Here is a 57001-nt window from a genome sequence, read left to right on the forward strand (position 1 = left end):
CACCTAAAGTGCCAGATCTCGAAGAAATAAGAGCCGACTTCAGTCGGCTGGCTTCACCTCGGACGGCAGCCGACTGAAGTCGGCTCTACCAGGCGGCTAGGTTCACCGCGTACGGCAGCCGACTGAAGTCGGCTCTACCAGGCGGCTCTTGCGGGCGGCGACGCGCGTGGCGGGTCGCCGTCATGCGTCGGCAGGGCCCTGCAGCCGGGATTGCCAGGATTCCACTTCGTTACGCTGCAGCCGGTTCAACAACAGTTTCTTCCACGATGCGGTCAGCGGCAGTTGGCTGGCTTCTTCCAGCAGCTCACGTTCCAGCGTGCGATCGAACAAGACGGTCACCAGTCGGCTGAGCGGCCAATCAGCGCACGGCCGTTCCACAACGGTCAGCGTGTCGCCTGGCGACACCGTACCGCCTTCCAGCACGCGGTAGTACCAGCCGGTGCGTCCGCTCGACTGCATCGTCCGTGCCATGTCCGCATACCCGAATCGATCGTTGAGTTTCCAGCATGGCTGGCGACCCTGCGACACCTGCAGCGTGGCCGTTCCGACCCGGATCACATCGGCGATATGGATGTGCGCTTCGGTCCATCCGCTGCTGGAGAAGTTCTCGCCGAAGGCACCAGCGGCGCCCAACAGTGCATGCGGGTGGTCCGCGCGCCAGAACGCGTAATGATCGAAAGGATAGTGATGGATGGCCTTGTCCGGCCCACCGTGTACGCGCAGGTCACCCTGCTCATCGCCTTCAATGCCCTCTGCGTGGATGTGTACCGGATGATCGACCGGCGACTTGGCAATCGCGCTGCGGCTGCCCGGTCGCGTGTACGGCAGCGCGCGTCCGGTGTGGATGCTGCTCAGCAGGACGGGCGCAGGCATGGCACTCATGGCGTAGGCCTCGCGCCCTCGCGCAGGTTGCGGCGCGAATCGGCGATCATTTCCAGCATGGCCTGCCGGGCGTCTTCCGGCTGCTGGTCGGCAATGGCCTGCAGCACACGTGCGTGCCGGGGCAACGAGTACTTGAAGTCCGCGTCGGCCTTCTGCGCAGACAGCAGGAGGTAACTCCCGAGTGCGGTTTCAATCACGCTGAACAACGGGCGCAGCAACGCGTTGGCGGTGGCATCCAGCACGGCATGGTGGAACCGGAGATCTGCGGCCGCCCACGCCTCCATGTCCACGGCCGCTGCCATCGACGCATAGGCCTGCTGGATACGCTCGAGCTGCGCGGGTGTGCGGCGCTGGGCGGCCAGTGCGGCAGCGGCAGGCTCGATCAGTTCGCGCATCTCTGCCAGCTGTTCGACAAACTCCAGGTCCGGCAGGGCCGCGCCGTGCCAGGCCAGCACGTCCGGGTCCAGCAGGTTCCAGTGGGTGGCGTCGCGGACCCGGGTGCCGATTTTCTGCTTTGTTTCGATCAACCCCTTGGAGCCCAGCACGCGCAGCGACTCACGCAGCGCGGTACGGCTGACCTGCAGCTGTTCTGCAAGCAGCTCCTCGCGTGGCAGCACCTCGCCGGGCTTGTACGTACCGGCGATGATCAGCTTGCCCAGTTCGTGCACGATCTGCCCGTGCAGGCTACGGCTCGACGTCGCCATCATGTCCGGTCCTGTGCGGGAAACATCGGGATTTCCATGTAGTCAGTGTAGCGCCGGGACGTGCGCGGCGGATGCCGTTACCGTCTGCGCGAAAAGCCGCCGAGCGTGGCTCGGCGCTACCAGGCGCATCGTTGCGGTCTGCGCGGAAAGCCGCCGAGCGTGGCTCGGCGCTACCAGGCGCATCGTTGCGGTCTGCGCGAGAAGCCGCCGAGCATGGCGCAGCGGTGCCTTCAGCGCAGCCTGCCATCGGCCCAGACCACGACCGGGGTGGTGCCCTTCGCGCTTCCTGCATCCGCTACCAGTTCCAGCACCTGCACGCCGGTGGTGTCGACCTCGATGCGGGCCGGCGCGTCGCCACGCCCCAGCGGTGCGCTGGTGAACAGCGGCTTGCCGTCGCCGTATACATGGAACACGACCTTGCCCTTCCCCGCTGCGGAGCTGTCATCCAGGCCCACCAGCGCGCTGAAACGCGCGTACTCCCGCGCGGTACGCACTTCCAGCCGCGAGTTGGCATGGATGCCGATACCACGCGCCTGCACCTGGCCGCCGATGCGCAGCGGCTGTCCCGCCGGCGTCACGTCGACCCGCGGCGTACCAGACACCTCGGCCGGCTTGGCGCTGTAGCCGTCCAGCCCGTCCACGGCGACGTGGATGCGCCCGGTGATCTCGCCCAGGCTGATGTCGCTGCCCGTGGCCGGCGTGCCGCTGACCTTGAGCAGCACCGACCCGTGCGGTGGCAGGGTGAACCCGAGCCGGCCGTCGGCCGCCGGTATCTCCTGCTGCTGCCACAGGTCACGTGCGCGCAGCGGGCTGTCCGCGTTGAGCAGCATCTGCGCCGCAGTCACGCCGGCCCGGACTTCTTTTTCGCCCCGGTTGACCAGCAGCACGGCCCGATCGCCGCGCGCTGCCAAGGGCTTCACCAGCACCTGCACGGCCCCCTCCGTCGCCACGATACGGCCCTGGTTGCCGGCCGCATCCTGGTTCACCGCGATCACCTCCGGGTTGGACAGCAGGGCAATCTGCGCGGGCGTGGCATGGTTGAGGTCGAACCCCACCAGCAGCGGCGCGGCGAGGATCGTCCACATCGAAAAATGCGTCCGCGCCTCGGTCATGTGCTCGGCAGCGAACTCGCCCAATCCCACGGCGAGCATGTCCGGATCATTCCAGCGGCCGGGGCCGGCATAGAGCTCGCGGCGCGATGCCGTGTCGAAGTTGTGCAGCATGCTTTCCCAGGTCGGCTCGATGTCCGGGCTGGTGCGCCACAGGTTGCCATGCCGCCCGCCCCACGTGCCCACGTTGGCTTCGCCCCACGGGCAGATGGAGAAGACAAAGTCGTTGTCCGGATTGGCCTCGGCCAGCAGGCGTCCGACGCGCGCATACATCGTTTCCACCTTGTCCGCATCACTCTGCTGCGCATCGCGACGCACGATCAGCGGGCGGGCCTCGCGGTACAGCCCACTGGCCTGCGCCCTGCTGCCTTGGCCATAGTCAGCCAGTCCGCAGGCATCGACCTTGATGTAATCGAATCCCCATTCGCCAAACATGGTGGCCAGGTCGCTCGCCTCGAACCCTTCCAAGCCGATCTCGCGCTGCGCGGTGGTCCCCACCGGCAGGTTCGGGCTGTGCGCATCGTGTGCCTGCGAACAGACGTTGCGGCCCACGTCGGTGTACAGCCCCGCCTTGAACCCCATGGCATGCAGGTGGTCCGTCCACGGCTTCAGGCTGGGCGGTCCGCTTTTGCTGGCCGCCATCGGGAACATCGTGGTGCGGATCTGGATGCCGCCGTCTTCGCGCCGCTGCAACCACCAACCGTCATCGATATTGACGTAGCGGTAGCCCGCCTTCTGCATGCCATTGCGCTTGATGGTCTCGGCGACGGACAGGATCTTGTCCTGGGTGACTTCCGTGCGGAATGCATTCCATGGGTTCCAGCCCATCGGCGGCGTGGCCGCGGCACCGTGGCCATATACGCTGAAGCGGCCGGTCGGTTGCAGTTCCTCGCGCGCCTCGGCCGCCGTGCAGAACAGGGGGACAAAGGCCAATGCAGCGGCCAGCAGGGTCTTCGTGATCATGGCTCTCTCCTCACCAGAACAGGGCGTACAGGGCCACCAGGATCGCAACGACCGCGATGGCACCCACGTTGAAGGACGAACTCGTGGCGTAGACCACATCATCGGTGCGGACCACGTCCTTGGCCGGTGCGGCAGGCGTGGCCAGCGAAACGCCCACCGCGAGCGCAAGCGCCAGCAGGAACACCAGGCCGACCCGGTCGATGAAAGGCAGTGCAGGCCAGGCCAGCTTCAGCACCACCGACAGGACGAACGAGCCGATGGCAGCGGCAAGTGCGCCGGCCTCGTTGGCGCGCTTCCAGAACAGGCCCAACAGGAAGATCACCACGATGCCCGGGGTGAAGAAGCCGGTGTATTCCTGGATGTACTGGAACGCCTGGTCGAAGCTGCCGAGCAGCGGCTTGGCCGCCAGGATGCCCAACACCACGGTGACCGCCGCGGCGATGCGTCCCACCCGCACCAACTGCGTCTCGTCGTGCTGGCGCTTGCCCTTGGCGTAGAAATCCAAGGTGAAGATGGTGGCCACCGAATTGATCTTCGACGCCAGCGACGCCACGATCGCGGCGACCAGCGCGGCAAAGACCAGCCCGAGGATGCCGGTCGGCAGCAGGCGCATCATGGTCGGGTAGGCCTGGTCGGGCGTCTCCAGCCCCGGCGCCAGCATCACCGCGGCGATGCCCGGCACCACCACGATCAGCGGCATCAGCAGCTTCAGGAACGCAGCAAACAGCACGCCCTTCTGCGCTTCGCCGATGTTCTTGGCTGCCAGCGCGCGCTGGATGATGTACTGGTTGAATCCCCAGTAGCTGAGATTCATGATCCACAACCCGCCGATCAGCACGCTGATGCCCGGCAGGTCCTTGTAGAACGGGTTGTCCTTGCTCAGGATCATCTCGAAATGACCCGGATGCGCCTGCCACAGGCGGGTGATGCCCGCGACGATGCCCGCCCCTTCGCCCAGCTGGTTGAGTGTCAGCCCGGTCACCAGCAGACCGCCCAGCACCAGCAGCGACACCTGCACGATGTCGGTCAGGGCGACCGCCTTCAGGCCACCGTACAGTTGGTACAGCAAGGCGAACACACCGATCAGCACCACGGCCAGCATCTGGTCCATGCCGGTGACCTGGCTGACCGCGATCGCGCCCAGCCACAGGATGGAGGTGACGTTGACGAACACGTACAGGCCCAGCCAGAACACCGCCATCAGCGTACGGATGCGGCTGCCGTAACGTTGCTCAAGGAACTGCGGCATGGTGTAGATGCCGTTGCGCAGGAACACCGGCAGGAACCATTTGCCCACGATCAGCAGGGTCAGCGCCGCCATCCATTCGTACGAGGCGATGGCCAGGCCGATGGCATAACCGGAGCCGGACATGCCGATGATCTGTTCGGCGGAAATGTTGGCCGCGATCAAGGAGGCACCGACCGCCCACCACGGCAGCGAGCGACTGGCCAGGAAGTAATCCTTGGCGTCCTTCACGTGGCCTGCTTTCTCACGGGATACCCACTGCGCCAGCACGAAAACACCGGCGAGGTAGACCAGTACGATGGTGGTATCAAGCACCGAAAGTTGCATGTCCTGCTTCCTTGTTGCGGGTGCCGGCGGATCACCGGGCGGTGGGAGATGAAACGAGGCGAAGGTGCGCCAGCGCTATATCGGCAGGCCACGTGCATGCGCGAGCAGGTGCATGCCCCGCGCTGCGCTTTCTTCAGCGTGGAGTGCAGCCTGCAAGCCGCGCAGCTTCAGCGCCGTCAGATAGCGCGCAGCCAGGTCGTCGGAGGCGATCACCTGCACCGTGCCGTCCGAAGCGGACAGCGACTGCACTTCATGCCCGATCAGCAGGCCGGACAGATAACTGGTCAACTGCTCGGGTGCGAGCTGATCGAACAATGCGCGCGTTCGCACACTGAACAGGTGATGCAGCAGCGCATCGCCGCGCGACGCCATGGACATCCCGTCGGCGAATGCAGCGTCATCGTGCGGCGCATCGACCATCATCCGGCCCAGCAGACTGTGTTGGCGCAGCACGGCAAACACCTCGCCCGTCATGAAGGTACTGAAGCCTTCGATGCGGCCGTCCACTATCCGCACGTGCTTGCTGTGCGTACCGGGCAGAAGCACGTGATGCGAGCCCGAGCCAAGCGTCGGCAGCAGGCCGCACAGCTGGGCCTCTTCGCCACGCATCACATCAGGCACCTGATGCGCATCGAAACAGCTCACACCCGGCACCAGCCACAGCGCGCGGCCCGGCATGGCGTCGCCGTCAAGTAGCCGCATGCCGGCAGCGATGTCCTGCAGACCCACGGGGGCCTGCACGTAGGGCACTTCCTGCCAGCCCTGCCGGCTGCCGACCATGCCGGCGAGCACCACCAGGGCGTCGTCCCAGCCGTCGATCAGCTGCCCCAGCACGTCAGCGAAGCGGCCACCCACGTGCAGCAGGCCCTGATCGGTCCGGCGCGTTTCACGCACGCGGCCATCGCTCTCCACGCGAAAGGCACGCAGGCTGCTGCTGCCCCAGTCAACGGCGATCATGCGTCCGCGAACCGGCTATCGGGCAGACCGCGCACGCCCTGCAGGCGGCTGGCGAATACGCCGCCACTGCCGGGTTCCGCTTCCAGTTGCGCAGCGTCCAATCCATCGCGTGCCGAGGTGATGAACAAGGTGTCCAGCGCATCACCGGCGAACGCCACGCAGGTCGGCTGCCTGGCGGGCACGTCTACCGTGTGCGCTACGGCGCCGGCAGCGGAGTAACACACCACCTGCCCTGCCCCCCACTGCGCACCCCATACCCGGCCCTGCGCGTCAACCGCCGCACCGTCCGGCTCGGCACCGTCGACCACGGCAAAGAGCTGTGGTGCACCGACGGTGGCGGTATCGGCGTCGTAGCGCACCTGCATGATCCGTCCCTGCAGCGAATCGCAGTAGTACATGCCGTTGCCATCGGGTGTGAAGCCGATGCCGTTGGCGATCGTCACCGGATCCAGCGCCAGCTGACGCAGGCCATGCCGCCGCGAGTACTGATGGAAGTACGCCGTACGTGCCTGCTCCGCGCCCTCGTTGATGCACCCGAACACGAAGTTGCCACTGCGGTCCAGGCGCCCATCGTTGATGCGCATGTCCGCTGCGGGCATCGGCACGTCGCAGATCCACTCGCACGTCAATTCGCTGCCGGCGGCGCACTCGCGCGGGTCAGCCAGGTACAGCGCGTCTTCCATGCCCAGCAACAGGCGTCCGGACCCACACAGCGCCAGGCAACCCACCCGCCCAGGCGTGGACCACCATGTACCGGCAGCCGCATCCGGCCCTTGCCGCCAGATCCGGCGACCTTTGATATCGGTCCACCACAACACCCGCTCGCGCGCGCACCAGACGATGCTCTCTCCCAAGGTGCAGCCGCTGTCGAACGCCAGCACGGCATCCGGGGCCCGCATCGACATGCTTACCATTCGGCAACACTCCCGTCTTCGTGGCGCCACAGCGGGTTGCGCCAGTCACCCGCCGTCCGCGCGCGTTCGATCACCACGTCTTCGTCGATGTCCACGCCCAGTCCCGGCTGGGTAAAGGGCAGGATGGAGCCTTCGTGCATGGTGAAGGCGTCCTTGTTCTTTACATAGTCCAGCAGCTCGCCGTCGGCGTTGTAATGGATGCCGATGCTCTGCTCCTGCAGCACGGCATTCCAGCTGGCGAAGTCCACGTGCAGGCACGCGGCCAGCGCAACCGGACCCAAGGGGCAATGCGGCGCCAGCGCGACATCATGGGCCTCGGCCATGGCGGCGATCTTCATGCACTCGGTGATGCCGCCCGCATGCGACAGATCCGGCTGCACGATGGACAGGCCACCGGCAGCGAAGACGCTCTTGAACTCGGTGCGCGAGAACATGCGTTCACCGGCGGCCAGCGGGATGGCCGTCTGCTCGGCAAGGCGCGGGTAGTACTCCGCCTGCTCCGCCAGTACGGGCTCTTCGATGAACAACGGCCGGTACGGTTCGAGCTCACGGATCAGCGTCTTGGCCACCGGCCAGCCGACGCGGCCATGGAAATCCAGGCCGAACTCGATCGTCTGACCGAATGCTTCGCGGATCTCGGCGACTTTGGCCACGGCGGCATCGATGGTGCGGCTGGGTGCCAGCAGTGGCATCTCCTCGCAGGCATTGAGCTTGAAGGTGTCGTAGCCCAGTGCAACGCGTGCGCGGATCTGCGCGATGATGTCCGCCGGGCGGTCACCGCCCACCCAGCAATAGGTCTTCATGCGGTCGCGCACCAGACCGCCAAGCAACTGGTACACCGGCACGCCAAGCGTCTTGCCCTTGATGTCCCACAAGGCCTGGTCGATGCCGGCCAATGCACTCATGAACACCGCGCCGCCCCGGTAGAAGCCGCCGCGGTACAGCACCTGCCAGTGGTCGTTGATGCGCGCCGGGTCCTTGCCGATCAGATGCTCCCCGAGCTCCTGCACCGCGGCCTCCACCGTGCGCGCGCGGCCCTCGATGACCGGCTCGCCCCAGCCGACCACGCCTTCGTCGGTCTCGATCTTCAGGAACATCCAGCGCGGCGCGACGCGATATGTCGTCAGGCGGGTGATCTTCATGGCGTGGCACTCCGCAGGGCGGCGACGAAGGCGCCCGCATGACGCGCCGTGGTGGCGGCATCCTGGCCGGGGCGATACAGCTCGCCGCCCAGCCCCGCCCCCGCACATCCGGCCTGCAGGAAGGCCGCGAGATTGTCCGGGCCGATGCCCCCGACCGCATAGAGCGGTACGTCAGGTGGCAGCACCGCCTTCAGCGCACGCACATAGCCGGGGCCGAAATGCGCTGCAGGAAACAGCTTCAATCGCTGCGCCCCCGCGTTGATCGCCGCGAACGCCTCGCTGGCGGTGGCGAAACCGGCGGCCACGTCCAGCCCGTGCGCACGGGCATGCGCGATCACCACGGGGTCCGTATTCGGGGTGACCATCAACCGTGCACCCGTGGCGGCCAATCGATCCACGTCTGCGGTCGTCAGTACGGTACCCGCGCCCACCTCGGCGTCGCCGCGCGCCTCTTCCAGTGCCAGCTGCACACTGCTCAGCCAGTCCGGCGAATTGGTGGGGATTTCAATCTGCGCGATGCCTGCATCGATCAACGCGCGCACATGCATGCGGATCTCCGCAGGCGTGATGCCACGCAGGATCGCAATAAGCGGAAGAGAAGGAAGGCTCATGGGGGGCTCAGTAGTAGAGTTGGCTGCGGCCGCCATCGATCAGGATGTCGGCCGCGTTGATGAAACGGGCTTCGTCGCTGGCCAGGAACAACGCGGTCTGCGCGACTTCGGACGGTTCACCGATGCGCTTGGGCGGCAGCAGCGCTTCCTGTTCCTGCCGCGCCTGCGCCGGGTCCGGCTGCGCGTCGAACCAGCGCTCGATGCGATCCACCAGGATCAGGCCAGGCGAAATGGAGTTGAAACGGATGCCCTTGGCCGCGTATTCCAGGCCGAGTGCCTTGGTCATGCCGATCAACGCATGCTTGGCCACGTTGTACGGGAAGGCCCCCTGGATGATGCGATGGCCATGCACCGACGCGATGTTGACCACCGATCCCGCGCCCTGCTGCAGCATGTGCGGCACGACCGCGCGGGCGAAGTTCCAATGTCCACCCAGGTTCACGTCCAGGTTGCGCTGCCAGGTCTGCGCGGACAGTTCCAGCGGCGGTGAGAAGACATCCATGCCGGCATTGCTGACCAGCACGTCGACACGACCCAAGGCCTGCGCCACGTGCTCGACGAACGCGCTGACCGCGTCGGCATCGGTGACATCACCTTGCTGGAACAGCGCGAACGCGGGGTCGCCCTGCGGCGGCGCGCCCAGGTCATAGCCGGCCACCAGCGCGCCGTGCGCATGGAACAGCGTGGCGATGGCGTGGCCGATCCCATTGGCGGCACCGGTGACGATGGCCACCTTGCCGTGCAGCCGCCCCGTTGGTTCAGGTGGTGCGTTCATTGCGTGTCCTTGCTGAAGCGGTAGACGATGCGATTACGGTAGACCTCACCTGGGCGCAGCACGATGGAAGGAAACTCCGGATGGTTCATCGCGTCGGGGAAGCCCTGTGGCTCCAGGCAGATCGCACCGCGTGCGCGGTACGGACGGCCGGAGCGTCCCTGCAGACTGCCATCAAGGAAGTTGCCGGTGTACACCTGCAGGCCGGGTTGATCGCTCCAGACGTGCAGCACGCGGCCAGAAGACGGTTCATGCAGACGCGCGGCCAAGCGCAGGGCGCCCGGCACCTGCGTGTCCAGGATCCAGTAATGATCGAAGCCCGCGGCCCGCTGCAGCTGCGCGTCGTCGCGGTCGGACAGCCCGTCACCGAGCGCACGTTCGTCGCGGAAATCAAACGCACTGCCAGTGACGTCCAGGCGTCTGCCGGTAGGGGTCAGATCCGGCCGCAGCTCCAGGAACGACGACGCCGGCAGCGTGAGCCGATGAGCGTCCACGGTGCCCGCCCCTTCGCCGGCGAGGTTCCAGAACGGGTGAGGGGTGAGGCTGACCGCCGTCGCACGGCCGCAGGTCGCGGTGTACTCCACGTGCAATGCGTCCGTGTCATCCAACGTGTATTCGACGGTGATCCGCAGTTCACCGGGAAAGCCCTGGTCACCATCGGGGCTGATCAGCTGAAGGCGGGCACGGTCGGTCTGCACGTCCAGCCATTGCCACGGCCGCGTATCGAAGCCTGCCGGACCGCCGTGAAGGCACGTGCGGCCATCCACCGATGCCAGCGTGTGCTGCTGGCCGTCCAGATCGAAGCAAGCGCCGCTGATGCGCCCCGCCACCCGGCCTATGCTGCTGCCCAGAAATGACCTGCTCTCGCGGCGGGCGGTCGCATCCAGATGTCCCAGCACCACGTCTGCCAGATGGCCACCGCGGTCGGGCACGCGCATCGCCGCGAGCGCTGCGCCGTGCTGCGCAATCTCTGCCTGCAGGCCATGTACGTTGCTCAACACCACCATGGACAACTACACCTCGCGCTGGGGTCAAGGGCTTGTAGGCCCTGCGCTGAGGATAAAAACAAATAATACTACAATTGAAAAGTTGCACTGCAGCATGGGGCTTCAAGGTGGAGGCTGCAGCCTCGTTCCTCAGCCGTTCTTTGGCGCAGCCGTCGAGCCCCGAACCATCAGACTGAAATCCAGCGTCTGCTGCAGCGGCTCCTCCACCCCATCGATGATGGCGAGCAACAGGCCGACCGCGCGCACACCGATCTCGCGCATGGGTTGCCTGATGGTCGTCAGCGCCGGCGTGAGGTAACGCGACGACGCCAGGTCGTCGAAGCCGACGATGGACACGTCTTCCGGCACACGGATGCCCTTGTCCCGGCAGGCCGCCAGGGCGCCGAGCGCCATCTGGTCGCTGAAGCAGAAGATCGCGGTCGGCACCGAAGCGCGGGCCAACAGCGCCATCGCCGCGGCATGGCCGGACTCCACTGAAAAATCGCCCGGCACCCTGCTCAGGCTGCGCAGGCGTCCGCGTGCCCTGCCGGCCGCCTCCACCCCCTCCAGCCGCTGCCGGTGCAGCGGATTGTCGGGCGGGCCGCCGACCACGGCGATGTGCTCGTGTCCCAGCCCGTACAGGTGTTCCATCACGGCGCGCGCAGCGGCCACGTTGTCGATGTGCACGCTGGGGATGCCCAACGCAGGGTCGAACTCGCATCCATTGACCACCGGCGCGGCGGCGCCCAACTGCTGGACGATCGCCTCCGCTGTCGGCGGAAGGCGATGCCCCAACACGATCAGCCCGTCAGCCTCGTTGCGCCGGAGCATCTGCGCATAGCGCTCTTCGCGGTCGGGCTTATCCTGGGTATCGCCCAGCAGCACGGCGTAGCCGACGGCCTGCGCCGCGTCCTCCGCACCCTGCAGGATCTGGGCGAAGAACGGATTGGCGATGTCCGGCACGGTGACCAGGATCTTGCCGCTGCGCTGCGTCTTCAGCGTGCGGGCCACCGTGTTGGGGACATAGCCCAGCGCGGCGGCGGCCTGCTCGATGCGGGTACGCGTGGCCGGCAGGACTTTTTCCGGCCGGGAAAGCGCGCGCGACACCGTGCCAGCAGACACACCGACGTGCTTTGCGATGTCGTAGATCGTGGCCATTGCGTCAGTTCATGGTTCCGCTGTGCAGCGCACAACAGCTCTTGGAGGAGGCCCTGCTAGGATAATGCAATCGATTGCATCGAGGGCGAATCCGCTTGAAAACGCTCAAGGGTCCCGCGCTGTTCCTGGCGCAATTCATCGGTGAAACACCTCCCTTTGATCGGCTGGATACGCTGGCCAAGTGGGCCGCAGGCTTGGGCTATTCTGGCCTGCAAGTGCCCACCGGCGATCCGCGCCTGTTCGATCTGGCCGAGGCCGCGCGCAGCCAGACGTACTGCGACGACATCGCTGGCACGCTGGCCGCACAGGGCGTGCAGATCACCGAACTGTCCACCCATCTGCAAGGGCAACTGGTCGCCGTCCATCCCGCCTACGACAGCCTGTTCGACGGATTCGCACCGCCCGACAAACGCGGCGATCCCGCCGCCCGCCAGGCCTGGGCAGTCGACCAACTGATGTTGGCCGCCAAGGCCAGCCAGCGGCTGGGTCTGACGGCGCATGCCACGTTCTCCGGCGCACTGGCCTGGCCTTACTTCTATCCCTGGCCGCAGCGTCCGCAAGGGCTGGTGGACGAGGCGTTCGCCGAACTCGGCCGCCGCTGGCGTCCCATCCTGGATACCTTTGATGCCTGCGGCGTGGACCTGTGCTTCGAGATCCATCCGGGCGAGGACCTGCACGATGGCGCCACATTCGAGCGCTTCCTCGACGTGGTGGACCACCATCCCCGCGCAAAGATCCTGTACGACCCCAGCCACCTGCTGCTGCAGCAGATCGACTACCTCGGCTTCATCGATCGCTATCACGCGCGCATCGGCATCTTCCACGTCAAGGACGCGGAGTTCCGTCCCAGTGCGCGCAGTGGGGTGTATGGCGGATACCAGGACTGGATCGATCGACCCGGACGGTTCCGTTCGCTCGGCGACGGCCAGATCGACTTCAAGGCGATCTTCTCGAAGTTCGCCCAATACGATTTCCCGGGCTGGGCGGTGCTGGAGTGGGAGTGCTGCCTGAAGCACCCGGAAGATGGCGCGCGGGAGGGCGCCGCCTTCATCCGCGACCACATCATCCGCGTAACCGAACGTGCTTTTGATGACTTCGCCGACAGCGGCACTGATACGGAATCACTGCACCGCATGCTGGGGATCTGAACCATTACCGCCCTGGGAGGGGTAGCCATGACGCACACCATGTCGCGCTTGGGCGCGATGATGTTCCTGCAGTTCTTCATCTGGGGCGCATGGTTCGTGACCCTGGGCACGTACCTGGTGCAGGGCCCGCTGCAGGCCACTGCAAGCCAGGTGGCGACGGCCTTCCTCAGCCAGTCCATCGGCGCCATCGTGGCCCCCTTCCTGGTCGGCCTGGTCGCCGATCGCTACTTCGCCGCGCAGCGCATCCTCGCGGTGCTGCACCTCGCCGGCGCGGTGCTCATGTGGATGGCATCCACGGCAACGGACTTCGGCACGTTTTCTGCCTGCGTCATGGGCTACATGCTGCTGTTCATGCCCACCTTGGCGCTGGCCAACAGCGTGGCGATGCGGCACATGCAGTCGCCTGAAAAGCAGTTCCCCCTGGTGCGTGTGGCTGGCAGCGTCGGCTGGATCGTAGCGGGCGTGCTGATCGGCTGGCTGGGCTGGGAACAGGCGCATCGGCTTGAGCTGACCTTCCGCATGGCGGCGATGGCCTCGCTGGCGTTGGGGCTGTATGCCTTCACCCTGCCGCACACGCCGCCGCTGGCCCGACAGCGCGACGCCGGGATGGGGCAGATCCTGGGACTGGATTCGCTGCGGCTGCTGAAGTCGCGCTCCTACCTGGTGTTCTTCCTGGCCTCCATCGCCATCTGCATCCCGCTGGCGTTCTACTACAACTTCACCAACCCGTATCTCAACGATCTGGGCGTGCGCGGCGCGGCCGGCCTGCAGTCGCTGGGACAGGTATCCGAAGTCCTGCTGATGCTGGCGATGCCGTTCCTGTTCGTGCGGTTGGGGGTCAAGACGATGCTGGCCGTGGGCATGGCCGCGTGGGTGCTGCGCTATGTCATGTTCGCCTTCGGCGATGCAGGCGGCGGCTTCAGCCTGCTGGTGCTCGGCATCGTATTGCACGGCATCTGCTACGACTTTTTCTTCGTCACCGGCCAGATCTACACCGATGCCCATGCCGGCCCCGCCGCACGCAGCAGCGCGCAGGGATTCATCACCCTCGCCACCTACGGCGTGGGCATGTTGATCGGCACATTCCTGTCCGGCGCGGTGGTCGAGCACTACACCACGGCAGCCGGCCCGGACTGGCAGAAGATCTGGCTGTTCCCGGCAGGCGTCGCACTGATCGTACTGATCGCCTTCCTGCTGCTGTTCCGCGACCGGCCGGTCGGCGCAGCCACACCTTCCACGCCCTGAGGACCCCAGCCGATGCACGCACTCGGAATCGCCATCGTCGGCACCGGCATGATCGGCGCCGTGCACCGTCGCGCGGCCGTGCTGGCCGGGGCCGCGGTCCGCGGTGTCGCCGCCTCTTCCGCGCAGCGCGCGCGTGAGGTGGCGCAGTCGTGGAATGTCCCGCGCGGCTACCGCGATATCGACGAACTGCTCGCCGATCCGCAGGTACAGGTCGTGCACATCTGCACACCCAACCACCTGCACCGCGCCATGGCACAGGCGGCACTGGAAGCCGGCAAGCACGTGATCTGTGAGAAACCGCTGGCCACCACGCTGGAAGACGCCCAGGCCCTGGCGACAATGGCCGCGTCGACCGGGCGGGTCGCGACGGTGCCCTTCGTCTACCGTTATCACCCCGTGGTGCGTGAGGCACGCGAGCGTATCGCGCAGGGCGAACTGGGCCCGCTGCACCTGATCCACGGCAGCTACCTGCAGGACTGGCTGCTGGACCCTGCCAGCAACAACTGGCGCGTGGACCCCGCCCTGGGCGGTGCTTCACGCGTGTTCGCCGACATCGGCTCGCACTGGTGCGACCTGGTGGAATGGGTCGGCGGCGAGCGCTTCGTCGACGTCAGCGCGGCGTTCGCCACCGTGATCGACGAGCGCGGCACGCTCACCGGGCAGAGCTTCAGCACGCCGGCGGCGGGCGGCGCGATGCAGGCGGTCGCGAGCGAGGACGTGGCGGCGGCGATGTTCAGAACCAGCACGGGCACGCTCGCCTCGTTGACGGTCAGCCAGGTCTCGGCGGGACGCCACAACCGCCTCTGGTTCGAGATCGATGGCGCCAGGGCGAGCGTCGCGTTCAACCAGGAGGACGCCGAACGGCTGTGGATCGGCCGGCCTGACCAGCGCGAGGAGCGCTTCGTGCGTGGGCCGGGCGCCGGCAGTGCCGAACAGCGCCGCCTGTCGGTGTTGCCGGCCGGGCATGCGCAGGGCTACGCGACCTGTTTCGAGGCGTTCGTCGCCGACACCTATCGCGCTATCCATGGCGAGCAGCCGCAGGGCCTTCCCACCTTCGAAGACGGCGTGCGCTCGGCACGGATTGTCGACCGCGTCATTGCATCGGCCAGGACACGCGCCTGGACCCCCATCGGTTGAATCCCAAGAGGATGTGTTGATGAACATCGCCGCACGCCGGACTGCCACCCTCGCACTGCTGGTGCTCGCTGCCCTGCCCGCCTTCGCACGCGAAGCGACCGCCCCGCAGAAGCCGATTGCCGTGCAGATGTACACGCTGCGCGACGCGGGCACGCTCGACCAACAGTTGAAGATCGTCCACGACGCGGGCGTGGACGCAGTGGAGACGGTCGGCACGCAGAACGTCAGCGCCGTTGAACTCAAGCAACTGCTGGAAAAATACTCGATAAAGGTCATTTCCTCCCACGTACAGCTGGCCGACCTGCGCAAGGATCTGGACGGCGCGGTCGCCTTCAACCGGTCGGTCGGCAATACCACGCTTGTGGTGCCGTATCTGGACGAGAAGGATCGGCCGACCGATGCGGCCGGCTGGACCGCACTGGGCAAGGAACTTGGCCGCATCTCGACGCGGTTGCGGGCCAAGGGCATGCACTTGGCTTACCACAACCACGACTTCGAACTGGTCGACTTCGATGGCCGCACAGGCCTGGAACTGCTGTTCGCAGCGGCCGGCCCTGATCTGCAGACCGAGCTGGACGTGGCTTGGGTCGCGCGTGCCGGCCATGACCCGGCCGTGATGCTGGCAAAGTTCCAAGGCCGCCTGTTCGCGATACACGCCAAGGACAATGCGCCGAAAGGCCGCGCCGCAGACGAAGGTGGCTTCGCGGCCATGGGCCAGGGCGTGCTGGACTGGCGCGCGATCCTGCCTGCTGCAAAAGCGGCCGGCGTGCAGTGGTACATCGTCGAGCACGACCATCCGCGTGATCCGGCCGCGGTCATCCAGACCGGCGCGGACTACCTGCGCAATCACCTGACCGCCACCCTGCCAGCCAGCGCACCGCGCTAGCACGCCAAGGAGCCCCGTTTGAAAAAGATCCTGAAAATCGCCGTGGTGCTATGGGCGTCGACACTTGCCACCGCGGCGTGGAGCAAGGACGACCCTGCCGCCGGCGCGACGCTCTACGCAACCCACTGCACGGCCTGCCACGGCGCTGACCGCGCGGGCATGCCAGGCGCGTTCCCCGCACTCACCGACGTCGGCAAGCGGCTGCAGCCCGCCGAGATCAAAGAGAAGATCAGCAAAGGCGGCGGCCTGATGCCGCCCTTTTCCCACCTGACACAGCAGGAGATCGACGACATCGCCAGCTATCTGGCGAAGTAGTATCCCGGCGCGGCGCCGCGCTGCGCCGCTACAGTTCGCGCACCCAGATGTTGCGGTAGCTGACCTTGGAATCGTGTTCCTGCAGCGAGATCGGCGCGCAGTCATGCGGCGCGTACGAAGGGGCGCCGATGTATTCGGTCCTGCCCGCCAGCATGGTATCGTCCTGCACCAGCACGCCGTTGTGCAGCACGGTGATGCGCGCAGGTGAGATCAGCCCACCGCCCTGCGAGAAGCGCGGCGCCTTCCAGATGATGTCGTAGGCCTGCCACTCCCCCGGCGCACGCGAGGCGTTCACCAAGGGCATCGCCTGCTTGTAGATCGAGCCGGCCTGGCCGTTGGCATAGGTCGGGTTGTGGTAACTGTCGAGCACCTGCAGTTCGTACAGGTCCTGCAGGAAGATGCCGCTGTTGCCGCGGTTCTGGCCGTCAAAACCTGCGGTCGCGCTGGGCGAGCGCCATTCAACGTGCAGCTGGATATCGCAGAACCGCTGCCGGGTGCGGATGCCCTTGCTGCCCGGCACCACGGTCAGCGCACCGTCGTCGACACGCCACGGCACGCGTCCGCCCTGCTCCGACTCCCACGCGGAAAGGTCCTTGCCATCGAACAGCACGATCGCATCGGAAGGCGCCCTCCCCACGGGCGTGGCCACGGTCGCGGGCACCGGCGTCCACACCTCGGTCCTGGTTGGATCGCGCGCGGGCTCGCCGCCGGCCTGCGCGAACGCAGGCGCCGCCGCGAGCAGCCCGGTAGCCATCAGCAAAGGTCTGATCATCGTAGTTCCCGGAAAGAGACGAGGAAGCGCTTCGTGGCGGGCCATCAGCCGGTTGCCCACGCCGGCGTGCCGGGGAAATAGGGCACGTCGCCGTCGTAGCGACCCGGCACGGCCACATACCGCAGCACCTCGGTCGCGCCGACCTTCGAGGTGAAGAAACCGAAGAGTGTCAATTGCTTGATCATCGTGAAGTAGTGCGGCATTTTTTCGCCCGCTCCGGTCATTCCGGTTTCGTCCACGTCGACAGCGCGTTTCCTGGCCTCCGCATCCAGCGCGCGCAGCAACTCGGTGCGGTCGGGCGCGGTGAGCGCCACGAACTGGCCGCCGGCGCGTTTGTCGATGTCGGCCAGGCCAGCGCGGAACGTCGTCTGCTGCGCGGGGGTGTAGCAGTCGGTGACGAATGTCGCCATGAAGGCACCGGCGCCTGCATCCTTCGCCCCCGGTGTGCGGGTGCGCGGCAGGATGGTTTCAGCGATCTCATCCAGCATGGCGACATCGGCGGCGGAGAAGACGCGCTTCGCTCCGGCGGCAGGCGCCTGCCCATGGACCAGCGCAGGCAGGCCGACCATCGCCGCGCCGGTGGCGGCGACGATCATCTTCAGCAGTTCGCGGCGGTCCATCACAGGTTCCCCGCTTTCAGCTCGCGCACTGCATGGTCAGCTGCCCGTGCGGTCAGCGCCATGTAGGTCAGCGAAGGATTCACGCAGGCACTGGAGGTCATGCAGGCGCCGTCAGTGACATAGACATTGGGCGCATCCCAGACCTGGTTGTGCTGGTTCAGCACGGAGTTGCTGCGGTCACGGCCCATGCGCGCGGTGCCCATTTCGTGGATGCCCTTGCCCGGCGCGTAGTCATGGTCGTGCATCTCCACGTCTTTCACGCCGGCGGCCTCCAGCATCTCGGCAGCATCGGCAGCCATGTCCTTGCGCATGGCCGTTTCGTTCGCGCGCATCGACACGTCCATCGCCAACACGGGCAGCCCCCACTTATCTCGCTTGTCACTGTCCAGGCGGATCGTATTGTCGTGATGGGGCAGCATCTCGCCGAATCCGGTCATGCCGATGCGCCAGTCGCCCGGCTGGGTCAGCGCATCCTTCAGGTCGGCGCCGATGTTCAGCTCGGCGATCTCACGTGACCAGCCGTTGCGGCTGGCGCCGCCCTGGTAACCGAACCCGCGCAGGTAACCGCGCTTGTCCGTGGCCACGTTGCGGAAGCGTGGGATATAGAAGCCGCAAGGACGACGTCCGAAGTAGTACTTGTCATCGTACCCCTCGACGCGGCCGGAAGCCCCGGCACCGAAATGATGGTCCATCACGTTGTGCCCCAGCTCGCCGGACGAAGAGCCCAGCCCGCCTTCCCAGACATCGGTGGCCGAGTTCATCAGCAGCCAGCTGGAGTTGAACGAGGAAGCGTTGAGGAAGATGACGTTGGCCGTGTACTGATAGGTCTGTCCGTTCTCAGCATCGATGATCTCCACGCCACGCGCCCGCTTGCGATCCTTGTCATACAGCACTTCCTTGACGATGGAGAAGGGCCGCAAGGTCAGGTTGCCGGTCTTCATCGCCGCCGGCAACGTCGCCGACTGGGTCGAAAAATAGGCACCGAAGGGGCAGCCCAGGATGCACTTGTTGCGGTACTGGCAGTTGACCCGGCCCTGCTCCACCTTGGGCTGGGTGATGTTGGCGGTGCGCGAGTGGATCATGTGGCGTGTGCCGCCGAATGCCTTTTTGATCCGCGCGGCCACGTCCTTTTCGACGATGTTCAGTGGAATCGGTGGCAGGAACTCGCCATCCGGCAACACGTCCAGCCCTTCGCGCGTGCCGGCGATGCCGGCGAACTTCTCCACGTGGTCGTACCAGGGCGCGATGTCGGCATAGCGGATCGGCCAGTCGGTGGCGATGCCATCCTTGAGGTTCGCCTCGAAATCCAGATCCGACAGGCGATAACTCTGCCGCCCCCACATCAGCGATCGGCCACCCACGTGATAACCACGGAACCAGTCGAATCGCTTGGTCTCGACGTACGGCGAGTCCTTTTCGTCGGCCCACATGCCCTCAAGATTCTCGGCAAGACCGTAGTCGCGCATCAACACCGGAAAGTCGGCCTTCATCGCCTGGGTCGGCCGGTTGCGGTGCGGGAAATCCCACGCCTCCTTCATCGCGTTGACGTAGCCCTTCACGTGCTCGATGTTGCGTCCGCGTTCGAGCATCAGCACCTTGAGTCCTTTCTCGGTCAGTTCCTTTGCTGCCCAACCGCCACTGATTCCGGAGCCGACGACGATCGCGTCGTAATGATTGTCTGCCATGGGGTCTACTTCACCTTGGTGGATATCGTTTCAGACGTCGCAGAGGCGTATTGCCTCGCGCAGCGAACCGACGGGATCGGGCGCTGCAGGCATGAATTCCTGCGCCAGATATCCATCGAAACCGGTGTCGCGGATCGCGCGACAGATGGCGGGATACTGGAGTTCCTGCTGGTCTCCAATCTCGTGCCGGCCAGGCACGCCCGCGGTGTGGTAATGCTTGAAATGCGCGTGGTGCCTGCCGATGGTGGCGATGATGTCGCCCTCCATGATCTGCATGTGGTAGATGTCGTACAGCAGGCCGAAATGCGCCGACCCGATCCGCTGGCACAGTGCCACGCCCCATGCGGAGTGGTCGCACAGATAATCCGGGTGATCGACCTTGGAGTTCAACAACTCCATGACCAGCACGACGCCGCGCTTCTCGGCATGGCCGAGGATGCGTTTGAGTCCGGCCTCGGCATCGGCCATGCCCTGCAGCGGGTCCCTGCCGTTGCGATTGCCGGAAAAACAGATGAGGTTGCGGTAGCCGGCATCGGCGACCAGGTCGATCTGCCGGGTGTAGCGCGCTACAAGTTCATCGTGGAACCGGCGATCTGCGAAGCCTTTTTCCAGGCTGATCTCCGCGCCGTTGCACATCGAGCTGTACACGCCATGGGCCTTCAGCGTGGGCCAGTCCTTCGGGCCGACCAGATCGATTGCGGCAAAGCCTATTTCATTCACCGTCTGGCAGAGCTGGGCGACCGATAAGTGCGGGAAGGTCCAGCGGGCGACGGAGTGCTTGAGATTGCCCTTGAGCGGTGCGGCGGCGGGTGTGGCGCGCGCGGTTAACACGCTGGCAGCACCCAAGGCCGCGCTGCCGGCCAGGGCCATGCGGAGCGCATCCCGTCGCGTGAACCCCGGGGCTTGGACCGGTCCGTTCGAATGGATGGACATCCACCTGCCGGCCTCCCAACCGGTTTCAAACGCTATCGATTTGCTGCAATGCAATCGATTGCACCATAGAGGAGGTCATCGATTTTTTGCAAGACGCAGTGCACGAAAACGCATGCTGCGGGGCACAAGACGGCGCGCGCGGGGCATCGTTGACCGGTCCGTCGGCCACAAAAAAGCCCCGTCAAAACGGGGCTCTTTGAAACGTTTCGAAAGCTGGCAGCAGACTCTCCGTCAGAACGGAATATCGTCGTCAGCGAAGTCGTCCATCGGCGGCGCCTGCTGCGGCTGCTGCTGGGGACGCTGCTGGCCGTAGCCGCCGCCCTGACCACCCTGGCCGCCCTGGCGCTGACCACCGCCACCGCCGCCACCACCACCACCACCGTATTCCTGGCGCGGGGCCTGCTGGCGCTGCGGACGATCGCCGCCGTAGTTGCCACCGGCGCCTGCACCTGCACCGCCGCCACCGCCGCCTTCACCGCGACCGCCGAGCATCTGCATTTCATCGGCAATGATGTCGGTGGAATACTTTTCCACGCCATCCTGACCGGTGTACTTGTCGTAACGCAGGCTGCCTTCGACGTACACCGAGCTGCCCTTGCGCAGGTATTCACCGGCGATTTCGCCGAGCTTGCCGAAGAACACCACGCGGTGCCACTCGGTGCGCTCCTGCTGGTTGCCATCCTTGTCCTTGCGGACGCTGGTGGTGGCCAGGCTGATACGGGTGATGGCCATGCCGCCCTGGGTGTACTTCACGTCCGGGTCGTTGCCGAGGTTGCCGACCAGGATGACTTTATTGATGCCACGCGCCATAGGAGTGTTCTTCCGTTGTCCGGGGACGGTCCGGGCGGGCCTTGGGGGCGCCGGCGCGGGACCACCCCAGTGAATTGGGGGGATTGCAGAACGCCCCATGTTACCACCGGACGGGCGTGGGACTCGGCTGGCGGAAGGGTCCTGAGGGGTCGGAATCTGCTTGTGTACGGCCCCACAGAGCATGGCTCGGCGCCTCGGGGTAGCGGGGCAGCGCTGGTGCTGGCCTGCGTTGGGCCTCCGCCGAGCGTGGCTCGGCGCTACCGGTTTACGGGGTAGTCGAGGGCTGCGGGCGGCCGGGGCTGGGTAGCGCCGAGCCGTGCTCGGCGTCGTGTACCGACAGATTGCAGCTTTGCCCATAGCCGCTCGGGGCGTTCCTGCGCAGGATGACGGGGCTGGTCCATTGGGGCCAGCGGGGATCACAGTCCCCACCTGAGCAGTACCGCCCCGCGCTTTGCCCTTGTTTGCAGTCAGGGCAGAGTATGCATCTCCCGCTGATTTCCATGGCGGGCGGTGCGCGGGGATCTTCGGATCCACCGGGCTATTGGGGGGTTATGCTCAGCCGGTACTGTGACCTCGCACCGTCCGCCACCTTGCGCTCCCGCGCAGGTGGCTACCCGGCGTCGCCCAACACCATCCCGGCACCCGGCCACTCGTATCAGCCCATGGCATCATGACGGCATCATCCCAGTGCCGCATTCATGACCATCAAAGGCAAAGCCACGTCCTTGGACATCGCCCACTTGGCCGGGGTATCCCAGCCCACGGTGTCGCGTGCCCTGCGCGGCAGCCCGATGGTCAATGCCGAAACCCGCGAGCGCATCATCGCCATCGCCCGCGAGCTGAACTACAAGGTGGACAAGAACGCCTCCAGCCTGCGCCTGCGCAATGCCGGCACGCTGGCGCTGCTGTTCTTCGAAGACCCCACCACCGACGATTCGCTGATCAATCCATTCTTCCACGCCATGCTGGGTTCGATCACCCGCGCCTGCGCGCTGCACGGCCGCGACCTGCTGGTGTCGTTCCAGCAGCTGTCCACCGATTGGCATACTGATTACGAAGACAGCAACAAGGCCGACGGCATCATCCTGCTCGGCTACGGCGACTACCACGAGTCCCTGACTCGCCTGCAGCGGCTGGTGGAGCAAGGCACGCATTTCGTGCGCTGGGGCGCCGCCCTGCCCGGCCAGCCCGGCGTGTCGATCGGCAGCGACAACTACCAGGGCGGCTTCGACATCACCGCCCATCTGCTCGACCAGGGCTGCACGCGTATCGCCTTCCTGGGCCACGCGTCCAGCCATTACCCGGAGTTCGAAGAGCGTTATCGCGGGCATGTCGCCGCGCTCGAAGCTCGCGGCCTGCTGGCCGATCCGCAGCTGCAGGTCGATGCGATCACCACTGAAGAGTATGGCCAGACCGCCTGCGAAGTACTGCTGGCGCGTGACGTGCCGTTCGATGCGATCTGCGCGGCCAGTGACCTGATCGCCATCGGCGCACTGCGCGCCCTGCGCGAACACGGCCTGCGCGTGCCGCAGGACGTCATGGTCACCGGCTTCGATGACATCCCGCTGGCCGCTTCCGTATCGCCCCCGCTCACCACCGTAGCGCAGGACACCAAGCAGGCGGGTCAACTGCTGGTGGAAAAACTGTTGGCGCTGGTGGCTGGTGAAACCGCCGAGGGGATGAGCATCCCGGTGAAACTGGTGCTGCGCGAATCATCGCAGCAACGCTGAAAGGACTCGCATGACTGCTGAAGAAACACCGCTGAGGGTGGTGATGATCTACGGGTTCTCCGGCGCGTATTCCGGCACGGCGGAGTTCGATTGGAGAGCGCCGGAAGTCGGCGAACGGCATAACTGCATGCTGTTCCTCAGCCAGCCGCGCGAGGAGGATGCGTTCGACGAGGCACTGGTCGAGTGCGCGCGCTTCGGCATGGGCGATATCCAGGATCTGCGCTGCGGCAGGCTCCGGGTGGAGGTGCTGAACACGGACCTCTACCGCGGCTTTGCCTGCTTCTACGAAGAAGCACTGAATAACGGCAGTTCACTGCTGTGGTACCCGCACAAAAAGCCCGACGCCGGGTAACGCGTCGCCGTCTGTAATTGATCACCACGCCATCGCCGCCCGGTACGCGGCGGCATCAGTGGGGCGCAGGTAGAGCCGACTTCAGTCGGCTTCCTTGCAGAGCAGCCGACTGAAGTCGGCTCTACCGACCGAGGTTCCCGCCCAACGAGACGTGCTTCATTGCCAGGGCGCCGGATCTCGGGACGGCTACCATTACGCGAAGTCTTTGAGTATTTCACCCACGCCCGCCGGCGAGATCTCGAACCCCAGCGTGGTGCCCGGATTGATCACCACGCCATAGCTGTCCGGTACGCGGCGGCATCAATGGGGCGCAGGTAGAGCCGACTTCAGTCGGCTTCCTTGCAGAGCAGCCGACTGAAGTCGGCTCTACCGACCGAGGTTTCCGCCCAACGAGACGTACTTCATTGCCAGCGCGCCGGATCTCGGGACGGCTACCATTACGCGAAGTCTTTGAGTATTTCACCCACGCCCGCCGGCGAGATCTCGAACCCCAGCGTCGTGCCCGGATTGATCACCACGCCATAGCCGCCCGGTACGCGGCGCAGCACGTCGAGCATCAGCCAGCGGATCTGGTGCGGGGCCTGTTCGGAATGGAGGCCGACGCGCGCCGGATCGGTGAACACGGCGACGTGCAGCACGCCCTGCTTGTCGAACAACAGCGGGTCGAAACCACTGCCATCGGGGGTGACCAGGCTACCGGTGAGCAGCACCACGTCGGAGGCGACGAAGGCCTGCATGAAGGCCTTGATCGGTAGTTGGCCGGCCATGGCGGTCTGCAGCAGGGTCTCGATCGGGGTCTGGGGCGGAAGGTCGGTCATGGGGACGCGGTGTTAGGGGGCGGAGCCATTGTACGTGGCGGTGACGGGGGGCGACGGATGGACGATGGTCGGACGACGCGTTGACGACGCGTTGACGACGGGTATAGCCGACTTCAGTCGGCTGCGTTGCAGAGCAGCCGACTGAAGTCGGCTCTACCGGATTGGCACCGCCCGTCGGCTACGGGCGTGCTGGTCGGACATGGCGCGGTCGAGCTCGGCGCGCAGGGCGTCCTGCTGCACCGGCGCGTCGAGGACGAACACCTTGATGCCATGCGCGGGGACATCGGCTTTCAGGGTGCCGGAAACTTCCACGCTGCCGCCGTCCAGTGCGTCACGCCAAGTGCCTGGCTGCACGTAGCGAGTTACCTCCATGCGCGCGTTCGCGTCCCCCTTGTTCAACAGCACCAGAGCCGTCTGCTTGACCCCGTCGTACTGCAGCACGCGGAAGAATACCGCCTCATTGCCCTGCAGGCGTTCGTTGACCTGCAGGCCGCGCTGCAGCGCCGGGGTGGCTTCGCGCAGCGTCGCCACGCGCTGCAGCGGGCCGAAAATCGGACTCTGCGGTGCGGCATCTACGCGCGGCTGGCCGAAGTACGCACGGTTCCCCGCGTGCTCGGCGCGGCCGCGCATGAAGCCGGTTTCCGAACCGTAGTACAGCACCGGAATACCGCGCGCGGTGAACAGCCAGTTGTTCGCATCGATGAAGCCCGCATCGCTGGCATCCAGCCGCGGCATGTCGTGGTTGTCGTAGAAGCTCATCAGCTCGTACGGGTTGGCGTACGGTCCGCCCAGCAGGTGCAGCGGCTCGGCCAGCGTCTCGAATCCCTTCTGCTTCAAGCCGAACGTCTCCTCCATCGCCCCACGCGAGGGGAAATCCAGCACGCTGACGTTCGCGTTCGCCGGCCACGTGTGCTCGGCGATCTTCGCCGCGTCGTAGTCGAATGCTTCGCCGAACATGAACATGCCCGGGTGCTCGGCGCGCACGCGGCGCACGAACTCGTTCCACCACGGGTGCGGCAGCCAGCCGATGGTATCGATGCGCAGTGCATCCACGCCCTGCGCGGTCCACTGCAGGTACGCGCCGACCAGATAATCCATCACCGCCGGATTGTGTTCGTTGAAATCGCCGAGCTCGGCCAAGTTGCCGTCGAAGATCGAGCCCTTGGACGCATCCACCGGCCCGATGTTGTTGTAGAACGCGTGCAGCGGGTTGTGCTCCGGGTCCAGCTGCTGCGGTGCCTGGTTTTCGTGGTCGGCGATCAGCGTGCCGTCCTTGTCGAAGATCTGCCCGAACTGGGGCTGGCGCACCGGCATCGTCCAGGACGGCGAGCCGTGGTTGCCGACGATATCCAGCACTACTTTCAACTTGGACGCGTGCAGCCCCTTGGTGAAGTCGGCGAACTGCAGGCCGGCGCTGGGCAGGTGCTCGTCCACCTTGTAGAAATTGGTGCCCCAATAGCCGTGGTAGCCGGTCTTGCCGCGGTCGGTCAGGGTGCTGGTGCAGCTGATCTCTTTGCTGCCGGTGAAGGCCTGATCCGGATTGTCGACGATGGGGGTGATCCACACCGCGCCGAAGCCCAGGTTGCGGATGTAATCCGCATTGTCCAGCACGCCCTTGAAGTCACCCCCGAGGTAACCGATGTTGCCATCCACCTTGTCCGGGCACGGCACCGGGATATCAAAGGTCGGATGTTTGCCGCCCTGGTCACGGTGGTCGTTGGACGGGTCGCCGTTGACGAAGCGGTCAGTGACCACGAAGTACACCGCATCACTGGCGAACGGCTCGGTGGTGCCCACGTATTCCGGGCCCGGCGCGGCGAGCGCTTGGCCAGCGACCAGGGCGAAACCTACCGCAACAGACAGACGCACACGCATCACACCACCTCCGGACGGGACGGAACACGCAGCACGCACAGGCCGGCCACGAGCAGGCTGCAGCCGCCCAGCACCAGTACCTGCATCGGTTGACCACCCAGCCACGCACGCAGGGCAAAGCCGAGCGCGCTGGCGGCCACCAGCTGCGGGATCACGATGAAGAAATTGAAGATACCCATGTACACGCCCATCTTCGCCGCCGGCACACTGTCCGACAGCAGGGCATACGGCAGGGACAGGATGGAGGCCCAGGCAAAGCCCACGCCCACCATCGACAACAGCAGCCAGTGCGGATCGTCGATGAACATCATCGACACCAGACCGGCACCGCCCAGCCACAGGTTCACCAGGTGGCTCCAGCGCAGGCCGATGGCACGCACCATCAACGGGATCACCAAGGCAGCCAACGCGGCGAATCCGTTGTAGGCACCAAACAGTACGCCCACCCAGTTCGCGCCTTCGTTGTAGGCGGCCGACTGCGGATCGGTGGAGCCGAAGTGGGTACCGGCCACCGCCGCCGTGGTGTAGATCCACATCGCGAACAGCGCGAACCATGAAAAGAACTGCACCCACGCCAGCCGCCGCATGGTGCCCGGCATGTTGCGCAGGTCGTCGACGATGGTCGCCAGCATGTGTGTGCCGGGAAGCAAGCGGGCGATGCCCAGCAGCACGCCGTAAGCCGCACATAGTCCCGCCAGGACGTACAGCATCTTGTCGCCGCCCTGCCAGGCGATCAGTGCCGCCAGAACGCCACCCACCAGCAGCCACAGCACGATCTGCGCCCATGGCGGCACACCGCGCGCGGCCACCGCGTGCGCGTGCGGGGGCTCGGCATCGGCGAAGCCGGCCAGCTCGGTCGGGGAATATTCGCGCGTGCTCAGCACTGTCCAGGTGATCGCCGCCAGCAGCACCACCGCGCCGAAGTAGAACGCATAGCGCACGGTGTCCGGCACTTCACCCGGCGCGGCGGTATTGGCCACGCCGAAGTGGGCCAGAATGAAGGGCAGGAAGCTGGCCACGATGGCGCCCACCCCGATGAAGAAACTCTGCATCGCGAACCCGGTCGGGCGCTGGCGCGGTGCCAGCTGGTCACCGACAAACGCACGGAACGGCTCCATCGACACATTGATGGACGCATCCAGCACCCACAGCGTACCCGCTGCGATCCACAGCGTCGGCGAGTTGGGCATCACCAGCAGGGCCAGCGTGGTCAGCACCGCACCGATCATGAAGAAGGGGCGGCGACGTCCCCAGCGCGTCCAGGTGCGGTCGGACAGATAGCCGACGATCGGCTGCACCAGCAGACCCGTCAGTGGCGCTGCGATCCACAGACCGGGCACGGCCTCCATCGACGCGCCCAAGGTTTCGAAGATGCGGCTGGCGTTGGCGTTCTGCAGCGCGAAGCCGAACTGGATGCCGAGGAACCCGAAGCACATGTTCCAGATCTGCCAGAACGACAGCTGGGGTTTGTCGGGACGGCTGGTAGCGGGACGGCTCATGGGCGATCCTCTGCGAGCGGGGCGACCGGCGAAAGCAACAACGCCTTGACCTCTGCGTCGTTGAGCACGCCCGCGCGGCCGCCCTTGCCACCGGTGTAGTGCGCGAAGTGCTGCAGCGCGCTCATGTTGAAACCGTCCTGCAGCTGGATCGCGCACGTGCCTGCCGGCAGGTCGAACTCGGCGGCGGTGGATTCCTGCACGGCCACGCTGTGCGGCATCACCACCGTGTGGGACTGCGCAGGCTGGCCGGCGCAGGTGACCGCCAACTGCTTCACCGCGGCGGTGACACCGGTATTGATCGGGCCGTTTGGGTTGTTGAACTGCAGGCGCGCGCGGACGCGTCCGGCAGCGGGCTGCGTCCATGTCCACGTCTGCGCCCCAGGCAGGCGCTGCTGCGGACCGATGCAGGTGGTCGGGCTGTGCAGGGATTCCAGCGCGTTCTGGCGGTGGGTCAGACTGAGGCAGTGCTGCAGGCCGTCGTCGGCCATATGCAGCTCCCCATCCTGTACGGCGACCGCGGCACCATCGCGCCACAGCACGTGCTGGGCCGGGACCGCGATGGTCCAGTGGGCGCCGCTCTTTCGCGCGACAGGTGCCGCCGGTGTTGCCGGTGCGTAGGCAGCTGCGGTTGCGGCTGGGCGGTCGGCGGCGATGCGCTGGGTGGGACCCAGCCCGGGGGCCGGTACCAACTGCACGGTGGTGGTGTCACCGCTGCGCTGCACCTTTCCGGCGATCAAAAGCTCACCCTGCAGCGCTTTCGGCTTCAGCAGCACATAGCGCTTGCCATCCATCTGCAGCGTGATCCGGTCACGTGTACTGAACAGCTCCGGCACCAGGGCGACCGGCAGTTTGGGCTGCACCCGGCCATCGGATTCCACGCCGAACACGCCCTGCAGCACCATATCCAGGTACCCCGCGACCGACCATAGCTGGCGCTCGGAGTTGACCACGGGGCCGCTCAGCGCACCCTCGTCGACGTGGACCTTCTGCGTCAGCAGTTCGTAGTTTTCCATGTTCGAACCGGCCAACGCGGCACCGCGCATCAGCGATTCGATCTCGCGCTGTATCCGTGGTGCATCGTCCAGCACCCGCGCGGCACGCAGTGAGTACGCACTGACGAACGGCCAGATCGCGCGGTTGTGATAGACCGGCTGGTTACCTTCCTGCGGCCACACCACCGGGCTCCCCGCGGCACTCGCGGGATACGCCGAAAGTGCGCGGCGCGCGCGTTCGGTTGGCAGCACGCCAGCCAGAACGCCCAGCGACGTGGCCAGCAGGTCGTACTTCGCATAGGGCACTGGATGCGCGGCTTCGCCGATGTAGCTCATGTACTGGCCGGCCTCTTCGCGCCAGAAACGTGCATCGATCTGCGGTGCCAGCGCATCGGCCCAGGCCTTGTACTGCGCCGCGCGGGTGCCATCACCGTGCTGGCCCGCCAGCTGCTCACCCAGCCGCAGGGCCTGGTAATGCAGCACATTGGTGGACAGCGCGAAGGAGTCGCCGATGAAGCGCACATCCTCCCGGGTCCAGTCGGGATAGGTCTGCTCGCGCCAGTCCAGGAATGACGTCTCGCCACGGTACAGGCCGATGCGGGCGTCGAACACCATCGCACGGTCCTGTGCCAGCGTGCCCTGCAGCGCCTGCCAGACCTGTTCGGCAAAGCCTTTGTCATCCAGCAGATGACGCGCGGCCAGGAACCACACTACCCGATCGCTGCTGATCGGCCAGCTGCCACCGGAGCCGGTGTCCTGCGCTACGAACAGCCCGGCAGTATGGCCATCGCGTGCTTCGGACAATTTGAACTGCAGCGACTGTCGAGTGCGCTGCGGATCCAGCCGCGCCAGCGCCAGGTCGGCGGCGAAGCTGACATCGCGGGTCCATACGTAGGGCCAGTTGGCACCGGTCTTGAAGCAGTCGCACGGTACGGGCCGGCCTTCGTCGAAGGACGGATCGCGGATCGCCTCCACGCGGTCCTGGTCCATGTCCTGCTGCGCAAGCGCGAACAGGGCGTCGAACATCGGGCTGGCGGTGTCGCTGCGCATCGGCTGCGCGGCAATGCGCACCTGGCGATCCGGCGTGTGCAGCACGAAGCCGCCACCGGCCACGGATTCGGCATGCGCCTTGCGGCCGTCGAATTCCAGGTCGGCCGCATGCGCGGCCGAACCCAGCGTCGTCGCGATGGCGACGGTCAGGCAGATCATCTTCAGCATCGAAGCGGACGACCGGCTTGCGCCTGTCACCCTCCCTCCCTCTTTGCATGTTGTAGGTCCCTGCCTGCCAAGCGGCCGACGGGGGCGCAACGCCTCCCTCAAGGCATCGTGCGGACATGGTAGACGGCGTTCGCAGGGCACGCCCCGCCTGCATACGTATTCATGGCGCGGGCTGCCAGGCGCCCCTGACGGCTGGGCTATGGTCACCGCAGTTCCTGCATTGCCCTGGGAGGGGAGATGTCACTGTTTTCGTTGTTGCTGCGTGGCCGAACCGCGCCTTGGCTGGGCATGGCCCTGCTGCTCGCCAGCCCGGTGTTGCTGGCTGCCACCCTGCCATCGGCCAGCGTGGAATCGCCCGCAAAGATCCTGAAAGTGACGCTGCAGGTGGATGGCGGCACCGCCCGCTACCAGGTGGAGCGACTCGGCGATGCCGTGGTGGAGGGGTCCAAGCTCGGCTTCGAGCTGCGGGATGGCCGGCTGGACCGCGACTTCGAGATCATCGGCAGCAGTACCCGCGCCTTCGATGAAACCTGGGAGCAGCCGTGGGGCGAGCGCCGCGTCACCCGCAACCACTACAACGAACTCACCGTATCGCTGCGCCAGACCGCCGGTGACAAGCGTCGGCTGGACGTGGTCTTCCGCGTCTATGACGACGGCGTTGGCTTCCGCTACGTGTTCCCGCAGCAGCCGGGAATGGCCGAGGCGATCATCGACGAAGAGCTGACCGAGTTCGCCATCGCCCAGCCGTCCACGGCGTGGTGGACCCCGGCCGGCGAGCCGATCCACTATGAGTACCTGTATGCGCGCACGCCACTGCAGGAAGTGCCTCTGGCACACACGCCGATCACCCTGCGCAGCCACTCCGGGCTGCACGTGGCCATCCACGAGGCAGCGCTGGTGGACTACGCCGGCATGTGGCTGCGGCGCACCGACGGCCAGCGCCTGCGCGCACAGCTTTCTCCATCGGCAGAGGGCTGGAAGGTTCGCCGCACCCTGCCCTTCAGCACGCCGTGGCGCACCCTGCAGATCGCTGACCGCGCCGGCGGGCTGGTGGAATCGGACCTGATCCTCAACCTCAATGAGCCCAATGCGCTGGGTGATGTGAGCTGGGTCAAGCCGTCGAAGTACCTGGGCGTGTGGTGGTCGATGCATCTGGACGAAGAAAGCTGGGCCACTGGGCCGCGCCACGCCGCCACGACTGCGAAGACGAAGAAGGTGATTGATTTCGCCGCCGCCAGCGGTTTCCGCGGCGTGCTGGTGGAGGGCTGGAACCCCGGCTGGGACGGCAACTGGGTGGGCAACGGCTACGACTTCGACTTTACCCGCGCCACCCCGGATTTCGACATTGAAGCGCTGTCCGCCTACGGCGCACCGAAGGGCGTGCACCTGGTCGGCCACCACGAAACCGGCTGCGCCATCGAACACTACGAGGACCAGTTGGGCGCGGCGCTGGACCTCTATGCGCGCTTGGGCGTGGATTCTTTCAAGACCGGGTATGTCTGCGATGACGGCCAGGTGGACCGGCGCAACCCGGCCGGTGGCCCGCTGCTGCGCGAGTGGCATGACGGCCAGTTCATGGCCCGCCACCATCTGAAGGTAGTGCAGGAAGCGGCCGCGCGCCGACTGTCAGTGAACCCGCACGAGCCGATCAAAGACACTGGCCTGCGCCGTACCTATCCGAACTGGATATCCCGCGAAGGCGCGCGCGGCATGGAATACAACGCCTGGGGTCAACCGCCCAATCCCCCGGAGCATGAGGTCAACCTGGTGTTCACCCGCATGCTGGCCGGGCCGATGGACTACACCCCCGGCATCCTGTCGTTGAAGGGACGCAACGGCCAGGCGATTCCCAGCACCCTCGCCCGCCAGTTGGCGCTGTATGTGGTGCTGTACAGCCCGATCCAGATGGCTGCCGATCTGCCGGAGCACTATCTGCAGCACCGCGACGCGTTCCAGTTCATCAAGGACGTCGCGGTGGACTGGGAACAGACCCGCGTGCTGGACGGCGAGGTCGGCGACTTCGTCACCATCGTTCGCCGCGACCGCAACAGCCGTGACTGGTTCCTGGGCAGCATCACCGATGAACACGGCCGCGTGCTGCCGGTGTCGCTGGGCTTCCTGGAGCCGGGTGTGCGCTACCGCGCGGAGATCTATCGCGATGGCGACGGTGCGGATTTCCGCAGCACTCCTTTTGCCTTCGCGCGCGAAACCCGCGAGGTCACCAGCGCCGACCAGCTCACCTTGATCCTCGGCCCCGGCGGCGGCCAGGCAATCCGCTTCATTCCGCTCTGAAGGGCCAGGCGCTGATGGACAGCGGCCGTCACTACCCACACCCCGTCGCCGTCATCACCAACATGTAATCGCTTACACCGCATGCAACTGCATTGAATACGTATGCAGGCTGATTCCACTACCCGGCGCGCTGCATACCATAGCGACGCAGTCAGCGGCCACCGTGCCGCGACCCGTATCGGCCGTGCCGGCGCGGACCACAACTAGATTCGGCAACATTGCCTGGGAGGGGAAATGTCGAACCACAAGCGCAACACGCTGTCATTGGCGCTGGCCGTCGCACTGTCACCGGTACTCGCATTCGCGCAGTCCACCACGTCCACCACCGCCGGCCAGACCGGTGCGTCAGCGACGAACCTGGACGCGGTGCAGGTCACCGGCATCCGCCGCGGCATCGAGAACGCCATCGCCGCAAAGCAGGACGCCACCTCGGTGGTGGAAGTGATCTCCGCCGAAGACATCGGCAAGCTGCCTGATGTCAGCATCGCCGAATCGCTCGCCCGCCTGCCGGGCCTGGCCGCCCAGCGTGTGGCTGGCCGTGCGCAGGTGATCAGCGTGCGCGGCCTGTCGCCCGACTTCGCCACCACCCTGCTCAATGGCCGCGAAGTAGTCAGCACCGGCGACAACCGCAGCGTGGAGTTCGACCAGTATCCGTCCGAGCTGGTCAACGGCGTGACCGTCTACAAGACCCCGGATGCGGCACTCGTCGGCCAGGGCCTGTCGGGCACCATCGACATGCAGACCGCGCGTCCCTTGAGTTTCCCGGACCGCGTGATCGCGGTGAGCGGGCGCTACCAGAAGAGCTCGCTGGGCGATGCCGCTGGCGTGGATGAGTTCGGCAACCGCTTCAGCGCGAGCTACATCGACCAGTTCCTCGACAAGACCCTGGGTATTGCCATCGGCTACGCGCACAGCGATATGCCCATCCAGGAAAACCAGGTCGGCCTGTACGAGCCGTGGACCACCGAGAACACCGACAACGGCAACCGCCCGGGCCTGGCACCCGGCGTGGCCTTCAGCGACGGCATCAAGGCGCTGCGCCGCACCGGCAACAACAAGCGCGACGGGCTGATGGCCACCGTCCAGTTCCGCCCATCCAACAGCTGGACCAGCACCTTCGATGCGTTCCACACCGAAGCCGAGCAGATCGACACGGCCAACCAGTTCGAGGTCAACCTCAGCAACTTCAATGGCGGTTACACCCCGGGCCTGCTGATCAGCAATCCGCAGGTAAATGCCGACGGCACCTTCGCGGGCGGCACGGCCAGTGGTGTCTATCCGCTGGTGCGCGGCATGTACAACAAGCGCGAAGACAAGATCGATGCGTTCGGCTGGAACAACGAGTTCACCTTCGGCAATGGCGTCAAGCTGGTGGCTGATGTGAACTACTCCAAGGCCACCCGCGATGAGCTGAACCTGGAAAACAACCTGCAGCTGACCCCGATGCCACAGCTGGATACCATCGGCCTGGTGGTGAACCCGAACGGCTTCTCGCAGATCACCCCGGGCCTGGACTATTCCAACCCCGATGCGCTGTTCCTGACCAACACCATCTACGGCTCCGGCTACGGCAAGGTGCCCACGGTGGAAGACCGCCTGAAGGGCGCACGCGTCGCCCTGACGCTGCCCGCGCCGGAAGCGCTTTCCCCGGTATTCGCTGACTTCGATATCGGCGTCAACTACGCCGATCGCCAGAAGGACAAGACCCAGGCCGAGGGCAACATCCTGCTGGGGGCACAGGGGGATGCGAACATCGCCGCCGACCTGCAGCGTGACCGGGTCAACCTGGGCTTTGCCGGCATCGGCTATATCCCGGCCTGGAACGTTCCGGCGGCCGTGTCGCGTTACATGGTGTTCAATCCGGTCACCGACCTGGATTATCTGATCCCGAAATCGTGGACGGTGCAGGAGAAAATCACCACCGCGTGGCTGCGCGCCAACATCAATACCGATATCGGCGTGGTGGGCGTGCGTGGCAACATCGGCGTGCAGATGCAGCATGCCGACCAGAGCTCGCAGTCGAACTACTTCGACCGCTCGCGTCCCGCTGGCCAGAACGTGCTCCCGATCGACGCCGGCAAGACCTACAACGATTGGCTGCCGAGCTTGAACCTGGCCTTCATGTTCCCGCACCAGCAGACCCTGCGTTTCGCTGCCGCCAAGCAGGTGGCGCGTCCGCGCGTGGACCAGATGCGCGCCGGCCTGGAGTTCGGCGTGGACACCGCCACCGGCCGTCCGGGTGGCAGCGGCGGCAATCCGCTGCTGGATCCGTGGCGTGCCACCGCGTTCGACCTGTCCTACGAAAAGTACTTCGCCGAGCGCGCCTACGTGGCCGCCGCCGTTTTCTATAAAGACTTGAAGAGCTACGTGTACACGCAGTCGGTGGATGACTATGACTTCTCCGACCTGCTGGCCAGCTATGTGCCGCCGCCGGGCATGGTGTCGCCGGTGCTGCAGACCGGCACGTTCTCCTCGCCGCAGAACGGCAAGGGCGGCACGCTGCGCGGCCTGGAACTGACCGCCTCGCTGCCGCTGGACATGTTCACCGAATCGCTGCGCGGCTTCGGCGTGCAGGCCAGTGCTACCTTCAATGACAGCGACATAGAGATCCTGGATCCGGAAAGCGCCTCCAGCGTCGGCAGCGACCCCATTGCCCTGCCCGGCCTGTCCGACCGCGTGTACAACTTCACCGCATACTTCGAGCGTAATGGATTCGAGGCACGCGTCAGCCAGCGTCGCCGGTCGGACTTCATCGGTGAGATCGGCAACTTCAACGGCAACCGCACGCTGCGCTACGTGGTCGGCGAGAACGTGACCGACGCGCAGGTCAGCTATACCTTCAGCGACAGCAGCACGATGGCCGGCCTGACGCTGCTGCTGCAGGGGACCAACCTCACCAACGAGCCGTACCGCACCTATGCCGGCACGACGGACCGGCCGCTGGAATATGTCGAGTGGGGTCGCACCTACATGCTGGGCGTGAACTACAAGTTCTGATCCGACCAGCGTTGAAACAAGAGGGCCCGCTGCCAGCGCAGCGGGCCCTCTTGGTTGAGTCAACCCGGGCAGCCCGCGACCAGCTTCCCGTCCTTGTTGCACACGCGATACACACTGTCGGCAGAGAAGGACCCGAATGCAGCCACCGAACTGCCGTCATCGCGTCGGCAGCCTGCCCATAGGTGGCACGTGCCGCCACTGCCAGCCCTGTATTCGACCTTGGTGAGCTGACAGGAGGCCGCAGCGGGGGAGCGGCTGAAAGCATCCACGCAGATGGCATCATCGGACGGGTCACGTAAGGGTTGCTCGGAGGCTTGGGCCGTGAACGCGGAGGCAACCAGCAGGACACTGGCTGTGACAAACATGATTCGATGGAACTTCATAGCGCTCTCGCTGTTTGTGAGTGAGAGTGAAGCTTGTCTGCCTTGGCGCAGAATTGCCCTGAGCCAAGGGCTCGTTGGCGGGTCGGAAAACGTCGCGCTGATGGTGAAAAGGACATGGATGGCGTCCACCAAAAAAGGGACGTCGCTTTTTACAGCGACGTCCCTCAAGTACCACCAACGGAGAAATCGTTCAGCCGATGCGTCGGCCGCAGAACACCGAGTGCGCGGGCAGCACCAGCTCGGTGCCATCGGTCATCCCCGCATCCGGCCCAGGGATCGCTACAGCCTGCCACAGGCCAGCGGGCAGCGCATGACGCACCGATACTCCCGAGAGGTTGAAGGCCAGCAGCAGCTGCTCATCGGCGAGGGTGCGCTGGAACAACAGGACCGGCTCGGCCGATTCAAGGAAGCTGATTGCGCCATGCAGCAGCACAGGCTGTGTCTTCCGCCAGGCGAGGAATGCGCGGAAGGCGGAGAGTACCGAGGCCGGGTCTTTCTCCTGGGTCGCCACGGAAACTTCCCGGTGTGCTTCTGGAATTGGCAGCCACGGGGTGCCCGTAGTGAAACCCGCCCGAGGATCGTCGTTCCAGGGCAGGGGCGTGCGGCAGCCATCACGTCCCTTGAAGTTCGGCCAGAACGTGATGCCATACGGGTCCTGCAGCGCCTCGAAGGGCACGTCCGCTTCGCCCAGGCCCAACTCTTCGCCCTGGTACAGGCAGATGGACCCGCGCAGCGAACACAGCATGGCCACCAGCATCCGCGCGAGGCGAGGATCGGCCGGATGGCCACCCCAGCGGGTCACCGCACGCTCGACGTCATGGTTGGAGATCGCCCAGCACGGCCAGCCCTCGGTCATCGCCGCTTCGAGGCGTGACACGGTTTCGCGGATATACGCTGCGCTGTAATCCTGTACCAGCAGTTCGAAGCTGTAGCCCATGTGCAGGCGGGTGTCGGTGGTGTATTCGGCGGTGGTGGCCAGCGAATCCTCCGACGATATCTCACCCAGGCTGACAGCCCCCGGATACTGGTCGAGCAGTGCGCGCAGGTCTTCCAGGAACGGCAGGTTCTCCGGCTGCGTATTGTTGAAATAGTGGTACTGGTAGGCGTACGGATTATCCGGACTGAAGCCACGCCCCACGCGTTTCTCCACCGGCTTGGGCGGGTTGTCACGCAGCTGCGTGTCGTGGAAGCAGAAGTTGATCGCATCCAGGCGGAATCCGTCCACGCCGCGGTCCAGCCAGTAGCGGACATTCTCCAGCGTCGCGTTCTGCACCTGCGGGTTGTGGAAATTGAGGTCCGGCTGCTCGGCGAAGAAATTGTGCAGGTAGTACTGCTGGCGCCGGGGTTCCCACTGCCACGCAACGCCGCCGAACAGCGACATCCAGTTGTTCGGTGGCGTGCCGTCTTCGCGCGGATCCACCCACACATACCAGTCCGCCTTCGGATTGCTGCGGTCCTGGCGGCTCTCCTGGAACCAGTCGTGTTCGCTGGAGGTATGGCTGAGGACCTGGTCGATCATGACCTTCAGCCCCAGCGCATGCGCCTTGGCCAGCAATCGATCGAAGTCGTCCAGCGTGCCGAACAAGGGATCGACGTCGCGGTAGTCGGCGATGTCGTAGCCGAAATCCGCCATCGGTGACTTGAAGAACGGTGACACCCATATCGCATCCACGCCCAGCGCGGCGATGTAGTCCAGGCGCTCGATGATGCCGGGCAGGTCGCCCACGCCGTCACCGTTGGCATCGAAGAAACTCCGCGGGTAGATCTGATAGATCACGGCGCCGCGCCACCATGGCGTATTGGACATCTGGCCCCCCTCCGGGCTCTGTGGGCCAGCGCAGGGACGCGGGCCGGAATGCATCGGTGGAAGCTTAGCGGCGGGGGCCGTGACAGGGAGCTGCCTGCATACGTATTCACGGCAAAGGCGGCCGGCCACTGCGCCGCACTCTCCACTCGCCGCGCCCATCCTGTCCTCATGCGCCCGAATTCACGGCCAGCGCCTATAATTGGCAGCGAGCCTTGAAGCCAGACCGCATGACCATTCTCGAAGACACCCGTGCCGCCCTGGGCCTGCCCCAGATCCAGTCGCTTGCTGCCGCCGACATGGCCGCCGTCGATGCCCTGATCCGGCGCCGGCTTTCTTCCGATGTGGTGCTGATCAACCAGATCGCCGACCACATCATCTCGGCCGGCGGCAAACGCCTGCGGCCGATGCTGGTGATGCTGGCCGGCCACGCGGTGGGCGGTTCGGGCCCGGAGCACCACCAGTTGGCGGCGATCATCGAGTTCATCCATACGTCCACCCTGCTGCACGACGACGTGGTGGACGAATCCAGCCTGCGGCGTGGTCGCAGCACGGCAAACGCCTTGTGGGGCAACGCGCCGAGCGTGCTGGTGGGTGACTTCCTGTATTCGCGCAGCTTCCAGCTGATGGTGGAACTGGACCGGATGCCGGTCATGCAGATCCTGGCCGACACCACCAACCGCATCGCCGAAGGCGAAGTGCTGCAGCTGCTGCACGTACACAACCCCGATACCGACGAAGCCGCCTACCTGCGGGTGATCGAGCGCAAGACGGCGGTGCTGTTCGCCGCGGGCACGCGTCTGGGCGCCCTCGCCAGCGGCGTTGACGCGGCCACCCAGCAGGCGCTGTACGACTACGGCATGAATCTCGGCTATGCCTTCCAGATCGCCGACGACGTGCTGGACTATTCGGCCAATGCGGATGAGCTGGGCAAGAACCTGGGCGACGACCTGGCCGAAGGCAAGGCCACCCTGCCGCTGATCCATGCCATGGCCCATTCCGACGAAAGCACCCGCCAGCGCCTGCGCAGCATCGTGCAGGATGGCGATGCCTCGGCGATGCCGGAGGTGCTGGCCGCCATCCACGCCACCGGCGGACTCGACTACAGCCGCGCCCGTGCCGAGGAATACGCCGCCGCCGCCGAGCGCGCCCTCGACAGCCTGGCCGACAACGACGCCGTCGCCGCCCTGCGCGGCCTGGCCCGCTACGCCGTACAGCGCAGCCACTGACCTAACCGGTTGCGCCGCCCCATGGTTGGCGAGCGCAGCGGAGAACGCGTGGTCGCCAGCATTCCGCCGAGCATGGCTCGGCGCTACCACGGCAGCCCCGTAGCGCCGACCCATGGTTGGCGAGCGCAGCGGAAATCGCTTGGTCGCAAGCATCCCGCCGAGCATGGCTCGGCGCTACCACGGCAGCCCTGTAGCGCCGACCCATGGTCGGCGAGCGCAGCGGCGAACGCGTGGTCGCAAGCATTCCGCCGAGCAGGGCTCGGCGCTACCACGGCAGCCCCGTAGCGCCGACCCATGGTCGGCGAGCGCAGCGGAAATCGCGTGGTCGCAAGCATTCCGCCGAGCATGGCTCGGCGCTACCACGGCAGCCCCCGGTCACCCGTAGCGCCGACCCATGGTCGGCGAGCGCAGCGGAGAACGCGTGGTCGCCAGCATCCCGCCGAGCATGGCTCGGCGCTACCACGGCAGCCCCGGTCATCCGTAGCGCCGACCCATGGTCGGCGAGCGCAGCGGCGAACGCGTGGTCGCCAGCATCCCGCCACCGCGCCCCTTCTTACAGGCCGATGCCGGGAATGGCGCTGATCAGGTCGGGATCGAAGCCGGCCAACTCCGCGAAGTGGCGGCCGCGGGCGACATAGTCGCGGTAGGCGCCGAAGCTGGGGGCACCCGGGGACAGCAGCACGACACCGCCCTCGCTGCCCAGCGCGTTGCGGGCCTGCTCCATTGCGTCCGCCAGATCCTGCGCGGCGTGCAGGCCGAATCGTCCTGCCTCGGACAGGGGCTGCAGCAGTGCATTGATGCGCGGGCCATTGCTGCCCATCGTGACGACCGCCAGCGGCGGCTGGCCTTCCGCCATGTGGTGCACGAAATCACGCCAGTCCAGCCCGCGGTCATGCCCTCCCACCAGCAGGACAATGCGCTGCCCGGCGAAACACTCGAGCGCCGCCAGGCTGGCGTGCGGCGTGGTGCTGATCGAATCGTTGATGTAGACGACGCCATCGCGGGCGCCGATCCGCTGCAGTCGGTTCGGCAGCGGCTGGAACGTCTCCACCGCAGGGGCCAGCGCCACGGCATCCAGACCGAGTGCTTCCAGCGCAGCCAGCACCGCGCACAGGTTGCCGCGGTTATGGCGTCCCGGCAGCGGCGTACGCGCGGTATCAAACACCGCCTGCGGCCCGCGATGGATGACGTCGCCGCGCATGTGCCAACCCGCCGGCTGGTTGAACCAGACCACCTCGCTGCCCGGCAGTGACAATGGCGCAAGATGCGGATCGGCTGCGTTGAGCACGGCAATGCGGGGTGCGCCCTCCGTCACCAGCTTCAACTTGTCGTCGATGTAGCGCTGTTCACTGCCGTGCCAGTCCAGATGCTCCGGGAACAGGTTCAGCACCACCGCGACCTGCGGGTGTGCGCCACTGCGCGCCACCTCACCCGTCTGATAGCTGGACAGCTCAACCGCCCAGTAGTCCGGCGCGGGATGCGGCTCCAGCACTTCCAGCAGGGGCAGGCCGATATTGCCGACCAGCCCGGTGCGATGACCCGCTGCACGCAGCAGGTGCGCCAGCAGGGACGTGGTGGTGCTCTTGCCCTTGGTGCCGGTCACACAGATCGTGTTGTGCACCGTGCCGTCGGCCGCCGCGTGTTCGGCAAACCACAAGGCCGTGCCGCCGATGAACTGCGTGCCCTGCGCGGCTGCGGCCTGCGCCACCGGCAGGTAGGGGCTGATGCCCGGCGACTTGATCACCACCTCGAAGTGGGCCAATGCGCTGGCGGTCGGCTCGCCACGCACGTCCAGCGCATCGCGGGCTTCGGCACGTGCCGCGTCGATCTCGCTTTCAGGGCAGAACAGGGTCAGGGGCAGCGCCGGCAGCCGTGCGCGCAGGACGGCGAACGCCGCGCGCCCCTCGCGCCCCCATCCCCACAACGCGACCCGTTTCCCTTCAAGCTGTGAAATCTGCACGCACGTGCTCCCACAGTGCAGCGGGAATACGGTGCTCGCCCTGCAGCTCCAACAGCGGCTCCAGCGCCAGCTCGCTGGCATCCAGCTGCGGCAGGATCTCGTTGCAGAAGCGCTTCACCAGCGCATCTTCCTTCCAGTCCGCGCGGGTCGCCAGCGTCGCCATGGCGGCGCGCGATTCGGTGCCCTCGCCCACGCACTCGAAGGGCTTGTGGTCCTGGAATTCCAGCAGCGCGTCGAAACCGCCCGCCTGGTCGAGATCGTCCAGGAGATTGCGCCCGAAGATGCGCACCAGCCGCGCCTTGGACATGAACGGTGCAAGCGCCAGGAAGACGAAATGGCATTTCGGGCAGACCCCGCACCAGCGGTTCACCGGCCGCTCGCCGAGTATGTGGAAGTTGCGGTTGCAGCTGGAGAAATGCGCGTCGTAGAAATCGGTCTTGGTGAACTGCCGTGCGACCGCCAGCTCGGACATCGGGCGCAGCAGCGAGTAGTACTGCAGGTCGGCGGCGACGTAGCGCTGCACGTGGTTGCCAAACGCCTGCTCGAACGCCCAGCCCTTCGACCACTGGTGGTTGACCTCGCCCGTGCCCGGAATCTGGCTGCCATAGCTGGCCGACCGCTCGTTGGAGAAGACCACCTGGTCGGCGCCCTGCAACAGGGCCGCCAGCACCATGATCGCCGAGTTCACCGCAGTGACGGGAATATGCCCGTTCCACGCGCCCTGGCGATTGAGTTCGAACAGCTCAGGTGCCAGTGCGCGGCCCAGGTTCAAGGTCGGCAGGCCCGTGCGCTCTGCGCAGGCGCGGATCAGCTGCGAGCCCCCGATCCAGGTCACCGTTTCTTCGATGCCGGCACGGCGCAGCGCTTCGATGCTGACCAGCGAATCCTTGCCGCCTCCGATGGCGACCAGCGCATGGGAACGCAGCCCCAGCGTCGGGGCGGCGACCTGTTCACCCTGCACGGGCAGGCGGAAGCGCCCCCGCAGATCCAGTCCGTTGCGGTAGGCGAACTCGCCCAACCCGTTCAGGTAGACGGTCTCCACCAGCGCCGCCGTGGCGGCGTCGATGCGGTAACCGTCGATGGTCACGGTATCCGGCACCGCCGCCTTGTAGTAGCTGACACCGGCGATCAGGTGCAGCAACTGCAGCGCGCGTTGTACCGCCGCGGCACGCTCGGGCTCCAGCACGAAGGGCGCGCCAGGCACGGTGATGGTCTCCACCATCTCCGGCCCCTGGTCGAAGGCATAGACCAGGCGGGCCACGCCGGTATCGACGGCGAAATCGCAGCGTACGAAACGGAAGCAGGCAACCTGATGTTTATCGAAAGCAGTCATTTTTTATCCGGGTGGGGCACGTGACGCGCAGACGCGCGGACGGTGTCGGCAAGCAGTCGCGCACGATTCATTCCAGTACGTCCTCGTGCGGCAGCTCGCGCTGGTTGTAGGTACTGGCCATGACGTACCCGTAGGCGCCGGTGTCGGCCACCAGCATCACGTCGTCCGGCGCGGTGGACGCGGGCAGCTTGCGGCGCTTGCCGAAGACATCGCTGGACTCGCAGATCGGGCCCACGACATCGAATACCGCCTCGGCGTAGCCCCCCTGGCGGCTCAGGTTTTCAATGTCGTGCCACGCGTCGTACAGCGCAGGGCGGATCAGGGTGTTCATGCCCGCATCGAGTCCTACCCGGCGCACACCGTCCTTGTCCACCACCTGCGTGGTGCGGGTCAGCAACACGCCCGATTCGGCCACCAGGTAACGGCCCGGCTCGATCGCCAGCCGGAATGCGGGATGCACAGCCTTGACCTCGGCCAGGCCGGCGGCCCACGCCTCGAGGTCGAAGGGCTCGTCCTCTTCGCTGTACGGAATCGGCATGCCGCCACCGATATCGATGGTCTGCACCGTGCCGATGCGGCGCGCAAAGCCAGCCAGCTCGTCGCACATCAGGCGCCAGTGCTGGGCCGTCTCCACGCCACTGCCCAGGTGCGCATGCAGGCCGACCACGCTGGTGCCCAGCTCGGTCGCCACGCGGACGAACTCATCCACGCGCGACATCGGCAGGCCGAACTTCGATTCCTTGCCGCCGGTACGTACCTTGGCATGGTGGCCTTCGCCACGGCCCAGGTCGACGCGCAGCCACAGTTCGCGGTTGCGGAACAGGTCGGGCCAGCGCTGCAGAGCCTCCACGTTGTCCACGGTCACGGTGACACCGAGGGCGAAACCAGCTTCGTACTCGCTGCGCGGGCAGAAACTCGGGGTAAACAGCACGCGCTTGGGCGACAGGTCCGGCAGGACGTTGAAGACGTGCCTCAGTTCGCCCTGCGACACGCACTCCAGGCCGAAGCCCTCGGCTTCCAGTGTCTGCAGGATCGCCGGATGGCTGTTGGCCTTGATCGCGTAATAACGCTGGTCGATCGGGGTGATCGCCGCCAGCGCGCGGGCGCGGGCACGCACGGTGGGCAGGTGGTAAACGTAGCGCGGGGTGCCGGCCTCGGCCAGCTGCAGCAGCTGGGCGCGATGTCCCCGCCACCACGGCGTGCCGCGCGGACGCACGGTGCCGGCGATCTCACGCCAGCGCGGTCCGAATACGGCGGTTTCTTCCACCGGCATGGCACCACTGTCGATCAGTTCGGCATGCAGGATCGGCAGCAAGCCGTCCGCGTCGGTCTCATCGATCACGAAGGTCAGGTTGAGGTCGTTGGACGACTGCGAAATCATGTGTACACGCTCGCGCCCGAACGTCGCCCAGACGTCGGACAGCTTGTGCAGCAACGAACGCATGCCGCGGCCCACCAGCGTGATCGCCGCGCACGGCACGATGATCTTGACCTTACAGATCTGCGACAGGTCCGCCGACAGCGCCGACAGCACATCGGTGTTGACCAGGTTCTCGGACGGGTCCAGCGAGACGGTGACGTTGGTTTCCGCCGACCCGATCAGGTCAACGGACAGCCCATGCTTCTTGAACAGCCCGAACACATCCGCCAGGAAGCCGACCTGCTGCCACATGCCGATGCCTTCCATCGACACCAGCACGATGCCGTTGCGGCGGCTGATCGCCTTGACGCCCGGCACCGGTGCGGCATCACCGTCGATGCTGGTACCCGGAAGCTCGGGGCGTTCGGTGTCCAGGATCGCCATCGGCACGCCGGCGTCGCGGCACGGTTTGATCGAGCGCGGGTGCAGCACCTTGGCGCCGGTGGTCGCGATTTCCTGCGCTTCGTAATAGTCCAGACGCGTCAGCAGACGCGCATCCGGCACATCCTTCGGGTTGGCGCTGAACATGCCCGGCACGTCGGTCCAGATCTCCACCCGGCTGGCGCCCAGCAATGCGCCGAAGTAAGCGGCCGAGGTATCCGAGCCACCGCGCCCCAGGATCGCGGTACCGCCGTCGGCATGCCGCGAGATGAAGCCCTGGGTGATCAGCAGGCGCGTCGGCTGCGCGCGGAAGCGCTGCGCCCAGTCCGCATTGGACTTCCACTCGCAGTTGACCGAAAGCCGCTGCGACCATGTGCTCTGGTTGGGCTGCGGCGGCAGTGCATCCAGCCACTCGCGGGCGTCCATCCAGCCCATGTCCAGGCCGTTCTGGCGCAGGTAGGCGGCTCCGATGCTGGAGGAGAGCAATTCGCCCTGCCCCAGCACCTCGGCCTGCCAGTCCAGCGTCCGCTCGCCGGCACGGGCATCGTCCAGCAGTGCCTGCAGGGCACCAAGGCGTTCCGCCAGCACCGCACGTTCCAGGCCCAGCTCGTCCAGGAAGGCCTGGTGGCGTTCGACCAGCGCCGCCACGCGGTCACGGCTGTCGGCCGCGCCATCGGCAATGGCGGTCAGCTCGTTGGTGACCCCGGACAGCGCCGAGACCACCACCAGGACGCGCGCGCCGGTTTCTTCCGCGCGTTTCTTCGCCAGTTTCCCGATCGTGTCCCAGCGATGGCGACGCGACACCGAGGTGCCGCCGAACTTGAGGACGATCCAGCGATCGACAGGAGAAGAAACAGGCATGGAAGTATTCTGGTCTAGGTGGGGAGCCCGCTCGCAGGGAGCGGAACCCCCGATTCTAAGCCCAAGAGACCGCCGATGACCGCTCACCGCTACCTCCAGCTCGATGTCTTCGCCCCGCAGCCCGGCACCGGCAACCCGCTCGGCGTGGTGTTCGACGCCGACCGGCTGACCACCGACGCCATGCAGGCACTGGCCGCGTGGCTGAACCTGTCCGAGACGGTGTTCTTCGTAACGCCGACCGTACCGGGGGCGGACTACCACATCCGCATCTTCACGCCTGGCAGTGAGCTGCCGTTCGCCGGCCACCCCAGCGTGGGCGCGGCATGGGCTGCGGTGACCAGCGGCTTGGCGATCCCCCGCGAGGGGCATCTGCTGCAGCAATGTGCCGCCGGCCTGCTGCCGGTGCGCGTGACCGGCGCGCCCGAAGCGCCTGTGATCCACCTCGCCAGCCCGCCGGCCCGCGCATGTTCGGTCGCGGCGGGAACGCTTCCGCAGACGCTGCAGGCAGTGGCCGCGCCTGACGCTCAGCCCGAACTGTGGGACAACGGACCGCGTTGGTGGCTGCTGGCAGCGCGCGATGCGGCCAGCGTCCGCGCTCTGCGACCGGACATGGCGGCGCTGCGTGACTGGACCAACGAAACCGCCGCGACGGGCGTGGCCGTGTTCGCGCCTGAGGCGTGCGACGGCCACGACCTGGTGGTGCGTGCCTTCTGCCCAGGCGATGCGGTGAACGTGCCTGAAGATCCGGTCACCGGCAGTGCCAACGCCTTGATCGCCAGCGTGCTCGCCCAGCGCGGCCAGCTACCCGGCCAGGACGGGCGTTACATCGCCAGCCAGGGCCGCGAGGTCGGCCGCGACGGTCGTGTCCACCTGCATGTCGACAGCACCGGTGTCGCCTGGATCGGGGGCCACGTGCAGCCGATCATCGACGGCACGGTGCACTGGTAAGCTGCGCGGCCACCCCATGGAGCGTTGCCGATGACCACCCGCCGATTCCTGCAGCTGGATGTCTTCTCCACCGGTGCCGGAACGGGAAACCCGCTGGCCGTGGTCCTCGATGCCGAGGGCCTGGATGACGCGGCCATGCAGGCCATCGCCCGCTGGACCCGGTTGCCGGAAACCACCTTCGTGCTGCCCGCCGTCGATGCGGCCAGCAGCTACCGGCTGCGGATGTTCAGCCCGCAGAAAGAGGTGCCCTTCGCGGGCCATCCCAGCATCGGAACCGCGCATGCCGTGATCGAAGCCGGGCTGGCGTCGCCGCGGGAGGGCCTGCTGATGCAGGACGGCATCGCCGGCCGGTTGCCGCTGCGCGTCGAGGGGGAAGGACATGAACGCCGTATCGCCATCCGCACGCCACGTGCTTCAGTCGCTGAAGTCGTGGACGCCTCCGATCCGCGCTTGGCCGCTGCCATCGCGGGCTGGCCGCTGGGCACTCTGCCGCCGGCGCGCATGCAGGGCGGCCGCAGTTGGTGGGTCGTCGAGGTCGCAGACGAATCTGCGTTGCGCGCCCTGACGCCGGACTGGGACGCCGTGGCGGCGCTGGCGGAGGCAACCGGAAGCATGGGCGTGTTTGCCTACGCCCGGTCTTCCGGCCAGCCGTGGGATGTCGCGGTGCGGGCGTTCGTCGGGAACGGGAGGCGCTTCGAAGATGCCGCGTCGGGCGCGGCGAATGCCGTGTTGGCAGCGTGGCTGGATGAGCGCGACGCCATGCCGCGCGGGCGACGCGAGTACACGGCCAGCCAGGGTCGCGAAGTGGGTCACGATGCGCGCCTGCACCTGGCTGTGGATGATGCGGGCGAGGTCTGGTCCGGTGGCCAGATCCTGACGGTGATCCGCGGCACCATCGACTGGTAGGCGGCATGCTGAAGCGGTGGGGAGTGACAGCCAGCGGCTGTCACTCCCGTTGATCAGTCAGTCGAGCAGCTTGGCGTCCAACGTGACCGGCACGGCGCTCAGTGCTTTCGACACCGGGCAGTTCTGCTTGGCATCTTCGGCGATCGCACGGAACTTCTCCGCTTCGATCCCCGGCACCTTGGCTTCGACCTTCAAGGTGATCTGGGAGAGCTGCGGCCCGCCTTCCATCGACAGGTCGACTTTGGCTTCGGTATCGAGCGAAGTCGGCGGAAAGCCCGCTTCGGTCAGTTTGGCCGACAGGGCCATGGTGAAGCAGCCTGCATGTGCGGCAGCGATCAATTCTTCCGGGTTGGTGCCCTTTTCATCACCGAAGCGGCTGCTGAAGGCATAACGGGTTTTGTCCATCAAGCCACTCTGCGGCGTGCTCAATTGTCCCTTGCCTGTCTTCAGGTCACCTTCCCAGTGCGCGGTAGCGTGGCGCGAAATGCCCATTGCATGACTCCTTCGGTTGGATTCGGGACCACCCTACCCACCGCGCCGTTAGCGCAGCGTCGGCTGCTGCAACGCCACGATGAAGGTCCGCCGACGAACGGCGTGCGCGTGCTGCGCGCCCTGCCGGATTTCCGCGCAGCGTGGTTTTTCCGAGCAAATTCCACGCCTTCCACCGTCCCGCGCATGCGGCGTGCAGCTGAGCGCCCCCCGACCAAGGTCGAGTGATCGCGAAAAAAGCAGGCTTTTCCGCGTATAACCTATTGGCGGCGCCTTGTAGTTGCCCTACATTGCGTTTGCCGACGGGGTCGGCATGACCACACAACCAACCGTTTACGGAACAGGAAACCATGGCAAAGACCGCTAAGAAGGCTGCCCCGAAGAAGGCAGTAAAGAAAGTCGCGACCAAGGCAGCTGCCAAGCCGGCCGCGCCGAAGCCGATCAAGGAAGTGCTGACCAAGTCGGGCCTGGTTGCACACATCGTGGAAGCCTCCGGCGTTGTCGCCAAGGATGTCCGCGCTGTATTGGCCTCGCTGGAAAGCGCCGTCGCCTCGTCGGTCCACAAGAAGGGCGCTGGCAGCTTCACCCTGCCGGGCCTGCTGAAGATCTCCACCGTCAGCGTCGCCGCCAAGCCGAAGCGCAAGGGCATCAACCCTTTCACCAAGGAAGAGCAGTGGTTTGCTGCCAAGCCGGCCACCACCAAGCTGAAGGTGCGTCCGCTGAAGAAGCTCAAGGACGCCGCGCTCTGATCGCGTAGGCATACCGGGTTTCACCGCGAACGGGACGGCTCAGGCTGTCCCGTTCGTCGTTGTGGACCGCGATGCGGCCCCGCGCAACACAGTGTGCCGTCGGCTCACGTTTCGCTGCGCTGCACCTCGTTGGCCTTGCCGTGCAAGGTTGGCACCGCTTCCGCGGATGCCCGCTGGCGGGATGGTGGAACACTGCGTGCAGCGGGCTTGGTCGTCGCCCTGTCCTGACAGCCCTATGGTGGTCGCACCCCCCAACGGATGCCCGCCATGGCCAGCCCCTCCACCCGCTACCGCCTTACTGTCACCCCGATTGAGAAGGACGGCATCCAGTGCAGCGGGCGCTGCACCATCGAGCTGGAGCACCGCGCGCAGCACGACTGGATGCGCCAGTTGGAGCGCGCGCCGCGGTTGGCCGGTTTCAGCGGGGACGAGCGCGCGTCGGTATTGGTCGCCACGCAGATCCTGCGCGATGTGCTGGACCGACATGCCGACGAGTCCGGTCATCCGCTTGTCGCCCATGCCGGGTCCCTGCGCGACGCATTGGACATTCTGGATGCCCTGCACCGCCCTGCCTGAGCTCGACGCTGGCTAGACTGTGCGCTGGCCAACCAGGATCTCGGCAATGACGAAGCGCGCTATCTGGTCTGTACCCGCGATGCTGATCCTGCTGTGCGCGTGCCAGCGGGTTGCCGACCCCACCCCGACGCGCAGCCCCGGTGATAGCAAGAGGCCCGACCAGGCCGCTGACACGCAGCAGGCGACCTCCGCAGTGCCGGTGCGGCCCGTGTCGCTGCCGCTGCTGTCTGCGCTGCCGCCCAGCGCGCAGGACCCGGGCGAGGTGGTGCGCGACTATGCCGTGCAGCTGCTGAAGCGCGATACGACCGCGGCCGATGCGGCGTGGATGGTGCCCCCGCCCCCCGGCCGTGCCGATGATGCCGCCCTGCGTGAGCTGCGCGACGTGCTCACCCTGCGCGTGGACACGCAGTCGCCGCTGGCGCGCGACCAGCAACAGCCCAGCCATCTGATCGAAGTACCGGTGCGGGTACGTGCGGTCACATCGACGGGCACGCTCCGCTATACCGGCTGGTACCGGTTGGTCCCCGATACTGCACGCAACGCGTGGTTGATCCACTCGGCCAGCCTGCAGCCGGTGCTCGACTGAGCGCGTTGTCCACGCGCCGTTCAGTGCAGCGGGCTATCTTTCCCCCTGTCCTTCTCTTTTCTGGCCACGACCATGCGTCTTCGTCCCATGCTTACCCGGTTTGCCACGGCCACCGTGCTGGTTGCCGCCGCCATCGGCGCGCAGGCCGCCCCGTCCATCGACGGGCGTCAGCTGTCTGTCGGCGCCGGCGATGTGCAGGAGTATCTGGAGAGCAGCTTCCCGCGCACCCAGGATGCGCTGGGCGGCTTGATCGCCCTGACCATGAGCCACCCACAGCTGAGCCTGCCCGCCGGTGAGCGCCTCAACCTGGGCATGGACGTTGCACTGGCCACCGCCGGTGGGGCGCCGGCCAAGCTGGGTACGGTCAAGCTGAGCAGTGGGCTGCGCTACGACCAGCAGACCCAGGGGTTCCACCTGCAGCAGCCGAGCATGGATGATTTCGTGCCTGCGCAGCAGGGTGCACGGCTCGACTCACGCACCCGCTCGCTGCTCAATGCGTGGCTGACCGACTACGCGCAGCGCGAGCCGATCTACAAGATCGACCCGGCCGTCGCCGGGTTGTTGGGCACGTTGCAGGTGCAGTCGGCACAAGTGAAGGACGGCCGCCTGCAGGTCACGTTCAACCAGGATCTCGGCACGATGGTGCCGGCGGGCCTGCTGGGGCGCTGAGCCCCGCTGGATGGCAAAACGCCGAGTATGGCTCGGCGCTTCGGTTCAAGAACGCCGAGCGTGGCTCGGCGCTACGTTCTCCGGTCAGCCTTCCAGCGCCTTGGCAACAGCCTCGCTGAAGGCGGGGATGTCATCCGGCTTGCGGCTGGTGATCAGCTGCCCGTCGACCACCACCTCGGCGTCGCGCCACTGCGCGCCTGCATTCTCCAGATCGCGACGCACCGACGGCCACGAGGTCACCTGCTTGCCCTTCGCCAGGCCGCTGTCGATCAGCAGCCACGGGGCATGGCAGATGGCGGCGATCGGCTTGCCCGCTTTCGCGAATGCTTCGATGAACGCCAACGCGTCCTTCTCGATGCGCAATACGTCCGGATTCATCTGCCCGCCGGGCAGCACCAGCGCGTCGAAGTCCCCGGCATCAGCGCCGGACAGCGCCAGATCCACCTTGACCGCGTCGCCCCAGTCTTTTTCTTTCCAGCCCTTGATGCTGTCTTCTTTGGCAGGTGACACGACCGTGGTCTTCGCACCCCAGCCCTCGAGCAGCTTCTTCGGCTCGGTCAGCTCGGACTGCTCGAACCCGTGGGTGGCGAGGATGGCGACCTTCTTGCCTTCGAGACGCTGTGCCATGGGAATGCTCCTGGGAAATGGAGCCCCAGCATCACCGCCGGCGCATTTTCCGGCAGTGATACGGATGTGGACGGCGCGTGCGGATCAGCGCTTGGGCTGCAGCATCGTGCCGGTGCACTTCTTCGACCCGCAGCGGCATTCCCATACCTTCTTCAGGCGTGCAGTGTGCCGCTCGGCCAGGGTGATGCCGTAGTTGTAGACCAGCTCTTCGCCCGGTGCGATGTCACGCAGGGCTTCGATGAACACCTTGTCCTCACGCGAATTGCCTTCCTCGCTTTCTTCGATCAACGCTTCGCAGTTGGGATCGCAACTGTGGTTCATCCAGCGCGCCTCGTTGCCTTTGTAGTTGGCATCGATCACGTAGTCGTCGTTCAGCGTGAACAGGAAGGTATGCCCGCTTTCCACGTCGCCACTGTCGTCTGCGTCCACGTCGGCATGGCTGCGCAGCAGGCCCTTGTACTGGATCACCCGCTCCCCCTGCTTCAGCGGTGCGATGGCGAACACGCCGTTGCCATGGATGGCGGATTTGCGGGCTTTGATCTTCTTCGGCATGGGCGCGGGCGCGTTGTGGACAGTGGGACGTTGATTCTCCCTTAATCTTCGTGATTGCCAAAATCCGGGCCATGTCCCACCATTCGTGCGCCCCGCCGCCGCCACGCGCCCATCGCGGGGTTACGGTCCAACTTGGACGCCGGCGAAGAAAAGCGTACAATTTCGGTCCGCTTTGCAGAACAGCCGCAGACCCCATGCTTCGCGTCACCAAGCTCACCGATTACGCCACCGTCGTGCTGACCGTGCTCGCTGCCCGTCCGAGCGAAGTCCTCAGCGCGACCGAACTGGCCGAGTTCACAGGTCTGGAACCGCCCACCGTCAGCAAGGTCCTCAAGCCGTTGGCCCAGGCCGGGCTGGTCGAAGGCCTGCGCGGCGTGCGCGGCGGCTACCGCCTCACCCGCACCCCGGGCGATATCTCACTGTTCGAGGTCGTGGAAGCAATGGAAGGGCCGCTGGCACTGACCGAATGCAGCCATGACAACCATCAGTGCGGCATGGCCCCCAAATGCGGTGCGCGCAGCAGTTGGCGGCTGATCAACGACGTGGTGTCCGAGGCATTGCGTGCAGTCACGCTCGCCCAGATTCTCTCCCCTCATCCCCTTGTTGACGACTCCCAGCGCCGCGCCATCGCGGCCGCTGTCGTCTCCTGATTTACAGGCAGCCCCCATGGCCACCGACATCATCGACACCGTCGCCACCGGCGACACGCCCAACCGCGAGATCCACGAGCAGCTCGGCCGCAAGTATTCGGCCGGCTTCATCACGGACATCGAATCGGACTCCCTGCCGCCGGGCCTGGACGAGGACACCATCCGCGCCCTGTCGGCAAAGAAGGAAGAGCCCGAATGGATGACCCAGTGGCGGCTTGAAGCCTACCGCCACTTCCTCACCATGCCGATGCCGGACTGGGCGAAGCTGAAGATCGCGCCGATCGACCTGCAGGGCCTGAGCTACTACTCCGCGCCGAAGGGCCCGAAGTATGCCTCGCTGGACGACGTGCCGAAGGAGCTGCTCGACACCTATGACAAGCTGGGCGTGCCGCTGCACGAGCGCGCCAGGCTGGCCGGCGTGGCGGTGGATGCGGTGTTCGACTCGGTCTCTGTCGGCACCACCTTCCGCAAGGAGCTGGCTGAAAAAGGTGTGATCTTCTGCTCGATGTCCGAGGCCATCAAGGAGTACCCGGACCTGGTGCGGCAGTACCTGGGCACGGTGGTGCCGGTAGGTGACAACTACTTCGCCGCACTGAACTCGGCCGTGTTCTCCGATGGCAGCTTCGTGTTCATCCCCAAGGGCGTGCGTTGCCCGATGGAGCTGAGCACCTATTTCCGCATCAATGCGGGCCATACCGGCCAGTTCGAGCGCACCCTGATCATCTGCGAAGACCAGGCCTACGTGTCCTACCTGGAAGGCTGCACCGCGCCGATGCGCGACGAAAACCAGCTGCATGCCGCCGTGGTGGAACTGGTGACGCTGGACGATGCCGAGATCAAATACTCCACGGTGCAGAACTGGTACCCGGGTGATGAGAACGGAGTGGGCGGCATCTACAACTTCGTGACCAAGCGCGCCGAGTGCCGTGGTGCCCGCAGCAAGGTCACCTGGACGCAGGTGGAAACCGGTTCGGCGATCACCTGGAAGTATCCCTCCTGCGTGCTGCTGGGCGACGACTCGGTCGGCGAGTTCCACTCCGTGGCGCTGACCCACCATCGCCAGCAGGCTGACACCGGCACCAAGATGATCCACGTTGGCAAGCGCACCAAGAGCAAGATCATCAGCAAGGGCATCAGCGCCGGCCACGGCCAGAACACCTACCGCGGGCTGGTCAAGATCGAGCGCGGCGCTGACGGTGCACGCAACTACACGCAGTGCGATTCGCTGCTGATCGGCAAGAAGTGCGGTGCCCATACCTTCCCGTACATCGAGGTCAAGAATCCGGGCGCGACGGTCGAGCACGAGGCCACCACCTCGAAAATCTCCGACGATCAGCTGTTCTATTGCCGGGCACGAGGCATCAGCCAGGAAGACGCGGTATCGCTGATCGTCGACGGCTTCTGCAAGCAGGTGTTCCGCGAACTGCCCATGGAGTTCGCCGTCGAAGCCAAGAAGCTGCTGGACGTGTCGCTGGAAGGTTCAGTCGGATGATCCGTGTCCTGATCAGTCTGTGCCTGCTGCTGGGCGCAGCGGCACCTGCGGCCGCGCAACCGGTGGCGTGCGATCCGGGTGGTAGCCAGCTTGAGCTCAATGCCTGCGCCGACCGCGAATTCAAGCAGGCAGACGCCGAATTGAATGCCGTGTATCGGCAGGTCCTGGCCAAGCTGGCCAGCGAACCCGTGGCGCTGGCGAAGATGAAAGCCGCCCAGCGGGTGTGGGTCCAGCTGCGCGATGCCGACCTGGAAGCGCGGTACCCCGTGGGTGCCGACGAAAACCCGCGTTTCCTGTACGGCTCGATGTACCCGATGCTGTACTCCGACGCCAAGGCGGCGCTGACCGGTGCGCGTACCGCCTACCTGCGTAAAGAATTCCTTGAGCGCAGCGAATACGACCTCTGAGTCGCGCCGCCTCCAGCCCCCTATCTGACAAGACGATTATCGACATGCTGAAGATCGACAACCTCCACGCACGCATCGGCGACAAGGAAATCCTCAAGGGCCTGTCGCTGGACGTGAAGCCCGGCCAGGTGCACGCCATCATGGGTCCCAACGGCGCCGGCAAGTCCACCCTGGGCAATGTGCTGTCCGGTCGCGAAGGCTATGACGTCAGCGAAGGCAGCGTGCGCTTCGAAGACGCCGACCTGCTGCAGCTGTCGCCCGAAGAGCGCGCCGCTGCCGGCCTGTTCCTGGCCTTCCAGTACCCGGTGGAAATCCCCGGCGTCAACAACACCTATTTCCTGCGCGCCGCGCTGAATGCCCAGCGCCGTGCGCGCGGGCAGGACGAGCTGGATTCGATGCAGTTCCTTAAGCTGGTGCGGCAGAAGCTCGCCGTGCTGCACCTGAAGGATGAGCTGCTGCATCGCGGCGTCAACGAAGGCTTCTCCGGCGGCGAAAAGAAGCGCAACGAGATCTTCCAGCTGGCCGTGCTGGAGCCGAAGCTGGCGATCCTGGACGAGACCGATTCGGGCCTTGACATCGATGCGCTGAAGAGCGTCGCCGACGGCGTCAATGCGCTGCGCAGCCCGGAGCGCTCGTTCCTGGTCATCACCCATTACCAGCGCCTGCTCGATTACATCAAGCCGGACTTCGTGCATGTGCTGGCGGACGGCCGCATCGTCCAGTCCGGTGGCCCGGAGCTGGCCCTGCAGCTGGAAGAGCACGGGTACGACTTCCTGAAGAATCGCGTGGTGCCGGAGGCGGCGGTCTGATGAGCGCACTGCTGGATTCACTGGCTGCCACCTTCAGCGGCAGCGCTGCGCGCCGCGAGGTGCTGGATGCCGCGCTGCATGACGGGCTGCCCGGCCCGCGCACCGAAGCGTGGAAATACACCTCGTTGCGCCAGTTGGAGCGCCGCAGCTTCAGCGCCGCGCCTGCCGTGCCGCCGGCACTGGACGTGGCACTGCTGGACGATATCCCGGCGCCGCGCCTGGTCTTCGTCAACGGCCGCCTGCATGACGGACTGAGTGACACGCACGGGCTGCCGGCCGGCGTGGTGCTGGAACCGCTGTCGGCTGCCCTGGCCGCTGGCGAAGACAGCGCGCGCTTCCTTGCGCGCCGTTACGAGCGCAGCGATGAAATCTTTGCCCGCCTGAACGGCGCGCTGGCCGATGAAGGCGTCGTGCTGCGCGTGGACGACGGCGTGCAGCTCGATGTCCCGGTGCAGCTGGTGTTCGCCAGCGTGGCCGCAGACACCGACCTGGCCTGGCACCATCGCACGCTGATCGAGCTGCGCGCCGGCGCACAGCTGGGTATCGTTGAACACCATCTGCAGGTCGGCGACAGCGCCCATCTGGACAACAGCGTGGTGCATGTCCACCTGGCCCAGGACGCGGTGCTCAAGCACGCCCGGGTGCAGGCCGGCAGCGCGCGACAGACCAGCTTTCTGCGCACCGATGCCGTACTCGCACGCGATGCGCAGTATCACCGCGTGGACCTGGAACTGGGTGCCGCACTGAGCCGTCATGAGCTCAACGTGCGCCTGGAAGGCAACAACGCGCACCTGACCGCCAACGGCGTGCTGCTGGGAACCGGCCGTCGCCATGTCGACACCCGCCTGGGCATCGAGCACATCGCGCGCGACACCAACTGCGAACTGCTGTGGCGCGGCGTGGCCGCCAACCGCAGCCGTGTGGTGTTCCATGGCGGCATCCACATCCGCGAAGGCGCCGATGGCACCGACGCCAACCTGTCCAACAAGAACCTGCTGCTGTCCGCCGACGCCGAGATCGACAGCCAGCCGACGCTGGTGATCGATGCGGAAGAAGTGAAGGCCGCGCACGGCGCCACCGTCGGCCAGCTCGATGCCAACGCGCTGTTCTACCTGCGCTCGCGCGGCTTGCCTGCAGAGGAAGCCAAGGCCCTGCTCAGCGCCGCGTTCTGCCACGAGCCGTTGAAGGTGCTGCCCGATGCGCTGCGCGAGCAGCTCGGCCGCCGTTTGGACCGCGCACTGGTCGAGGCAGGCGTGGCATGAACCTGACCACCCCGCGTCCGCAGGCTGACACCGCTACCGCGCCGGACTGGGACCGCGTGCGGCAGGACTTCCCGCTGCTGATGCGCGAGGTTCACGGCAAGCCACTGGTCTATTTCGACAACGCCAACACCGGCCAGAAGCCGGTGCAGGTGATCGGCGCGGTGGATGAGTTCTACCGGCGCTACAACGCCAACGTCAGCCGGGCGGTGCATGCCCTGGGCACCGAGGCCACCGATGCCTACGAGGGCGCGCGCGACAAGCTGGCGCGTTTCCTCAATGTGCGCGCAAGCGAACTGGTGCTCTGCAGCGGCACCACCTTCGCGCTGAACCTGGTGGCCTATTCCTGGGCCCTGCCACGGTTGAAGGCCGGTGACGTGATCCTGGTGTCGCGCATGGAGCATCACGCCAACATCGTGCCGTGGCAGCTTGTCGCCGAGCGGACCGGTGCAACGGTCCGCGTGGCCGAGATCACGCCCGCAGGTGCGATCGACCTGGAGGCGCTGCGCAAGGCAATGACCCCCGAGGTCAAGCTGCTCGCGATCGCCCATGTGTCCAATGTGCTGGGCACCGTGAACCCCGTGCGTGAGATCTGCCGCGAGGCCCGCAAGCGCGGCATCGTCACCGTGGTGGATGGCTCGCAGGCCGTACCGCATCGCAAGGTGGACGTGGCGGCGATCGGCTGTGATTTCTACGCCATCACCGGCCACAAGATGTGCGGCCCGACCGGGACCGGCGCTCTCTGGGCGCGTCGCGAGCACCTGGACGCGATGCCTCCGTTCCTCGGCGGCGGCGAGATGATCAAGGAAGTCAGCTTCGAGGGCACCGTGTTCAACGAGGCCCCGCACAAGTTCGAAGCCGGCACCCCGAACATCGCCGGCTTCATCGGCCTGGGCGTGGCGGTGGACTACCTGGAAGCGCTCGGACTTGCCCACGTGGAAGCGCGCGAGGCGGAGCTGCTGGCGCATTTCACCGAGGAGCTGCAGAAGATCGACGGCCTGCGCATCTTCGGCACGACACCGGACAAGGCGGCGGTGGTGTCCTTCCTGATCGAAGGCGCCCATGCACATGACCTGGCCACCCTGCTCGACCTGGAAGGCATGGCGATCCGGTCCGGCCAGCATTGTGCCCATCCGCTGCTGCAGTACTACGGCGTGGCGGCCACCTGCCGCGCATCGCTGGCGTTCTACAACACGCATGACGAAGTCGAACGCTTCGTGGTGGCACTGAACAAGGTCCGCAAGCTGTTGGGCTGAGCTGCATAGCCGTGGTGAGGCAAATGCCGCCGAGCATGGCTCGGCGCTACAATGGCGGCATGAGTACGCTGACCTTCCGCGCCGCCACGCCGGCCGACATTCCCGCCCTTATCGCCCTCGTCACCTCGGCCTACCGGGGCGACGCCAGCCGGGCAGGATGGACCACCGAAGCGGACATCCTGGACGGCGCCCGTATCGATGCAGAGGGTCTGCAGGCAGATATCGCCCGCGCCCGTTCCACCATCCTGCTCGCCGAACGCGATGGCCACCTGCTGGCCTGCGCCCACGTCGCCGATGGCGGCGAGCACGGGTACTTCGGCATGTTCGCCGTTGATCCCACCCAGCAGGGCAGCGGCCTGGGCAAGCAGCTCATTGCCGAGGCAGAGGCGTACGGTGTCCGCACGTGGGGACTGTCCAGCATGCTGATGACCGTGATCGATGTCCGCGAAGAGCTGATCGCCTTCTACGAACGCCGCGGCTACGTCCGTACGGGCATCAAGAAGCCGTTTCCCTACGGCGACGAACGCTTCGGCATCCCCAAGCGCGATGACCTGCAGTTC

The 57001-nt window shown here is 66.1% G+C and carries 50 protein-coding genes and 1 pseudogene (1 of these 51 cut by a window edge); 23 read left to right on the forward strand and 28 right to left on the reverse strand.

Going from position 1 to position 57001, the window contains the following annotated elements; translation table 11 throughout:
- Positions 1–180 precede the first annotated feature (180 nt).
- From IFT58_RS03560 to IFT58_RS03610, 11 genes are all read right to left on the reverse strand, one after another.
- Positions 181–873: an MOSC domain-containing protein gene (locus tag IFT58_RS03560; RefSeq protein ID WP_192093924.1), complete on the reverse strand. Its 693-nt coding sequence runs from the start codon at positions 871–873 to the stop codon at positions 181–183.
- 5 nt (positions 874–878) lie between these two features.
- Positions 879–1589: a FadR/GntR family transcriptional regulator gene (locus IFT58_RS03565; RefSeq protein WP_192081429.1), complete on the reverse strand. Its 711-nt coding sequence runs from the start codon at positions 1587–1589 to the stop codon at positions 879–881.
- A gap of 227 nt (positions 1590–1816) precedes the next feature.
- Positions 1817–3658 (reverse strand): NPCBM/NEW2 domain-containing protein, encoded by a 1842-nt coding sequence (locus tag IFT58_RS03570; protein ID WP_192093925.1) that lies wholly within the window; start codon positions 3656–3658, stop codon positions 1817–1819.
- Positions 3659–3668: 10 nt separating this feature from the next.
- Entirely contained in the window at positions 3669–5231 is a 1563-nt protein-coding gene (locus IFT58_RS03575; protein WP_192093926.1) for a sodium/sugar symporter, read from the reverse strand.
- A 75-nt stretch (positions 5232–5306) separates the two neighbouring features.
- Positions 5307–6188: a 2-dehydro-3-deoxygalactonokinase gene (locus IFT58_RS03580; protein ID WP_192093927.1), complete on the reverse strand. Its 882-nt coding sequence runs from the start codon at positions 6186–6188 to the stop codon at positions 5307–5309.
- Positions 6185–7093 carry an SMP-30/gluconolactonase/LRE family protein gene (locus IFT58_RS03585; protein WP_192093928.1) on the reverse strand — a complete coding sequence of 303 codons (909 nt, stop codon included), beginning with the start codon at positions 7091–7093 and terminating at the stop codon, positions 6185–6187. The genes IFT58_RS03580 and IFT58_RS03585 overlap by 4 nt, the downstream gene beginning before the upstream one ends.
- Positions 7094–7095: 2 nt before the next feature.
- Positions 7096–8244 carry a galactonate dehydratase gene (gene dgoD, locus IFT58_RS03590; protein WP_192093929.1) on the reverse strand — a complete coding sequence of 383 codons (1149 nt, stop codon included), beginning with the start codon at positions 8242–8244 and terminating at the stop codon, positions 7096–7098.
- Complete coding sequence (locus IFT58_RS03595; protein WP_343237827.1) at positions 8241–8891, reverse strand: 2-dehydro-3-deoxy-6-phosphogalactonate aldolase; 651 nt, start codon at positions 8889–8891, stop codon at positions 8241–8243. The genes dgoD and IFT58_RS03595 overlap by 4 nt, the downstream gene beginning before the upstream one ends.
- A complete protein-coding gene (locus IFT58_RS03600) occupies positions 8863–9630 on the reverse strand; it encodes an SDR family oxidoreductase (RefSeq protein ID WP_192093931.1) in 768 nt (255 codons plus the stop codon). The genes IFT58_RS03595 and IFT58_RS03600 overlap by 29 nt, the downstream gene beginning before the upstream one ends.
- Positions 9627–10634 carry an aldose epimerase family protein gene (locus tag IFT58_RS03605; RefSeq protein ID WP_192093932.1) on the reverse strand — a complete coding sequence of 336 codons (1008 nt, stop codon included), beginning with the start codon at positions 10632–10634 and terminating at the stop codon, positions 9627–9629. Before IFT58_RS03605 ends, IFT58_RS03600 begins: the two co-directional genes overlap by 4 nt.
- A 129-nt stretch (positions 10635–10763) precedes the next feature.
- Positions 10764–11771 (reverse strand): LacI family DNA-binding transcriptional regulator, encoded by a 1008-nt coding sequence (locus IFT58_RS03610; protein ID WP_192093933.1) that lies wholly within the window; start codon positions 11769–11771, stop codon positions 10764–10766.
- Between the two features lie 95 nt (positions 11772–11866).
- Between IFT58_RS03610 and IFT58_RS03615 the strand changes: the two genes are divergently transcribed.
- The 5 genes from IFT58_RS03615 to IFT58_RS03635 are packed head-to-tail and all read left to right on the forward strand — an operon-like array spanning position 11867 to position 16502.
- On the forward strand, positions 11867–12919 hold the full coding sequence (locus IFT58_RS03615) for a sugar phosphate isomerase/epimerase family protein (protein WP_192093934.1): 1053 nt from the start codon (positions 11867–11869) through the stop codon (positions 12917–12919).
- A gap of 27 nt (positions 12920–12946) precedes the next feature.
- The gene (locus tag IFT58_RS03620; RefSeq protein WP_192093935.1) at positions 12947–14164 is read left to right on the forward strand and encodes a nucleoside permease; all 1218 of its coding nucleotides are present in this window, start codon (positions 12947–12949) and stop codon (positions 14162–14164) included.
- A 12-nt stretch (positions 14165–14176) separates the two neighbouring features.
- Positions 14177–15301 (forward strand): Gfo/Idh/MocA family oxidoreductase, encoded by a 1125-nt coding sequence (locus IFT58_RS03625; RefSeq protein WP_192093936.1) that lies wholly within the window; start codon positions 14177–14179, stop codon positions 15299–15301.
- A 19-nt stretch (positions 15302–15320) separates the two neighbouring features.
- Positions 15321–16187, forward strand: coding sequence for a sugar phosphate isomerase/epimerase (locus IFT58_RS03630; RefSeq protein WP_192093937.1), 867 nt, complete (start codon positions 15321–15323; stop codon positions 16185–16187).
- Between the two features lie 18 nt (positions 16188–16205).
- Positions 16206–16502 (forward strand): cytochrome c, encoded by a 297-nt coding sequence (locus IFT58_RS03635; protein ID WP_188326456.1) that lies wholly within the window; start codon positions 16206–16208, stop codon positions 16500–16502.
- Positions 16503–16530: 28 nt separating this feature from the next.
- On the opposite strand, the gene IFT58_RS03640 is transcribed toward IFT58_RS03635, so the two are convergent.
- The 5 genes from IFT58_RS03640 to IFT58_RS03660 all read right to left on the reverse strand — a co-directional run bounded on the left by IFT58_RS03640 (position 16531) and on the right by IFT58_RS03660 (position 21322).
- Positions 16531–17274, reverse strand: coding sequence for a DUF1080 domain-containing protein (locus IFT58_RS03640; RefSeq protein ID WP_192093938.1), 744 nt, complete (start codon positions 17272–17274; stop codon positions 16531–16533).
- 44 nt (positions 17275–17318) lie between these two features.
- A complete protein-coding gene (locus tag IFT58_RS03645; RefSeq protein ID WP_192093939.1) occupies positions 17319–17894 on the reverse strand; it encodes a gluconate 2-dehydrogenase subunit 3 family protein in 576 nt (191 codons plus the stop codon).
- A complete protein-coding gene (locus IFT58_RS03650) occupies positions 17894–19579 on the reverse strand; it encodes a GMC family oxidoreductase (RefSeq protein WP_188326453.1) in 1686 nt (561 codons plus the stop codon). Before IFT58_RS03650 ends, IFT58_RS03645 begins: the two co-directional genes overlap by 1 nt.
- A gap of 30 nt (positions 19580–19609) precedes the next feature.
- Positions 19610–20512 (reverse strand): TIM barrel protein, encoded by a 903-nt coding sequence (locus tag IFT58_RS03655; protein WP_192093940.1) that lies wholly within the window; start codon positions 20510–20512, stop codon positions 19610–19612.
- A 231-nt stretch (positions 20513–20743) separates the two neighbouring features.
- Positions 20744–21322: a single-stranded DNA-binding protein gene (locus IFT58_RS03660; protein WP_192093941.1), complete on the reverse strand. Its 579-nt coding sequence runs from the start codon at positions 21320–21322 to the stop codon at positions 20744–20746.
- Positions 21323–22020: 698 nt separating this feature from the next.
- On the opposite strand from IFT58_RS03660, the gene IFT58_RS03665 reads away from it, so the two are divergent.
- Positions 22021–23052: a LacI family DNA-binding transcriptional regulator gene (locus IFT58_RS03665; protein WP_192081448.1), complete on the forward strand. Its 1032-nt coding sequence runs from the start codon at positions 22021–22023 to the stop codon at positions 23050–23052.
- Between the two features lie 10 nt (positions 23053–23062).
- A complete protein-coding gene (locus IFT58_RS03670) occupies positions 23063–23404 on the forward strand; it encodes a hypothetical protein (protein ID WP_192081449.1) in 342 nt (113 codons plus the stop codon).
- Between the two features lie 192 nt (positions 23405–23596).
- Here IFT58_RS03670 and IFT58_RS19010 read toward each other — a convergent pair.
- From IFT58_RS19010 to IFT58_RS03690, 5 genes and pseudogenes are all read right to left on the reverse strand, one after another.
- Positions 23597–23701 (reverse strand): annotated as a pseudogene (locus IFT58_RS19010) (SseB family protein); the annotation flags it as partial.
- Between the two features lie 140 nt (positions 23702–23841).
- Positions 23842–24222, reverse strand: a complete 381-nt coding sequence (locus tag IFT58_RS03675) for an SseB family protein (RefSeq protein ID WP_192093942.1) — start codon at positions 24220–24222, stop codon at positions 23842–23844.
- Positions 24223–24375: 153 nt separating this feature from the next.
- Entirely contained in the window at positions 24376–26097 is a 1722-nt protein-coding gene (locus tag IFT58_RS03680) for an alpha-amylase family glycosyl hydrolase (protein ID WP_192093943.1), read from the reverse strand.
- Entirely contained in the window at positions 26097–27596 is a 1500-nt protein-coding gene (locus IFT58_RS03685) for an MFS transporter (RefSeq protein WP_192093944.1), read from the reverse strand. Before IFT58_RS03685 ends, IFT58_RS03680 begins: the two co-directional genes overlap by 1 nt.
- The gene (locus IFT58_RS03690) at positions 27593–29806 is read right to left on the reverse strand and encodes a Six-hairpin glycosidase-like protein (RefSeq protein ID WP_192093945.1); all 2214 of its coding nucleotides are present in this window, start codon (positions 29804–29806) and stop codon (positions 27593–27595) included. Before IFT58_RS03690 ends, IFT58_RS03685 begins: the two co-directional genes overlap by 4 nt.
- Positions 29807–30094: 288 nt before the next feature.
- Here IFT58_RS03690 and IFT58_RS03695 point away from each other — a divergent pair, with 288 nt between their 5' ends.
- Both IFT58_RS03695 and IFT58_RS03700 read left to right on the forward strand, forming a co-directional pair.
- On the forward strand, positions 30095–32098 hold the full coding sequence (locus IFT58_RS03695; protein WP_249405599.1) for a glycoside hydrolase family 97 protein: 2004 nt from the start codon (positions 30095–30097) through the stop codon (positions 32096–32098).
- Between the two features lie 234 nt (positions 32099–32332).
- Positions 32333–35095, forward strand: a complete 2763-nt coding sequence (locus IFT58_RS03700) for a TonB-dependent receptor (protein WP_192093947.1) — start codon at positions 32333–32335, stop codon at positions 35093–35095.
- A 573-nt stretch (positions 35096–35668) separates the two neighbouring features.
- Here the strand turns inward: IFT58_RS03700 and IFT58_RS03705 are convergent.
- A complete protein-coding gene (locus tag IFT58_RS03705; protein WP_192093948.1) occupies positions 35669–37285 on the reverse strand; it encodes an alpha-amylase family glycosyl hydrolase in 1617 nt (538 codons plus the stop codon).
- A gap of 227 nt (positions 37286–37512) precedes the next feature.
- Between IFT58_RS03705 and IFT58_RS03710 the strand changes: the two genes are divergently transcribed.
- Positions 37513–38511, forward strand: a complete 999-nt coding sequence (locus tag IFT58_RS03710; protein WP_192093949.1) for a polyprenyl synthetase family protein — start codon at positions 37513–37515, stop codon at positions 38509–38511.
- 553 nt (positions 38512–39064) lie between these two features.
- Here IFT58_RS03710 and murD read toward each other — a convergent pair.
- The 3 genes from murD to IFT58_RS03725 all read right to left on the reverse strand — a co-directional run bounded on the left by murD (position 39065) and on the right by IFT58_RS03725 (position 44466).
- Positions 39065–40471 (reverse strand): UDP-N-acetylmuramoyl-L-alanine--D-glutamate ligase, encoded by a 1407-nt coding sequence (murD, locus tag IFT58_RS03715; RefSeq protein WP_192093950.1) that lies wholly within the window; start codon positions 40469–40471, stop codon positions 39065–39067.
- The gene (gene murL / locus IFT58_RS03720) at positions 40452–41804 is read right to left on the reverse strand and encodes a UDP-N-acetyl-alpha-D-muramoyl-L-alanyl-L-glutamate epimerase (protein WP_188326438.1); all 1353 of its coding nucleotides are present in this window, start codon (positions 41802–41804) and stop codon (positions 40452–40454) included. Before murL ends, murD begins: the two co-directional genes overlap by 20 nt.
- 67 nt (positions 41805–41871) lie before the next feature.
- Entirely contained in the window at positions 41872–44466 is a 2595-nt protein-coding gene (locus IFT58_RS03725) for a bifunctional aspartate kinase/diaminopimelate decarboxylase (protein ID WP_192093951.1), read from the reverse strand.
- A 75-nt stretch (positions 44467–44541) separates the two neighbouring features.
- On the opposite strand from IFT58_RS03725, the gene IFT58_RS03730 reads away from it, so the two are divergent.
- Positions 44542–45414, forward strand: coding sequence for a PhzF family phenazine biosynthesis protein (locus IFT58_RS03730; protein ID WP_192093952.1), 873 nt, complete (start codon positions 44542–44544; stop codon positions 45412–45414).
- Between the two features lie 30 nt (positions 45415–45444).
- Complete coding sequence (locus IFT58_RS03735) at positions 45445–46320, forward strand: PhzF family phenazine biosynthesis protein (protein ID WP_192093953.1); 876 nt, start codon at positions 45445–45447, stop codon at positions 46318–46320.
- Positions 46321–46377: 57 nt separating this feature from the next.
- Here IFT58_RS03735 and IFT58_RS03740 read toward each other — a convergent pair whose 3' ends face one another.
- The gene (locus IFT58_RS03740) at positions 46378–46812 is read right to left on the reverse strand and encodes an OsmC family protein (protein WP_188326434.1); all 435 of its coding nucleotides are present in this window, start codon (positions 46810–46812) and stop codon (positions 46378–46380) included.
- A gap of 347 nt (positions 46813–47159) precedes the next feature.
- Here IFT58_RS03740 and IFT58_RS03745 point away from each other — a divergent pair, with 347 nt between their 5' ends.
- From IFT58_RS03745 to IFT58_RS03760, 4 genes are all read left to right on the forward strand, one after another.
- Positions 47160–47558 (forward strand): HU family DNA-binding protein, encoded by a 399-nt coding sequence (locus IFT58_RS03745; protein ID WP_188326433.1) that lies wholly within the window; start codon positions 47160–47162, stop codon positions 47556–47558.
- 267 nt (positions 47559–47825) lie between these two features.
- On the forward strand, positions 47826–48134 hold the full coding sequence (locus IFT58_RS03750; protein ID WP_192093954.1) for a DUF3861 family protein: 309 nt from the start codon (positions 47826–47828) through the stop codon (positions 48132–48134).
- 46 nt (positions 48135–48180) lie between these two features.
- Positions 48181–48720 (forward strand): hypothetical protein, encoded by a 540-nt coding sequence (locus IFT58_RS03755; RefSeq protein WP_192093955.1) that lies wholly within the window; start codon positions 48181–48183, stop codon positions 48718–48720.
- A 72-nt stretch (positions 48721–48792) separates the two neighbouring features.
- The gene (locus IFT58_RS03760; protein ID WP_192093956.1) at positions 48793–49389 is read left to right on the forward strand and encodes a DUF1439 domain-containing protein; all 597 of its coding nucleotides are present in this window, start codon (positions 48793–48795) and stop codon (positions 49387–49389) included.
- An 84-nt stretch (positions 49390–49473) separates the two neighbouring features.
- Here the strand turns inward: IFT58_RS03760 and IFT58_RS03765 are convergent, their stop codons facing one another.
- Both IFT58_RS03765 and IFT58_RS03770 read right to left on the reverse strand, forming a co-directional pair.
- A complete protein-coding gene (locus IFT58_RS03765) occupies positions 49474–50016 on the reverse strand; it encodes a type 1 glutamine amidotransferase domain-containing protein (protein WP_188326429.1) in 543 nt (180 codons plus the stop codon).
- Positions 50017–50100: 84 nt separating this feature from the next.
- Complete coding sequence (locus IFT58_RS03770) at positions 50101–50568, reverse strand: SET domain-containing protein-lysine N-methyltransferase (RefSeq protein WP_188326428.1); 468 nt, start codon at positions 50566–50568, stop codon at positions 50101–50103.
- Between the two features lie 194 nt (positions 50569–50762).
- On the opposite strand from IFT58_RS03770, the gene IFT58_RS03775 reads away from it, so the two are divergent.
- The 7 genes in view from IFT58_RS03775 to IFT58_RS03805 are tightly spaced (at most 59 nt apart) and all read left to right on the forward strand, a layout consistent with a single transcriptional unit that may run on beyond the window.
- Positions 50763–51218, forward strand: a complete 456-nt coding sequence (locus tag IFT58_RS03775; RefSeq protein ID WP_188326427.1) for an SUF system Fe-S cluster assembly regulator — start codon at positions 50763–50765, stop codon at positions 51216–51218.
- A 16-nt stretch (positions 51219–51234) separates the two neighbouring features.
- Complete coding sequence (gene sufB / locus IFT58_RS03780) at positions 51235–52710, forward strand: Fe-S cluster assembly protein SufB (protein ID WP_192081467.1); 1476 nt, start codon at positions 51235–51237, stop codon at positions 52708–52710.
- Positions 52707–53117, forward strand: coding sequence for a lysozyme inhibitor LprI family protein (locus tag IFT58_RS03785; protein ID WP_197974545.1), 411 nt, complete (start codon positions 52707–52709; stop codon positions 53115–53117). The genes sufB and IFT58_RS03785 overlap by 4 nt, the downstream gene beginning before the upstream one ends.
- 44 nt (positions 53118–53161) lie before the next feature.
- Positions 53162–53926 carry a Fe-S cluster assembly ATPase SufC gene (gene sufC / locus IFT58_RS03790; RefSeq protein ID WP_188326425.1) on the forward strand — a complete coding sequence of 255 codons (765 nt, stop codon included), beginning with the start codon at positions 53162–53164 and terminating at the stop codon, positions 53924–53926.
- Positions 53926–55188: a Fe-S cluster assembly protein SufD gene (gene sufD / locus IFT58_RS03795; RefSeq protein WP_192093957.1), complete on the forward strand. Its 1263-nt coding sequence runs from the start codon at positions 53926–53928 to the stop codon at positions 55186–55188. Before sufC ends, sufD begins: the two co-directional genes overlap by 1 nt.
- Positions 55185–56441 (forward strand): cysteine desulfurase, encoded by a 1257-nt coding sequence (locus IFT58_RS03800; RefSeq protein WP_192093958.1) that lies wholly within the window; start codon positions 55185–55187, stop codon positions 56439–56441. Before sufD ends, IFT58_RS03800 begins: the two co-directional genes overlap by 4 nt.
- A gap of 59 nt (positions 56442–56500) precedes the next feature.
- A protein-coding gene (locus IFT58_RS03805; RefSeq protein ID WP_192093959.1) for a GNAT family N-acetyltransferase crosses the window boundary here: on the forward strand, positions 56501–57001 show its 5' portion. It continues 39 nt past the right edge of the window; the window shows 501 of its 540 coding nt (coding positions 1–501); it begins with the start codon at positions 56501–56503; its stop codon lies off the right edge, out of view.

Origin of the sequence: Stenotrophomonas sp. CFBP 13718 (assembly GCF_014842145.1) — a bacterium.
Taxonomy (GTDB): domain Bacteria; phylum Pseudomonadota; class Gammaproteobacteria; order Xanthomonadales; family Xanthomonadaceae; genus Stenotrophomonas.

Excerpts from the sequence above, each read along its gene's own strand:
- IFT58_RS03755 (WP_192093955.1), top strand. The coding sequence starts at position 48,181 with ATGACGAAGCGCGCTATCTGGTCTGTACCCGCGATGCTGATCCTGCTG.
- IFT58_RS03765 (WP_188326429.1), bottom strand. The coding sequence starts at position 50,016 with ATGGCACAGCGTCTCGAAGGCAAGAAGGTCGCCATCCTCGCCACCCAC.
- IFT58_RS03705 (WP_192093948.1), bottom strand. The coding sequence starts at position 37,285 with ATGTCCAATACGCCATGGTGGCGCGGCGCCGTGATCTATCAGATCTAC.
- IFT58_RS03770 (WP_188326428.1), bottom strand. The coding sequence starts at position 50,568 with ATGCCGAAGAAGATCAAAGCCCGCAAATCCGCCATCCATGGCAACGGC.
- IFT58_RS03625 (WP_192093936.1), top strand. The coding sequence starts at position 14,177 with ATGCACGCACTCGGAATCGCCATCGTCGGCACCGGCATGATCGGCGCC.
- sufD (WP_192093957.1), top strand. The coding sequence starts at position 53,926 with ATGAGCGCACTGCTGGATTCACTGGCTGCCACCTTCAGCGGCAGCGCT.
- IFT58_RS03760 (WP_192093956.1), top strand. The coding sequence starts at position 48,793 with ATGCGTCTTCGTCCCATGCTTACCCGGTTTGCCACGGCCACCGTGCTG.
- IFT58_RS03725 (WP_192093951.1), bottom strand. The coding sequence starts at position 44,466 with ATGCCTGTTTCTTCTCCTGTCGATCGCTGGATCGTCCTCAAGTTCGGC.
- IFT58_RS03585 (WP_192093928.1), bottom strand. The coding sequence starts at position 7,093 with ATGTCGATGCGGGCCCCGGATGCCGTGCTGGCGTTCGACAGCGGCTGC.
- IFT58_RS03605 (WP_192093932.1), bottom strand. The coding sequence starts at position 10,634 with ATGGTGGTGTTGAGCAACGTACATGGCCTGCAGGCAGAGATTGCGCAG.
- sufB (WP_192081467.1), top strand. The coding sequence starts at position 51,235 with ATGGCCACCGACATCATCGACACCGTCGCCACCGGCGACACGCCCAAC.
- IFT58_RS03595 (WP_343237827.1), bottom strand. The coding sequence starts at position 8,891 with ATGGCGGCCGCAGCCAACTCTACTACTGAGCCCCCCATGAGCCTTCCT.
- murL (WP_188326438.1), bottom strand. The coding sequence starts at position 41,804 with ATGACTGCTTTCGATAAACATCAGGTTGCCTGCTTCCGTTTCGTACGC.
- IFT58_RS03565 (WP_192081429.1), bottom strand. The coding sequence starts at position 1,589 with ATGATGGCGACGTCGAGCCGTAGCCTGCACGGGCAGATCGTGCACGAA.
- IFT58_RS03645 (WP_192093939.1), bottom strand. The coding sequence starts at position 17,894 with ATGGACCGCCGCGAACTGCTGAAGATGATCGTCGCCGCCACCGGCGCG.
- IFT58_RS03620 (WP_192093935.1), top strand. The coding sequence starts at position 12,947 with ATGACGCACACCATGTCGCGCTTGGGCGCGATGATGTTCCTGCAGTTC.
- IFT58_RS03745 (WP_188326433.1), top strand. The coding sequence starts at position 47,160 with ATGGCAAAGACCGCTAAGAAGGCTGCCCCGAAGAAGGCAGTAAAGAAA.
- IFT58_RS03650 (WP_188326453.1), bottom strand. The coding sequence starts at position 19,579 with ATGGCAGACAATCATTACGACGCGATCGTCGTCGGCTCCGGAATCAGT.
- IFT58_RS03575 (WP_192093926.1), bottom strand. The coding sequence starts at position 5,231 with ATGCAACTTTCGGTGCTTGATACCACCATCGTACTGGTCTACCTCGCC.
- IFT58_RS03740 (WP_188326434.1), bottom strand. The coding sequence starts at position 46,812 with ATGGGCATTTCGCGCCACGCTACCGCGCACTGGGAAGGTGACCTGAAG.
- IFT58_RS03665 (WP_192081448.1), top strand. The coding sequence starts at position 22,021 with ATGACCATCAAAGGCAAAGCCACGTCCTTGGACATCGCCCACTTGGCC.
- IFT58_RS03560 (WP_192093924.1), bottom strand. The coding sequence starts at position 873 with ATGCCTGCGCCCGTCCTGCTGAGCAGCATCCACACCGGACGCGCGCTG.
- IFT58_RS03700 (WP_192093947.1), top strand. The coding sequence starts at position 32,333 with ATGTCGAACCACAAGCGCAACACGCTGTCATTGGCGCTGGCCGTCGCA.
- IFT58_RS03675 (WP_192093942.1), bottom strand. The coding sequence starts at position 24,222 with ATGACCGACCTTCCGCCCCAGACCCCGATCGAGACCCTGCTGCAGACC.
- dgoD (WP_192093929.1), bottom strand. The coding sequence starts at position 8,244 with ATGAAGATCACCCGCCTGACGACATATCGCGTCGCGCCGCGCTGGATG.
- IFT58_RS03785 (WP_197974545.1), top strand. The coding sequence starts at position 52,707 with ATGATCCGTGTCCTGATCAGTCTGTGCCTGCTGCTGGGCGCAGCGGCA.
- IFT58_RS03600 (WP_192093931.1), bottom strand. The coding sequence starts at position 9,630 with ATGAACGCACCACCTGAACCAACGGGGCGGCTGCACGGCAAGGTGGCC.
- IFT58_RS03640 (WP_192093938.1), bottom strand. The coding sequence starts at position 17,274 with ATGATCAGACCTTTGCTGATGGCTACCGGGCTGCTCGCGGCGGCGCCT.
- IFT58_RS03660 (WP_192093941.1), bottom strand. The coding sequence starts at position 21,322 with ATGGCGCGTGGCATCAATAAAGTCATCCTGGTCGGCAACCTCGGCAAC.
- IFT58_RS03655 (WP_192093940.1), bottom strand. The coding sequence starts at position 20,512 with ATGTCCATCCATTCGAACGGACCGGTCCAAGCCCCGGGGTTCACGCGA.
- IFT58_RS03630 (WP_192093937.1), top strand. The coding sequence starts at position 15,321 with ATGAACATCGCCGCACGCCGGACTGCCACCCTCGCACTGCTGGTGCTC.
- IFT58_RS03690 (WP_192093945.1), bottom strand. The coding sequence starts at position 29,806 with ATGCTGAAGATGATCTGCCTGACCGTCGCCATCGCGACGACGCTGGGT.
- IFT58_RS03580 (WP_192093927.1), bottom strand. The coding sequence starts at position 6,188 with ATGATCGCCGTTGACTGGGGCAGCAGCAGCCTGCGTGCCTTTCGCGTG.
- IFT58_RS03750 (WP_192093954.1), top strand. The coding sequence starts at position 47,826 with ATGGCCAGCCCCTCCACCCGCTACCGCCTTACTGTCACCCCGATTGAG.
- sufC (WP_188326425.1), top strand. The coding sequence starts at position 53,162 with ATGCTGAAGATCGACAACCTCCACGCACGCATCGGCGACAAGGAAATC.
- IFT58_RS03710 (WP_192093949.1), top strand. The coding sequence starts at position 37,513 with ATGACCATTCTCGAAGACACCCGTGCCGCCCTGGGCCTGCCCCAGATC.
- IFT58_RS03775 (WP_188326427.1), top strand. The coding sequence starts at position 50,763 with ATGCTTCGCGTCACCAAGCTCACCGATTACGCCACCGTCGTGCTGACC.
- IFT58_RS03730 (WP_192093952.1), top strand. The coding sequence starts at position 44,542 with ATGACCGCTCACCGCTACCTCCAGCTCGATGTCTTCGCCCCGCAGCCC.
- IFT58_RS03610 (WP_192093933.1), bottom strand. The coding sequence starts at position 11,771 with ATGGCCACGATCTACGACATCGCAAAGCACGTCGGTGTGTCTGCTGGC.
- IFT58_RS03735 (WP_192093953.1), top strand. The coding sequence starts at position 45,445 with ATGACCACCCGCCGATTCCTGCAGCTGGATGTCTTCTCCACCGGTGCC.
- IFT58_RS03680 (WP_192093943.1), bottom strand. The coding sequence starts at position 26,097 with ATGCGTGTGCGTCTGTCTGTTGCGGTAGGTTTCGCCCTGGTCGCTGGC.
- IFT58_RS03570 (WP_192093925.1), bottom strand. The coding sequence starts at position 3,658 with ATGATCACGAAGACCCTGCTGGCCGCTGCATTGGCCTTTGTCCCCCTG.
- IFT58_RS03800 (WP_192093958.1), top strand. The coding sequence starts at position 55,185 with ATGAACCTGACCACCCCGCGTCCGCAGGCTGACACCGCTACCGCGCCG.
- IFT58_RS03670 (WP_192081449.1), top strand. The coding sequence starts at position 23,063 with ATGACTGCTGAAGAAACACCGCTGAGGGTGGTGATGATCTACGGGTTC.
- IFT58_RS03695 (WP_249405599.1), top strand. The coding sequence starts at position 30,095 with ATGGCCCTGCTGCTCGCCAGCCCGGTGTTGCTGGCTGCCACCCTGCCA.
- IFT58_RS03685 (WP_192093944.1), bottom strand. The coding sequence starts at position 27,596 with ATGAGCCGTCCCGCTACCAGCCGTCCCGACAAACCCCAGCTGTCGTTC.